Source organism: Actinomadura chokoriensis, from assembly GCF_039529475.1.
Lineage (GTDB): Bacteria > Actinomycetota > Actinomycetes > Streptosporangiales > Streptosporangiaceae > Spirillospora > Spirillospora bangladeshensis.
Map to the genome: position 1 here is coordinate 839,051 of NZ_BAAAMW010000001.1, position 46,020 is coordinate 885,070.

Here is a 46,020-nt window from a genome sequence, read left to right on the forward strand (position 1 = left end):
GGACGCCCCCACGCCAGCCCCCACGCCAGCCCCCAGCGCCGGCTCGCCCGGTCTCCACCGCGTCCGAGGCGTCCACCGCGTCCGACGCGTCCACCGCGTCCGAGGGCGCCATCGTCGTCTGAGTTCGTTCGCTACCGGTCACTGATGCATCCTCGGGTCTTGAGTGGGGTCGGCGTACATGTGCGGGCAACCACGATCGATCGCTTTGGGGCGCAGTTCGTAGTGCCAAGGCTCGTTCTTGTAGATCTGACACAACCCGTACACGGCACCATGCCCGGACAGCCACGACGCCGCATCGGGGTGCCCGATGTCGACCGCATCCCCTGATACGTGAGAGGACGTGGCCGCGGTGGCCACCCATCGGGCGGCCTCCTCCTCAGACCCGTACTTGGAGACCGCGTCGCGGAGAAGCCGGTTCTGGTACTCCGTGGAACGCCAACCACTGTTGACGTAGAACGTGACGCCATCGTCCGCGGCGTCCGTCGCAGCCTGGCGCAACGCTCCGAGCAGTTCCGGATCGAGGTTGGTGACAGCCGGGAACCGGTCGTCGAAGACCGTCACCCCATCGGGGACGACACCGTCCGCCTTGCCGATGCGCTCCTTGCGCGGAGCCTTCGAGGGCGGCGCGGCAAGGAAGGACGAGGGTGGCGCAGGCGAGGCGGACCCAACAGGTGGTGACGGCGAGGAACTGTTCCGCGGCTGATGGACGAGGGCCGCGATGATCGCCGCGATGACGCCGATCAGGCCTACGACGAGGAGCAGGCGGATCCGGCGGGTGGTCGTCCGTGCCGACGGCGGGGTTCGGGTCATACCGCCAGTCAAGGGAGCGGGGTGTTGCCGGCGCGTATGCGGTTTTCGATACGCCGACGATATGCCGCGGCTCGTAGCTTGAGAGGATGCGTGTGCTGATAGTCGAGGACGAGCCCTATATGGCGGAGGCCATCCGCGACGGACTCCGCCTGGAAGCGATCGCCGCCGACATCGCGGGGGACGGCGACACCGCGCTGGAACTGCTGAGCGTGAACGCCTACGACATCGCGATTCTCGACCGCGACATCCCCGGACCGTCCGGTGACGAGATCGCCGAACGCATCGTCGCCTCCGGCAGCGGCATGCCGATCATCATGCTCACGGCGGCCGACCGTCTGGACGACAAGGCGTCCGGCTTCGAGCTCGGCGCCGACGACTACCTGACGAAGCCCTTCGAGTTGCAGGAACTCGCGCTCAGGCTCAGGGCCCTCGACCGCAGGCGCGCCCACAGCAGGCCCCCCGTGCGGGAGATCGCGGGCCTGCGGCTGGACCCGTTCCGCAGGGAGGTCTACCGGGACGGCCGCTACGTCGCGCTGACCAGGAAGCAGTTCGCCGTCCTCGAAGTCCTCGTCGCGGCCGAAGGCGGAGTCGTCAGCGCGGAGGAACTCCTGGAACGGGCATGGGACGAGAACGCCGACCCGTTCACCAACGCCGTCCGCATCACCGTCTCGGCACTGCGCAAGCGTCTCGGCGAACCCTGGATCATCGCCACCGTGCCGGGCGTCGGCTACCGCATCGACACACCGCCCGGCACCGGACGTGGAGGAGCCGAGCGTGAATAGGGCGCCGGGTACGAGCGTCCGCCTCAAGCTCACCCTCAGCTACGCCGGGTTCCTCATGCTCGCGGGTGCCCTGATACTCACGGCCGTGGGGTTCTACTTCCTGTGGGGCCTGCCCAACGGCGCGATCTACTCCAACGGTCAGCTCTTCATCAACCGCCGCCTCATCCTGCGTTCGTTCGTTCCGGTCGTGGTCAGCGTGCTGGCGTTCCTGCTGGTCTTCGGTCTCCTGGGCGGCTGGATCCTCGCCGACCGCATGCTCGCCCCCCTGTCCCGTATCACGGACGCCACACGCATGGCCTCGACCGGAGCGCTCTCCCAACGGATCATGCTGCCGGGACGCAGGGACGAGTTCCGCGAACTCGCCGACGCCTTCGACATGATGCTCGCGCGACTCGAGGCGCACGTCGCCGCACAGCAGAGATTCGCAGCCGAACAGCAGAGGTTCGCGGCCAACGCCTCGCACGAGCTGCGCACACCGCTGGCCATTTCGAAAACGCTTCTGGACGTGGCCCGCACCGATCCGGCACGCGACACCGACGAGATCATCGAACGCCTCCACACCGTCAACACCCGGGCGATCGACCTCACCGAGGCACTGCTCCTCCTCAGCCGCGCCAGCCAGCGGTCGTTCACCCGCGAGAACGTCGACCTGTCGCTGCTCGCGGAGGAAGCCACGGAGACGCTCCTGCCCCTGGCGGAAAAGCACGACGTCACCATCGAATCCTCCGGCGACATCGCCCCCGTCATCGGCTCACACGCGCTCCTCCTGCAACTGACCACGAACCTCGTGCACAACGCGATCGTCCACAACCTGCCCGGTCAAGGCACCGTGTGGGTAAAGACGAGCGTCCGTCCCACGTCCGTCGTCCTGACCGTCGAGAACACGGGCGAGAAGGTCACCCCTCACCTCGCCGCGACGCTCACGGAACCATTCCAGCGCGGCACCGAACGCATGCACACCGACCAAGCGGGCGTCGGCTTGGGCCTGGCGATCGTCAAAACAATCACCCACGCCCACGACGGCACCCTGACCCTCACCCCCCGCCCAACCGGCGGCCTCCACATCACCGCAGAACTCCCCACAGCATCCCCGCACACCGGGCTGCGGCCCGCTCAGGTCATGAGGTCCTGATCGGCGCGCCGGCGACATTCACTGCCCCAACGCTTTCACGAGTCGATTCCGAGGTTTCGCGGAACACTGCGCACCCACTCTCTCTGCGCAGGGTCGGCCGAAGCCGCAACACGCTCGAGAATCTCAGCGAATTCTCGACGTTCAGCTTCGCTCATCTGATCGAGCTCGAATCCCACGTTCTCCAAGGCACTCACCGCGGCATGAGAATCCATCCCGAACTTCGCTGCATCCTCAAGCATCGCCACGACAGAGAGGAGTGCCTTCAAGAGATATTCTTCCACCACGGCTCACCAATCCCCCACTCGGACCAGGATTCCCGTCACTCCCCACTCTGCAAGAAGCGCGTTGGCCTGGTCCACCTTCTTCTGAGAAGGCAGCTCGTACACTGCCTGGAACCCATGATGCTTGGCGACGGCCGCCTGCCGCTCCGCTTCATCCTTGCCGAATCTCGTCAATCCAAGCTTCCGATCGATGGCCTCGTCACCGAACGCGGAATCAAATTTGGCCGTGATAACGGAGCCATCCTCGCCCGGCGCACTGTACTCAGGAACCTGGACTCTGCCCGTTGCCGCATTCGACCTCGAGCCCGCGGCGGCGCTTTGATACCTGAACCAGCCGCCTTGCGTGCTGGGTGCGGGCGGTGTCGAATTCTGGAATCCCCCTTCGTCCACCCATGTGGCGGCGCGGGTCGCCTTTCCGCAGCCGATGTTGATGTTGTGCACCAGGACCGGAGTGGATCCCGCCAGCACATAGTAGGTGTGGAGGCCGTTGATGGTCAGGTCGTAGGTGACCTGGGTCGCGGTGTAGCGGTGGGTCTTCTTGACGGTGGCGGTGGTGCCGTCGGGCTGTTGGAGCTTGTCGCCCGGCTTGATGTGGGCCGCGTCTACGAAGGCCGACTGCGTGATGTCGTAGAAGGGGTGGGTCGCGGTGGTCGTCAGGGTGGCCGGGGGGCCACGGCCCGGGTGGCTCGTCGCGATGGCCAGGTCGACGAAGTCGTGGTCGGTGCGGGTGACGATGACGCGCTCGACCTTGTGCTTCTCGGTGTGGCCGTCGGGGACGGAGGCCACGACCTTGTCGCCGGCCTTGATCTTGCTGATCGGCTTGGAGGAGCCGTCGGCCATCAAGACCGGGGTGGACCCGGTGAAGCTGTGGGGCCCAGTTCGGCAACTGCGGGACAGGCGGCCGCCCGCGGCGCCGAACGCGGCTCCGCCTACGGCGCCGAAGGCGGCGCCCGTGCCGGCGGCGCCGGCGGCGCCGGACCAGGTGCAGCCGCCCGAGCGTTCGCGGCAGGTCAGGCCGTAGTCGAGAGCGCCGGTGGCGCCGCCGGACAGGCCGCCGATGGTGGCGCCTTCCAGGGCGTCCGTGGCCACGCGGGGCAAGATCCTGCCCAGGGCGGACTGGGCCAGTTTGCCGCCGAGGCTGCCGCCCAGTGCTCCGCCGATGGCGCCGCCGACGCCGCCGATCAGGATCGACTTGCCGAAGGAGCCGGCGGAGCAGGCGCCCTCCTGGCCCTTCATGCACTTGGCGCCCTGGTCGATGGCGCCGCCGACCATGCCGGCGAGCATTCCGCAGCCGGCGGCGCCCGCGACCGCGCCCACGCCCGCGGTGGGGACGCCGACGACCGCTTCGCAGCCGATGAAGGTCACGGTCGCCAGGGCGATGGACGCGATGGCCGCGCCATGGTGCTTGACGAACGTGGCGCTGGTATTCACGGCCTTCTGGAGCTTGCTGACGGAGTACTTCCCGAGGTTGTAGGCCTTGTTGTAGGCGTCCAGGGCGCGTTTCTTGGCCTGTGCCGCGGCTTTTCGAGCCCTTTCGGCGACGCGTTTGGCCTTGGCTTTCGCGCGTGCGTACTGCACCTTCAGTTCATGTTTCAGGTCCTGGATCTCCTGGGCCAGGACCTGGAGCTGGCGTCCGAGGGACTTGAAGGACTCGGTGATGGCGTGCACGGTGTGGCGGATCGTCCACGAGGCCGCCTGGTGCACCTTGTGGGCGCCGGCCTTGATGACGTTCCATACCGGCTGGATGACGTGGCGGTTGATCGCGCTCGCGGCCTTGCAGACGAGACCGAAGCCGCTCCAGCAGTGGCCGGTGGGGTCGGTGCCGAGGAGGGGATTGTCGCCGACGTAGGCGAACGGGTTCGCCTGTGCCGGGTCGGGGATCGGGTTGAGGGCGACGGTGTCCTTGTTCTGGAACTGGCCGACGGCCGGGTTGTACCAGCGTGCGGCCATGTTGACCTTGCCGGTGGTGTCGTCGGTCCACCCGGACTGGTAGCCGAGCCGCCCGGACATGGTGGTGCTGTTGGTGACGTTGCCGAGCGGGTCGTAGGCGGCGGAGCCGGTGAGGGCGGCGCCGGTGGCGGTGAAGTTGCCGACGACGTCGTCATGCTGGTCGAGGTAGGCCAGGACGCCGCTGCCGCCGGCGGGGGTGCCGATGCCGACGAGCGAGTCGTCCGGCGTCCAGGTGTAGGTGTTCGTGCCGTCGGAGGCGAGGGTGTTCGCGGTCCCCGAGTAGGCGAAGGTGCGGTTGGGGCCCGCCGTCGAGTTGGCGGTGACGACGCGTCCGAGGGCGTCGGTGACGTAGGTCTGGGTGCCCGCGGGGGCGGCCACGGTGACCTGCTGCCCGTAGGCGTCGCTGGTGGCGGTGAGGGATTGGGCGGGCGTGGTCTGCGCGGAGAGCGTGCCGCGCGCGGTGTAGGTGTAGGTGTTCGTGCCGTCGGAGGTGAGCTGGTCGCGGGCGTCGTAGGTGTAGACGTCTCCGCCGACGCGGGTGCGGTTGCCGGAGTCGTCGTACTCGTACGGCGTGGCGGCCGTGCCGTTGTCCCAGCTCGTAAGGCGGTTCGCCCAGTCGTAGGCGTAGGTGTTCTGGACGGTGCCGCCGAAACCGGTCGTGGTCTTGGACGTCTCGTTGCCGTTCTCGTCGTAGCCGTAGGCGATCGACGCGATGGTGGCGCCGGCGGACGTCTTCAGCGTGTCGCCGGTGAGGCGGTGCCGGTGGTCGTAGGTGTAGGCGCGGGTGTCGCCGCCCGAGCCGTACGCGATCGAGGTGAGCTGGGAGAGGTCGTCGTAGCCGTAGGTGAGGGTGGTGCCCGTCACCGGGTCCGCGAGCGTGGCCAGCCGGTCGGCGATGTCGTACGTGTAGCTCGTGGTCCCGGCCGCGTCGGTGCGGGACGTGGGCAGGCCGTCGTTGTTGTACGCGAACGAGCTGGCGCCTGCGGAGCCGGACGCGGTGAGCAGCAGGCCGCGGTCGTTGTAGGTGAACGTCTCGCTGGTGGCGGGCGCGGACCCGGCGGCCGAGGTCGCGGCCGTCAGCATGCGCCCGTCATGGTCGTAGGTGAACGTCCGGTCGGGCGTGGGGGCGTCGGCCCCGGTCCCCGACTGGTGGGTCACCCGGCCGAGGTCGTCGTAGCCGGTGGTGACGGTCACGCCGCCGGGCAGCGTGTTGGTGACGGGACGTCCGGCCGCGTCGTAGGCGACGGTGGACGTGCGGTCCCCGGCCGACGTGTAGGTGGCGGTGGCCGGTTCGAGAACCGATTCGGGCTTGTTCCAGCTGTTGTAGCCGTAGATCCAGGAGGTGCCGCGCCCGTCGGTGAAGCGGGTGCGGTTGCCGGCCGCGTCATACCCGAACGACGTGGTGATCGAGTGCGTCGCGTCGACCGGCTGCACCTCGGAGGTGATGTTGCCGACGGCGTCGCGAGTGAACGTGGTGGTGTGGCCGCGTGCGTCCGTGGCGGAACTCAGCTGCCCCATCGAGTCGTAGGCGGCGGAGGCGACCGACAGCGTGCTCCCGTCGGTGTCGAGTTCCGTCGTCGTGGTGGGCTCGCCGAACTGGTTCAGCGTGTAGCGGGTCGCGGTGCCGTCGTCCCGGATCTCCTTGGTCACCTGGCCGAGCAGGTTGCGGCGGTACTGGGTGACGGCTCCGGCCGGGTCGGTGGCCTTGACCAGTTCTCCCATGTGGTCGTAGCCGTAGGTGGTCGTGGCTCCCTCGGGCGAGGTCTCGGCGGCCAGCCACGTCCCGCCCCGGTTGTCATTGGAGGCGGTGTAGGAGTACGTCGTCGTGGCTGCGGTCGGCGAGGGGAGGCGGTCCAGCACCGTGCTGGTGAGGGTGCGTCCCAGGTGGTCGTAGGTCTGCTGGGTCTGCGCCCCGGTCGGCGTCGTGGTCGACAGCACGTCGCCGTTGGTGTCGTACACCGTCTTGGTGACGCCGCCGGACGCGTCGGTGACCGTGGCGACGTCCCCGAGCTGGGTGTAGGCGAAGTGCGTGGTCTTGCCGAGCGGGTCGGTGACGTCGGTGACGTTGCCGTCGAGGTCGTAGGCCCGGGTGGCGACCGCGGTGATCGGGCTCGTCCCGCCCGGCGGCGTGTAGTCGGGCAGGGTGGTGCTGACCTGCTGCCTGGCGGCGTCATAGGCGATGGTGCTGACGTTGCCGCCGGGGTCCTGGAGCTCGGTCTTCTCCCCGAAGGTGTCGTAGCCGGTCGTCACGATCGGATGCGCGACCACCGGGGCGCCGCCGCCGGTCTCGGTGCTGATGGTCGGCAGGCTGGTGATCGCGAGGCGGCCCGCCTCGTCGTAGGTGTAGTGGGTGTTGCGCACCTTCGGGTCGGTCATCGTCGTGGGCAGCCCGCGCTGGTCGAGTTCCCAGGTGGTGGTCGCGGTGTGCCACGAGTGGACGGTCCCTCCGCCGCGTCCCTTGCCGTACAGCGAGGACACCTCGTCGGCGGTGAGGACGCGGTCGTAGACCTGCACGTTGGCGACCGACCCGTTGAGCAGGTCCGTCGCGGCGCCGTTGTACTTGCCGCGACCGAGGACCATCGGGCCCGAGGTGTTGAACGGTGTCGAGTCGACGGCGGTGCCCTCCGCCGCGCCGTCGACGTAGAGGGTCATCGAGCCGTCCTCGGAGTTCGAGACGGCCACGAGGTGCGTCCAGGTGCCGGCGGCCGGCGTCGACGTGGAGAAGGCGCGGATGCCCGACGCGCCGTCGGTGTCGGACGCCGACCGGCTGAAGGCCCATTTGCCGGCGTAGCCCGAGTACTGGAGGAAGAAGCCGCTGGCGCGGTTGCCGTCCTGGCTCGCCACCGTCTGGTACCCGGTGGACGGGGTGGCCGCCATCTTCACCCAGGCCGACACCGAGAAGCTCTGCGAGGTGTCCAGGACGGGGCCGTTGGTGGCGATCTCCTGGCCGGCGGTCCCCGGGAACACCGCGCCCTGGTCCGCCCAGGTGACCCCGGTTCCGACGTGGGCGTCGTTGCCGACGCCGGAGGAGTCGGGCACGGACTCGCCCGACGTCTGGTCGAGCTTCCACCAGGCGACCGGATGGTCGGGGTGGTCGCCGCCGAGGACGCTGCTGGTCATCCGTCCCATCGGGTCGTAGGTGAAGGACGTCGAGTACCACCAGCCGTCGAGGTCGGTCTGGACGCGCTGCGCGACCTGGTCGTCCGGGGTGTAGGAGATCGTGGTGGTGCGGCGTTCCTTGTCCGGGTCGACGACGGTCCTGGTGGGACGGTCGGCGGCGTCCAGGGTCGCGGTGGTGACCGTCGCCCCGTTGTTCGTCACCTGCTGGACCGGGTTGCCCGCCGCGTCGTAGGTGGTGGACCGCTCGACGAAGGGCGAGTTGCCGTCCGCGTCGGTGCGCGTGACCGTCGCGACCAGGTCGTTGTCGGTGTAGGTGTAGGACGTGGTGTTGCCCATCGAGTCGGTCAGCGTGGCGAGCCGTCCGGCCGGGTCGTAGGAGCGGGAGGACTCCACCAGGTCCTTCGCGTCCTGCGGATCGTTCGGGTCGCCGGTGTAGTTCTTGAGGGTCTGGGTCAGCTCCTGCCCGGAGGGGTTGAAGGTGTGGGCGACCGTGATACCGCCCGGGCTCTTCTCCGTCGCCTTGTTGCCGTAGGCGTCGTAGGTGTACTCGGTGACCCTGCCGAGGGGATCGGTACGGGAGCTGATCTGGCCGTGCGCGTTGTAGCCGGTGAGGGTCGTGCGTGAGGCGTCGCCGCCGGTGGTGTCGGCGACGGTCTCGGAGGTGACGTCGCCGTTGGCGTTGTAGACCCTCGTCGTCCGGGCCGTGTGGACGGCGCCGGTCACCCGGTTGGTGACGGGCGGGTCGGTCTCGGTGACGACCTGGCCCATCGCGTTGTAGACGTAGGACGTCGTCAGGCCGGCCGGATAGGCGTCCGACACCTCGGTGCTGGTCAGCACCCGGCCGAGACCGTCATAGGTGTACCGGGTGACCTTCCCCGCGGCGTCGGTGACCGAGGCGACGTCACCGGTGTGGAAGTAGGCGATGGTGTTGACGGCCCCGCCCGGGGACACCGTCCTGTACGGCAGCCCGGCGGGCGCGAACCCGGTGTCGGCGGCGGCGACGGTGGTGCCGTCGGTGTAGGAGATCTTGGTCGTGCGGCCGTTCGGGAACCCGGCGACCGGCGGTGTCGTCACCGCGGTGCGGTTACCGGCGTCGTCGTAGGCGTAGGACGTCTTGTACCTGTCGTCGGACGGCCCCGACGACCGTCCGTCCCGCACCGTGGCGACCAGGTCGTTCTTGGGGTCGGGGGTCAGCTGCGTGCTCGTGTCGTCGGGCAGGTACGTCGTGTACGTCGTGGAGCACTTCTGCGCGGCCTGGTCCTGGCAGGTGGTCTCGGAGACGGTGTTGCCGCGCACGTCGTGCCCGGCGGTCTTCACGTTCCCGTTGGGGTCGGTGACGGTGTGCAGGTAGCCGCCGGAGTCGTAGCCGAAGGTCGTCCGGTGGCCGAGCCCGTCGGTCTCGGAGATCGGGCGGTTGCCGTTGCCGGGGTCGTACTGGCGCACGAGCGTCTTGCCGCCGGGGTCGGTGAGGCTGACGGTCGTCGTGGGCGCCAGGCCGCGCGAGTTGCGGCCCGAGGTGAAGTGCCGGACGACGTCCTCACCGGACAGCTGCGCGTGGTAGAACGCGAACTCGGCGATCGACCCGGTGAAGTACCCGGTGGTGACGGCGGGGTGGGACGGCCACGCTCCGCCGGAGATGCCGGCGCCGACGTAGACGTAGTTGACCGAGGTCGTGACCAGCGCGGCGCTCAGCGAGCCCTGCGCGACCCCGTCCAGGTACAGGGTCTGCTTGTTCGTCCCGGCCGCGAGGGCGACATGGTGCCAGGCGCCGTCGTTGACCTTGTGCCCGGAGATGAGGACCTTGCCGGTCCCGTCGGTGTCCCAGAACTTGCCGTGCATCTTGCCGTCGGTGCCGACGTAGAGGGCGGGGACGAAGTTGCCCGAGACGGGGCCGACCGGTTCGGACTCCTCGCCGAACAGCACACCGCCCGCCGTGTTGCCGGCCGGGACCTTGAACCACATCTCGATCGAGCCGGGCGAGGTCTGCACCCGGTCGTCGACCGGCAGCCGCACGAGCGAGGACGTGCCGTTGAACGCGGCCGCCGTGGCGTCGTCGAACGGTCCGTCCGCGCCCAGCGTCACGTTCGAGTACTCCGCGGTCGCGGAGTTGGTCTCCCCCGCGGCCTGGGCCGCGCCCGCCGCCTCGCCGAACCGGTAGTAGGTCGCGGGGCGGGAGCCGAGCACCGCGGCCCGGTACACCTGCGAGGTGCCGGTGACGGTGGGCGCGGGCAGGGTCCACGAGCCGCCGTTCTCGTCGGTGACATGCGTGACGGTCGAGGTCAGCGGGTCGTACGACACCGTGGCGTAGTTGTCGCCGGACGGCTTGGCGACCGAGGTGAGCAGGCTCGTCGGCCGGGTGCCGCTGTCGTGGAGGGCGGTGACGTCGGCCTGGACGAGCGGCTTGCCGAACAGCGCCACGCCGGCGATCGAGCCGTTGAAGTAGGTGCCGTAGACGGTCTGGGACGTCGTGCTGTAGTGCGGCTGGTCGGGCCACTTCCAGCCGAGGTAGCCGGTGCCCAGGTAGTGGTGACGCAGCGAGGACGGCTCGTAGTTGAAGTCGTAGGACGACGCGCCCGGCCCGGTGCCGACCTTGGCGCCGTCCAGCCACAGGGTCTGGCCGGTGGACGAGCCCGACAGCACGACGTGGTGCCAGGCTCCGTCGGCCACGGAACCCGGGGTGCTGATGGGGTTCGGGGTCTCCCCGTCCCACCAGAGCGTGGCCTTGAGCTTGCCGTCCGTCCCGACGTAGAGGGCGGGCGTGAAGTTGCCCTGGGTGTTGCTGGCCTTGATCTCCTTGTCGGAGTAGGACAGCAGCACCCCCGGTCCCTGCGACGTCTTGAACCACATCGACACCGATTCGGTGGTGGAGACGCCCATGTGCAGGTCGGGCAGGCTCACCTTGGACGAGGTGCCGTTGAACCCGGCCGCGGTCGCGGTGCCGCCCGCGAACGGGCCCGGCTGCCCGAGCGTCACGTCCGCGTAGGTGCCGTTGTCGACGCCCTCGTTCGGCAGGACGGCGCTGGCCGCGGTCGTCCCCGACGATTCGGTGAGCGGCCAGAACGAGGCCGCGCCCTCGTCCAGCACCCGCTCGTGGTGGGGCGACGCGGTCTGGTAGCCGTACCGGGTGCAGTCCGGGGCGGTGTCCTCCGGAGAGCACACCGAGGTGAGCCGGTCGGCGGTGTAGGAGTAGGTCCAGGTCTGCGCGGTCGCGGTGTCGGCGGGGTCGGACGGGTCGGTGGCGACCGTCGCGACGTGCGGCGCCGTCGCGTCCGCCGGCGTCGACCAGGTGAGGTGCAGTGACCGGCCGGACGCCGCCGACGTCATCGCGGTGATGTGCCCGGAGCCCCAGGTGAAGGAGACCGTCCGGCCCGAGGCGTCGGCCACGGAGGTGATGCCGTAGGCGCCGGAGCCGAGCGACTGCCCGAAGGTGTAGACGGTGTCGTTCTTGTCGGTCAGCCGGTAGCCGCCGCCGCTGATCGCGGTGAACGCCGCGAACCGCCCGGACGGCGGGCTGAACGATCCGTCGGAGTTCTTCCCGAAACCGACCGTGGCGCCGTTCGGGTAGGTGACCGCGACGCTGCGGACGGCCCCGGACGGCGTGTACCACTCGGTCGCCTTCGCGTCGAAGATGCTCGACCAGCCCGTCCCGAACGCGCCCGAGGCGCGCGGGTCGCGGGAGTTGTAGTCGCGGACCACCGAGAGGCTCGGCCCGACCGTCGCCACGTCCGGGTCCGTCGCCGTGGAGGTGTAGTTCCCGATCGCGGGGTCGAAGTCGTGCTCGGAGTTCTGCGCCAGGTTCGACGTGACCGTCGGCTGCGGCACGCTCACGACCAGCTGGTTCAGGGTGGGCGCCGGCGAATAGTTCTTTCCGTCGTAGGCGACCGCGCCCCAGTAGTAGGTGTGGCCCCATTGGAGTTTGCCCGCGGGCACCTGCCAGGTGGCCGTCGACGACGGGGCCGGAGGGGTGACCAGCCCGGAGTCCGCGACCGTCGTGCCGTCGGCGTCCATGACGCGGAACTGGAACTTCACCGCGGCCGCCAGGTTGGGGTCGCGGGCGCCCCAGGCCGTCAGCTGCGGCGTCAGGGTGTCGGCCTGCTGCCCGCTCGGCGGGATCTGGCCGTACACCTGCGGAAGCAGCGCGCCGGTGTAGGTGAGGAACAGGGTCGGGGTGCCGGTCGGCGCGAAGGCGGTGTTGAACTGCTTCCAGTGCAGGCTGTCGGACGTGGCCGCGTACAGGGCGAGTCCGTAGTCGTTGCCGCCGTTGGCCCAGTTGTTGAACGTGCTGGTCGACAGGTTGACCGTGACCCAGTCGCCCACGGTCCGGTCGGCGCCGGTGTTCGCGCAGGCGTGCGGGACGTTCGGGGTGGCGTACCCGATCGAGCCGCCGTGCGACGGCCCCGGGTAGGCGACGACCGCGGACGGCGTCCAGTCCTCGGTGACGGCGGCGACGTCGAACCGCTCGGCCGTGCAGGTGGACGCCCAGGTGTTGAAGAGGGTGAGCTGCGCCGCGGAGACGGGGACCTTGGAGCCGTCGATCCCGGCGCGCGGGAACTTCAGGAACGAATTGGCGCTGTGCGGGCCGGCGTCCCACGAGCCGACCTTGATGGTCTCCTCGGTCGAGTGGTCGCCGGGCTCGATCTCCGATTCGGCGTAGGTGGTCGACCAGGTCAGCAGGTTGTTGTAGGACGGGTCGACGGTCACGGGGAACACGCGCTCGGGGGCGTGCAGCCACTTCTCGTCGAGCGTGACCGTCAGCGCGGGCTTCCCGTCGGCCTCGGTGAGGTCGTAGGCCACGGCATGCGTGCTCGCCCCCTCCCCCGACCGCTTGCCGATCTTGGAGTCGTAGGCGTATCCGGCGGGGATCCGGCCGGCGGCCTTGCCGGAGCCGTCCACCAGCTCGATCGACCCGTCGGCGGCCTTCCGCGCCTTGAGGCCCGTGAGCTTCAGCGGGAACACCCAGACGTTCGACGCGTCCGCCGAGTGCAGGACGATCGACTCCTTCATGCCGGTCGCGGTCGGCCACACCGACAGGTCGGTGGACGGGAGCACCCGCGGATAGGTGACCACGGAGCCCGACACGGTCGGGGCGACCGGCGCCGCGCCCTGCAGCGCGTAGGCCAGCCGCCGGCCGCCGTCGCCCTCAACCTGGGCCAGCTTGGCATCGGATGCCGTGGGCGCGAAGCTCACCCCGAGCGCGTTGGCCCGCTCGTGCCAGCGCCGGTCGCCGCCCTGCCGGACGGTGGTGTCGATCGGCTGCCAGTCGCCGTTCCCGTCCCGGTAGTTGATCGGGCTCTGCGCGAACTTGCGGGTGTGCGAGCCGTCGGCGTTGCGGTAGTAGTCGGTCGTCGCGGTGGACTTCGCGGCGTCCCGGCGGCTGGTGCTCGGCGCGAAACCGACCTTGCCGCGGCCGCTGCGCCCCTGCGGGACCTTCCGTCCGCCGGCCTTGTAGGCGGGCAGCTCGCCCTTCGCGCGGCCGGGCTCGCGCCCCGCGCCCCGGCCGTCCCGGGTCGCGGCGGCCGTCGCCGCGTGGGAGCGTCCGGCCGCGGTGCCGGACTTCTGCCGCGGCAGCCGCCCGAAGTGCGGGGCGGGGTCGCCGGTCAGCCACCCGAACATGCCGGTGACGCCCGCGAACGACACCTCCGGCATGCCCTCGGCCGCGATGGCGGGCTGCTCGGTGGCCATCAGCGCCAGGGCGACGCACAGGAGGATCGCGGTCCGCCTGGCCGCCGCGCTCCGGCGGATGGCGCGCACCGCGCCCGGCCCGTAGCGCGGCCGCCGGGGGGCGCGCGGGCGCCGGAACCACAGCACGAGGCGGTACAGCGCGCCGCCCGCGTAGGCGCCCGCCGCGGCGACGAGGCCGAGCGCGACGACCACGATCACGATGCCCAGAACCTGCGCGTTCGGCACCGCCCACCCGGCCTCTCCTGGAGCCGTCGCCACAAAGCGACAAACCAGCTCAATGTGAACTTTTCTCCCATAGCTTCCAAACAAGCCGGAAAGTAACCCGGTGGATTGCACTGTGCAAGACTCCGGCCGGGCCGCTGTCCGGATCCGGTAACTCGCGTTTTCGTGATCGTCGGCAGGGGGAGAACGATCATCCGGAAACGGTCGCGCGGCTCGCGCCGAGGCCGGCCGACGCTCCGGAAGAGACGAGGCACCCCCATGCCGGCATCCCGCACACGTCCCCCTGACCAGCGGCGACGCGGTTCCGGCGCGGCCCGCCCGCCGGTGGTCGAGGCGGTGGTCCGGTGGGCCGGGGCCGGGCTCGACCGGTGGAAACGCCTCTCGCGGACGTGGCGGGTCTCCATCGCCGCAGCCCTCGCCGCGGTGGTGGCCGCAGGGGTCTGGCTCGCGCTGCCGGAGCCGTCGGACGAGCCGCGCGCCCGGCAGTACCTGGCGTTCAAGGCGTGCCTGCTGACCGACTCCCACGGCATCGCCGGCAAGGACGCCGCGCCCGTCTGGGAGGGGATGCGGCGGGCGTCGCTGAAGACCCACGCCAAGATCCAGTACCTCGCCGTGCCGGGCCCGGCGACGGTCGCGAACGCGCGCCCCTACCTCGCGAGCCTCGTGCAGCGGCAGTGCGGCGTCATCATCGCGGCCGGGAAACTGGCCACCGACACCGTCACCGCCAACGCCCGCGGTTTCGCCGAGGCGCACTTCGTCGTGCTCGGGACGGCGGGTGCGGCCGAGAACGTCCGTGCGGTGCAGGTGTCGGGGACGCCCGTGGCCGACGCCGTCGAGCGCGTCGTGTCCGAGGCGGTCGGCTGATGCGGGAGGGCGGGGTCAGGCGTCGGTGGAGAAGCGGATCGCGGTCGGGGGGAGTTCGATGCCCGGCCAGACGCGCAGGCCGGGGCGCAGTTCGTTGCCGGGGCCCACCACGGCGCCGTCGCCCAGGACCACGCCGTCCAACACGGCGCCGGGGCCCACCCGCGCGCCTCGGCTCAGCACCGAGTCGCAGACCGTGGCGCCTTCGGCGACGAAGGCGTCCTCCAGGAGGACGCTGCCGACGACGGTGGCCCCCGCCTCGACCACGGCGTTGCGGCCGACCGTGGTGCCGCCGCGCACCACCGCGCCCGCCGCGACCCGGGAACCCGCGAGGGCCAGGCGCTCGCCCGGGTCACCGGGCATGGCGGGAGAGGTCAGGGCGCCGAGGACGAGGTCCCGGGAGCCCTGCACGAAGGCCTCGGGGGTTCCGACGTCCAGCCAGTAGGCCGACTCGACGTGGCCCATGACCAGGGCGCCCGACGAGATCAGGGACGGGAACGTCTCGCGCTCGACCGACACGACCTCCTCTTCGGGGATCGTGTCGATGGCGGAGCGGCGGAAGACGTAGCAGCCCGCGTTGATCTGGTTCGTGACCGGGTGCGGGGTCTTCTCCAGGAAGGCGGTGACGCGGCCGTCCGGCGAGGTGGGGACGCAGCCGAAGCGGGACGGGTCGTCCACCTCGGTGAGGTGCAGGGTGACCGCGGCGGCGGCCTCCTCGTGCAGCTTGACCTGGGCGGGGACGTCGTGGCCCGACAGGATGTCGCCGTTCAGGATCAGGACCGGGTCGTCCGGGCCGCAGGTCAGCGCGCGGGCCGCGTTGCGGATGGCGCCGCCCGTGCCGAGCGGCTCCCTCTCGCTGACGTAGGCGAGGTCGACGCCGTAGGCGTGGGAGCCGAAGGCCGCCTCGAACATCTCGGCGCGGTAGGACGTGGCGAACACGATCCGCTCGACGCCGGACGCGTGGGCGCGCGCGAGCTGGTGCGCCAGGAACGCCACGCCCGCGGTGGGCAGCAGGGGTTTCGGGGTGGAGATCGTCAGAGGACGCAGGCGGGTGCCCTGGCCCCCCACCAGGAGGATCGCTTCCACTGGCTTCCTTTCTCCACGCGCGCGGTTGGAGAGAGAGCCTAGTGGGTGCGGGATGCGGCGTATTGTTCGACTGCGCGCCGGTAGGAGGCCATGTGCGCCTCGGCGGACGCCGACCAGGAGAACTCCTGGGAGCGGGCGTGGGCGGCTTCGGCCAGGCCGGCGCGGCGGGACGGGTCGTCGATGAGGGCGGTCAGGGCGCCGGCGATGCCGGGTGCGTCGGGCTCGGTGTAGGCGACCGCGTCGCCGCCGACCTCGGGAAGCGGGCCGCGGCGGGTCGTGAGGACGGGCGCGCCGCACGCCATGGCCTCCAGGACGGGCAGGCCGAACCCCTCGCCCCGGCTCGGGATCGCGAACACCAGGGCGCCGCCGAAGAAGCCGGGCAGCGACGGCCACGGCAGGTACCCGGGACGCAGCACGCGCAGGTCGAGCGGGACGGTCGCGAGGGCCGCGTCGACCTCGTCGTCCCAGCCGCCGCCGCCCGCGAGGACGAGGGCCGGCGCGTCGGGACGGCCGGCGCACGCCTCGACCCAGCCGCGGATCAGGTTCGGGACGTTCTTGCGCGGCTCCAGCGCCCCCAGGTAGGCGATGTAGGGGCGGCCGTGCAGGCCGAGCCGGTCGGAGACCTGCTCGACCTCGGCCTCGGAGGGCCGGTGGAACACCTTGTGGTCGACGCCGTGGTAGGCGACGTCGATGTGCGCCGGGTCGGCGCCGAGCACGCCGACCAGCTCGTCGCGGGTGGCGCGGGACGGGACGATCAGCCGGGTCGCGCGGCGCGCCGCGCTGCGGGTCGCCGACTTGATGTAGGACGTCCGGACCGGGTCGTGCAGTTCGGGCTCGGTGAACAGCGTCACGTCGTGGATCGTCACCACGGTCGGCAGCGCGGCGCTCACCGGCATCGTGTACGTCGGCAGGTGGATGACGTCCGCGCCGACGCGTTCGGCGAGGTGCGGCAGGCCCGACTGCTCCCAGGCCAGCCGGGTCGCGCGGTGCGCCAGCGTCGCCGGGCCGGCGACGACCCGCGCCCCGGGGACGAGGGTCTCGTAGCGTTTCTCGTCCGCCCGCTGGCAGGCGACGGCGAGATCGGCGCCCTGCGCGTGCAGGGCGCCCAGCAGCCCGTCCACGTACCGGCCGAGCCCGCCGCGATCGGCGGGCACGGCGGTGGCGTCGAGGAGAATTCGAGGCGCCACGGTCCATTCCCCCATCCAGCGCGGTCGCGTAGATCACCCTTTACCTCCGAGCCTACGCCCGTCGGGCGCACGCTCGCGTGACCTCATTCCACGCGATTCACGATGGGCTCCTACCCGATCACTACCTCTTACGCGCCCGAACGAGCACGATGCTGCCGCGCTCGTTCGGAGCCTTGCGGTCGGCGAGGGCGACGAGAGGGGTGAGCGGGGCGGCGGCGTTGAAGCCGACCTTGCCGCCGTAGGTGGAAAGCGACAGGTAGAGGCGCTCGGTGGCGGCCGTACGGAACTGGTAGCTGTGCTTCACCAGGTCGAGGCCGCGCTCGTCCATCAGCTTGCGCAGGCTGTCGTGGGTGTAGGTGTGCTGGACGTGGTACTTGGCCTTGTGCGCGTCGCGGAGCTTCGGCCACGTGTCGGCGCGGCTCAGCACGTCGGCGGACATGTAGATCTCACCGCCGGGCTTCAGCACTCGCGCCATCTCGTCCAGCGACCTGCCGCCGTCGTCGAAGTGCTCGATCGCGCAGACGGACAGGATCGCGTCGAACGACCCGTCCGCGAAGGGGAGCTTCAGCGCGTCGCACTCGATCAGCGCGGGGGCGTTCGCCAGCGTCCGCCCGTAGACCATCTTGCCGCGGGCGAGGTCGATCGAGACGGCGTCCGCGCCGCGCTTGCGCGCCTGACCCGCCCAGTAGCCGTCGCCGCCGGCCACGTCGAGGACGCGCCTGCCGCGCAGGTCGCGTCCCATCCAGTCGAGCAGCGTCCCCGCCTCGCGGTACCGGCACACGTGCACCTGGTGCCCCATGAAGGCGACCACATCCGAAATCTTCATCGTCCCCCAACTCTAGGCCGCCCGGCCGGGTGGGAGGTCGCGTTCGCCTACGCTGGGCGGGTGAAGATGAAGGTCGTCGCCGTGCGGGCGCTGCGGGTGTTCCTGGTGCTCCTCGCGCTCGCGTTCTGCGCCTACAGCGTCGCCTCCCAGTGGGACGCGACGGTGCGGGCGTTCGAGCAGATGTCCTGGGCGGCGCTCGCCGGGGCGCTGGTCGCGGGGCTGGCGGGCCTCTTCATCTGGATGCTCGGCTGGCGCGAGTTCCTCGCCGGGCTCGGGTCGCCGCTCCCCGTGCGGGCCATCTTCCGCATCTCCGGGATCTCGCAGCTCGGCAAGTACGTGCCCGGCAAGGTGTGGGCGCTGGTCACGCAGATCGAGATGACCCGCGAGCACAAGGTGCCGCCGGAGCGCAGCTTCGGGTCGACGCTGCTGGCGGTGGCGACGTCCACGGCGTGCGGGCTCGCGGTCGCGGCGGTGACGCTGCCGCTCACGTCGAAGGCCGCGCGGGACGAGTACTGGTGGCTGTTCCTCCTCGCGCCCGTGCTGCTGGTGCTGCTGCACCCGAAGATCGTGACCTGGGCGCTCGGGACGATGCTGAAGCTGATCCGTCGGCCGCCGCTGGAGCACCCGGTGAGCCTCGGCGTCACGCTGCGCGCCATCGGCTGGACCGTCCTCGGCTGGGTCCTGTTCGGCGTGCACACCTGGCTGCTGTGCATGGCCGTCGGCGGGGACGGAACGGGTCTGCCGTTCGTCGCGACCGGCGCCTACGCGCTGGCGTTCGTCGCCGGGTTCCTGGTGTTCATCGCGCCGGGCGGCATCGGGGCGCGGGAGGCCGCGCTGACGGTGGTACTGACGCCGGTGCTGCCGGCGGGCGCGCCGGTCGTCGTCGCGATCGCGTCCCGGGTGCTGCTGACGCTCGCCGACCTGATCAACGCGGGGGTCGCGTTCCTGCTCGGGCGTACCGCTCCGCAGGCCGGGAATGAACCCCCCTCCAAGGAGCTTGTGACGGGTACGCAGCCTACGAAGGAGGGACCGTGACGGCCCCGATCACCGTGACCGACGCGACATTCGCGGACGAGGTCCTCAACAGCGATATCCCGGTGCTGGTCGACTTCTGGGCCGACTGGTGCGGGCCGTGCCGCATGATCGCCCCGATCCTGGAGCAGATCGCCGAGGAGCAGGACGGCAAGATCAAGATCGCGAAGATGGACTACGACGCGAACCCGCAGACGCCGAACAAGTACGGCGTGATGGGGCTGCCGACCCTGCTGCTCATCAAGGACGGCCAGCCCGTCGAGCAGATCGTCGGCGCCAAGCCGAAGCGCGCCCTGCTCAAGGACATCGAACCGCACCTGTGATCATCGGACCGCACTCGTGAGCGCGTCGAGGTAGGCGGCCCACAGCGGGCCGTGGTCGACCGGGCGGACGCCGGAGCGGAGGCGCTCCGGCTCCCCCGGCTCGTAGAAGCGGCGCAGCGCGGACGCCAGGGACGCGGCGTCGTCCGGCGGGCAGACGAGCCCGTCGACGCCGTCGCGGATCTGGTCCGCGAAGCCGCCCACGTCGGTGGCGATCACCGGCAGGCCGTGCTCGTAGGCCATCCAGACGTTCTGCGACGCGGTCGCCGTCCGGTACGGCAGGACGAGCGCGTCGGCGGCGGCGAACAGGCCGGGGACGTCGGCGGCCGGCACGTATCCCGGACGCAGCTCCACCCGAGACGTCAGATCGAGGGAGCGGATCAGCTCGCGGGTCTCGTCCAGTCCGCCCCAGAACTCGCCCGCGACGGTCAGCGCCACGTCGTCCGGGCCTTCGGCGAGGGCGCGCAGCAGGACGTCCAGGCCCTTGTACGGGCGGACGATCCCGAAGAACAGCAGCCGTCGCCGCACCTTGTCGTCACCGGATGAGACGGCCCCCGACGAAGGCAGGTGCGCGGCCATCTCCGCGACCCGCACAGGGCGGGACGTAAGGCCGCGCGCCACATCGGCCTGCGCGTCGGTGTGGACGAGAACCCCGTCCACCTTCCGCAGCAGCCGCTTCATCAGCGGCTCGTCGTAGGGCTTGCGCTCATGCGGCAGGACGTTGTGGCACAGCGCCACCACCCGCGTCCGGCCGCCGATACCGGCCAGGATCCCCAGGTAGGACGGCACCTGGACGGTGCTCAGCACCACCAGTACGACCAGATCGCGGGAGCGCAGCGCGCGGCCGGTGCGGTACCAGCCGTCGGGGCGCCGCCAGTCGAGCCGGTGCCGGGTGGCGGGGAACGGCTCGCCCTCCGGCTCGGCGATCGTCTGCTGCCCCGGATACAGGAACCCCGGGTACTGGGCGCGCCACGACTCGATGGCGACCTCGTGCCCGGCGGCGGCCAGCCGGTGCGCCAGCTCGGTCGTGTGCCGGGCGCCGCCGCCCTTGTACGGGAACGCCGGACCGACGATCGCGATGCGCATGCCCCGGGCCGCCACCGCTAGACGTCGCCGCGCGATCGGACGATCAGGTCCGCCAGCAGCGCCAGCGACGCGATGATCAATCCGGTCACGAAGATCATGATGGTGTTGTTGGCGAAGTAGCCGAAGTGCACCACCATGTCGAACACGCCCTTGAGCAGCCCGATCACGATCAGCCACAGCGCGGGCGGCATCAGCACCTTGAGCGGGTTGAAGTACATGACCATCCGCAGGACCTGCAGGATGTAGCGGTAGGCGTCCTTGGTGAAGTGGAACTTCGACTTGCCGGCCCGCTTGGCGTAGTCGATCGGCATGTACCGGACCGGGTGCTGGTTCGACAGGAACGCGATCGTGATCGTGGTGACGCAGGAGAACCCGGGCGGCAGCAGCCGCAGGTACGGCAGCGACACCTCGCGGCGGAACGCGCGCAGCCCCGAGTTGAGGTCCGGGATCCTGGTGTTGGTGAGCCGCTCGGCGACCTTGCGGATGAACCACTTGGCGGGGACCCGCAGCATCTTGTGCGTCCCCTCCTCGGTGGTACGCGCACCGACGACCTGGTCGACGGACGGGTCGGTGTCCAGGACGTCGACGAGGTCGGGGATCCGCTCGTTCGGGTAGGACATGTCGGCGTCCGTCCACACGACGATGTCGCCCCGGGCCTGCTGGGAGCCGATACGCCGGACGGTGCCCGAGCCGCTGTTGTTCTGGAACGCCATGACCCGCATGTGCGGGAAGCGCGGCTCCGCCTCGCGCAGCCGGGCGAGCGTGGCGTCGGTGGAGCAGTCGTCGACGGCCAGCAGCTCGTAGGTCTTGCCGCTGTTGTCCATCGCCTTGCAGATGCGCTCGACCTCGTCGATCACGTGGTCCTGCTCGTTGTAGCAGGGCAGGACGATCGTGACGTGGACGGGCCCGTCGTCCGGCGCCGCGGGGGCGGGCGCCGCCGCGGGCGCGGGCGGCGCCTCCACGGGCTCGGCGGGTTCGGCGCGCTCGACCGGCTCGGCGCCCTCGGCGGGCGCGGCCGGCTCGGCGGGCGCGGTCTCGGACGTCGGCTCGGCAGACTGGGTGCTCACGCAGCGCGAGGATACTCGCCCGCGCCGGCCTCAGCAGCCTCGTCGGCCATGCGGGCGCCCCCGCCGGGCCTCCGGAGCCGCCGGTCAGGGCGCGGACGGCGCCGCGATCCAGACGTCCATCGTCAGCCCCCACGTGCCGCCGGGCAGCTTGGTGAGGGTGCGGCCGTCCTGCCGCGTCCGCACGTGCAGGACGTGCTCCGGCGTCCCGTAGGGCGCGACCTGCTCCCGCTTCGCCGCCATGATCACCGGACGCCGGCCCGCCCGTTGCACGCCGGCGGCGACGCGCTTCACGTCGCCGGGCGTGGCCCCGCCGCTCGTCCGCGCCGCCGGAACCCCGCACATCCCGCGCACGACCTGCAGGAACCGGTCGGCCGTCGACTGCTCGACCACCACGACCGAGCTCCGCCCCGGCAGCGCGCCGCACATGCCCCGCACCGCGTCCACCTCGTGCTGCTCCGTCCGGCTCACGAGGAAGCCGCCGGACGTCAGCGCGATCGGCACCAGCATCAGCAGGACGCCGGCGACCGCGCCCCGGTTCACCAGCTTCGGCCCGTACCCGAGCCGGCGGACGCGCCGCACCGTCCACGCCGACGCGAACACGGTGAACAGCAGCAGGCCGGGGATGACGAGGCCGATCAGCCGCCGGGACGCCCACGGGTGGTCCGGCGTGATCCCCGGCCGGACCAGCACCTGCGTCGTCGTCCACACGATCATCGCGTAGGGCAGCAGCCACTCCGGGGACTGCCCGCGCAGCAGCCGCCGCACCACCAGCGCCGCGCCCAGCGTCGCGAACAGCAGCGCGGGGACGCCGATGTACCAGGCGACCCAGTACAGGGACAGCTCCGAGTACTGCCGGGTGCCGTCCACCGGGAGGTGCTGGATCCGCTGCACCATCTCGATGAACCGGACGTTCAGCTCGTCGTCCTGCGTCGCGGGCACCCGCCGGACGGTCTGCACCAGCGGCCGGACCGCGAAGCCGATCATCACCAGCACGGTCAGTCCGGCGGCGGCGCCGGGCAGCGGGCCGCGCGCGACCCTGGCACCGAGCGCGCGCAGCCGCGTCCCCGTCCGGTCCGCGCGCAGCAGGGCGGCCATGGCGACCGTCGCGACGAGGATCGCCGCGCTGATGGCCAGCAGCGGCTTCAGCGACGCGTCGAGGTATCTCAGGTACGGCCGGGACAGCGTGAAGCCCTCGGCCAGCCCGGCGCCCGCGCCGAGCAGCAGCCCGCCCGCCGCCCAGTACCCGGCGCCGCGCCGCAGCCCGATGAGCAGGCCCGCGAACGCGAGCACCGGCAGGACGTCCCGCAGCCCGTCGATGCGGACGAGCACGATCAGCCCGAGCGCGAGGCCCGCCAGCAGCGCCTTCACCTCGCCGTGCCGCCCGCGCTCCCGGCGCGCGTCGTGCATCAGCGACAGCCCGCCCAGCAGCAGGACGATCGCGGGCAGCTCGCTGAACGTGCTGCGCGAGACGTAGAGCATCGGCAGCGTCAGCGCGAGCAGCAGCGCCCCGGCGGGCGCCCAGCGCGGGCCGACCAGCCGCGCGACGAGCCCGGCGAACGCGAGCACGCAGGACGCGCCGAGCAGCGGCGCCATCAGCAGGATGCCGTGGGTGCCGCCGATCCAGCCGCCGAGCGCGAGGACCAGCGGCATCCCCGCCATGAACTGCGGGACGATCGCGCCGCCGTCCGCGTAGAACGCGGGGCTCTCGAAGCGGAGGACGGCGTCGGGGCCGCCGAACGCGTCCGTCATGCGCGGGATGGGCAGCGACCCGTGCTCGGCCAGCCAGGTCGCGAACTGGACATAGGACGCCGGGTCGCGGCGGACGACGATCTGCTCCGCGCACATGACCACCTGGAGCACCAGGAACGCGACGGTGATCGCGAGGACGCTCCCGGTCGCCCACCGGGGCGCCGCGTCCGCACGGCCGGGGCGGGGCCGGTCACCGGGCGGGGCGCCGGCCGGGGCGCGCAGGCCGAGCCACAGCGCCACCGCCGCGACCGGCACGAACAGTGCGATCGCCGGGACCGGGCGGAACACGCCCGCGAGCAGCAGCGGAAGCGCGACCGCCAGCCACGCCACGGTGAGCAGGGCCGGGACCAGGGTGGCGCGGGCGAGCAGCCGACCAGCGTCCATCAATCCGCCCCGCGTTCGTCAGTGCGGTGCGCGCCCGCCCGCCTCCGGTTCATGGGGTGGTCATCCACCCGTGCGGAGCGTAGCGGCACCGGCCGGGTGGTGGCTCCCGGACGATCATGCGGGCATAGGCTCGGGTCCATGAGCGCACACGGCCCGAGCGGGGCGACGCCCGCGGAGCTGCTGCGGCGGCGGGTGGCGGACGACCCGTCCAAGCCGCTCGTCACCTTCTACGACGACGCGACCGGCGAGCGGGTCGAGCTGTCCGCGCGGACGTTCGACAACTGGGTCGCCAAGACGGCGAACTTCCTGGTGGACGGCCTCGGCGCCGAGCCGGGCACCCGGGTCGTGCTCGTCCTGCCGCCGCACTGGCAGACGGCGGTGTGGCTGATGGCCTGCTGGTCGGCGGGGCTCGTCGCCGAACCGGTCGACCCGGAGTCGGTGAAGGGCCGGAGCGGCGAACCGGCCGGCTCGTCCGGGCCGTATCACCGTGGGGGGACGACCCCCCACACCCCCAGGAAGGGCCCTTACATCCTGGCGGCTGCTCAGGAGGTGCTGGACGACGTGATCGACGACGCGGAGGCCGAGGAGATCGTCGGGCTGTCGCTGCACGCGCTCGGCGGCCCGCTCGCCGACTGCCCGGCCGGCGTGACCGACTACGCCGACGAGGTCCGCGGTTACGGCGACCGCTTCGAGCCGGTACCGGGAGTGACGCCCGAGACGCCCGCGCTCGATGTGACAAACACCACATTGGACGCCGCCGGGCTGGTGGCCGCCGCCCGCGAAGCCGTCGAGAAATGGGAGCTGGACGTGCGCGACCGGCTCCTCGTTGACATGCCGTTCGCCACACTCGACGGGGTGCTGGCGGGCCTCCTTGCACCACTAGCATCGGGTGCTTCCGTCATAATCCAACGAAACTTCGACAAAGCCACACTAGATCGACGTCTGACCGTGGAGCATGTGACGGTGGTGGCCGGTCCGCCCGGACCGGATGGCGCATCCGGGCCCCCGTACCGGCTCGCCTGACCTACGCTCTCCTTGCCCCGTCCACCGACCCGACCCTGAAAGCGGGCGAGCACCGTGTGGGGGACGCCCCCCGCACCCCCAAGTACCGCTGAGACCCCGGACACCGGAGCCGATGAACAGCAACCCGATGTACATGGAGTACGTCGACGACGCCGACCCGCAGCCGGCGCCGCGACGCGGTTGGCGCATCCTCGGCTGGGTGTGCATTGGGCTGTCGGCGGTCATGGTGGTCGGCTCCCTCACCGCCTACGGCCTGTACCGCAAGGCGTTCGGGAACATCTCCCACGAGGACGTCAACGCGCAGCTCGGCCCGAACCGGCCGAAGAAGCTGAACAGCGCGATGAACATCCTGCTGCTCGGGTCCGACACCCGCGCCGGGTCCAACGGCAAGTACGGGCGCTCGCTGAAGAACGAGCTGCCCCGCTCGGACACGATGATCCTGCTGCACCTGTCGCCGGGCGGCGGCCAGGCCATGGGGATCAGCTTCCCCCGCGACCTGATGATCCCGATGCCGTCCTGCAAGAGCCGCAAGGGCGGGACGATCCCGGCGCAGTCCCGCGCCCAGATCAACTCGGCGTTCACCAACGGCGGCGCGGCCTGCGTCATCAAGACGATCGAGAGCATCTCCAACATCCGCATCGACCACTTCATGCAGGTCGACTTCACCGGCTTCAAGACGATCACGAAGGCGGTCGGCGGTGTCCCGGTGTGCCTGCCGAAGGCGGTGAACGACCCCAAGTCCGGGCTCAAGCTGGGCAAGGGCACGCACAAGATCTCGGGCGAGACGGCGCTGGCGTACGTGCGCGTCCGGCACGGCCTCGGCGACGGCTCCGACACCGACCGGATCAAGCGGCAGCAGAAGTTCATGGGCGCCCTCGCCAACAAGGCGATGAGCGCGGGGGTGCTCAGCAACCCCAAGAAGATGTACTCGCTGATGAACGCGGTCACCAAGTCGCTCACCACCGACAAGGAGCTGACGCCGCAGGTCATGATGGACATCGCCCAGGAGATGCAGGGCATGACCTCCGGCAAGCTGCGGTTCGTCACCGTCCCGTCCGGGCCCGACCCGGCCGACATCAACCGGGTGGCGCTCACCGACGCCGCGCAGCCGTTCTTCGCCGCCGTCCGCAACGACAAGACCATCCCGAAGGAGCCGAAGCCGGGCGAGGCGAAGATCCCGCCGAGCCAGGTGCGGGTGCGGGTCTACAACGGCAGCGGCGTGGACGGCCAGGCCGGGCGCGTCGCCGACGACCTCGAGTCGCAGGGCTTCCAGGTGACGGTCGGCGGAAACGCGCCTTCGCCCACCGAGGCCACCAAGGTGCTGTACGGTACCGGTGCCGACCAGCAGGCCCGGACACTCGCCGACCTGATCCCGAGCAAGCCGCAGCCGGCCGCGCGCGGGAAGGGTGCCACGCCCGGCGTCGTCGACCTGGTCGTCGGCAAGAACTGGACCGTGTTGAAGAGCGCCGGCGCCGGCATCCCCAAGCAGCAGGGCGAGATCCGCGCCAGCGACAACATCTGCAAGGGGATCTGACCCCGGGAAGCCTATGACGTACAGCACCAGGCACTCTGGAGCCGGCACCGCGGCGCACGCCGCGCATCCGACCGACACGGCGGATCACCCCGACCCCGGAGCGCCCGGTACTGACGGCGGCACCGGCCCGGTACCGGCCCCCGCGCGGGCGGACGGGCCGCACGGGCGCCGCGACCCGTTCTTCGACAACGCGAAGTACGTCGCGATCCTGCTGGTCGTGGCAGGGCACTCCCTGGCGAACCTGCTGGACGTCCCGGCCGCCAAGGGCCTGTACGTCTTCATCTACATGTTCCACATGCCGGTGTTCATCGTGATCACCGGCTACTTCTCGCGGAAGTGGACGTTCGCGGGCGGGAAGGCTCGCAAGCTCATCACCAACGTCGGCGTCCCGTACGTGGTGTTCGAGCTGGCGTACTCGCTGTACGACTGGCTCGCCGGCCGCAACGAGCTGGAGATCAGCCTGCTCAACCCGTACTACCTGACGTGGTTCCTGGCCGCGCTGTTCATGTGGCGGCTGTCCACCCCGGTCTGGCAGCAGATCCGGTGGCCGCTCGGGGTGGCGCTGGTGTTCGCGCTGCTGTCGTACATGAGCGACCTCGGCGGGACGTTCGACCTCCACCGCGTCATCGGGCTGCTGCCGTTCTACGTCCTCGGGCTGACGCTGCGCCCGGAGCACTTCGAGCTGCTGAAGCGGCCGGCCGCGCGGCCGATCGGCGCGGCGGTGCTCGCCGCCGGCCTCGGCGGGACGTACCTCGTCATGGACCACATGTCGCGGGACTGGATCTACTGGAAGCACGCGCACTCCCAGCTCGGCGTCGACAATGTCACCGGCACCCTGATGCGGCTCGCCATGTTCGCCGCCGCGACCGTGTTCGTCGCCGCGTTCCTCGCCCTGGTCCCGCGCGGCCGCCACTGGTTCACCCGGTACGGCGCCTACACGCTGTACGCCTACCTGCTGCACGGGTTCGTCACCCGGCTGCTGGACTTCACCGGCTGGTGGGGCGCGGACTGGATGCACACCCCGCCCGGCGTCGCCATCGTGGTCGGCGGCGCGCTCGCGGTCGGGACGCTGCTGTGCTCGGGGCCGGTCGTCCGGTCGATGAGCTGGGCGCTGGAGCCGACGATGGCGTGGGCGTTCACGCCGCTGCGGCGGCCGGGCGGGCGCGCCCGCCGCCCCCTGTCCTCCTGATCGGGGCCGGTCTTCCGGATCTGGGCGCGGACGCGGGCGATCGCCGCTAGAGTCCACCATGCACTCTACGTGATCGCTTGCGCACTGAAAGTGGTTATACCAGACATGCCGGACATCCTGTCTTCCGCGCGCCCGTCCGCGACCGCCACCGTCCCGGTGCTGGCGGCCGCCCGGCCGGCGGGCGCGGCGGACGCGCGGGCGGGCGGCCGGGACGCCTACTTCGACAACGTCAAGTTCTTCCTGATCCTGCTCGTGGTGGCCGGGCACTTCTGGGAGGTCTTCCGCGACGACAGCCGCGCGGTGAACGCGGCCTACACGCTCGTCTACGGATTCCACATGCCGGTGTTCGTGTTCGTCTGCGGCTACTTCTCCCGCGGCTTCATGAACCACACGAAGAAATTCCGGGTGGTTTTCCCGACGTTGGTCGTCCCTTATGTCATCTTCGATGTGCTTTACCGGCTGCAACTGGTCTTCGTCCGGGGAAATGAGTTCCGGTTGCCGGAGCTTTTCCGTCCGCAGTTCCTGATGTGGTTCCTCGTCGCGCTGGTGCTCTGGCGGCTGAGCGCCCCCCTGTGGGCGCACCTGCGGCACCCGGTCGCGGTGTCGGTGGCGCTGGCCCTGGTCGCCGGCAGCTGGAGCTTCGCCGCCGACCCGACGCTGTGCCGCACCGCCGGGCTGCTGCCGTTCTTCGTCCTCGGCCTGACGGTCCCGCGCGACCGCGTCGAGCGGCTGCGCGACCTCGGCCGGGTGCGCTGGGCCGGGGCGGCCGTGCTGCTCGCCGCGCTGCCGACCGCCTACGTGTGGCAGCTCGGCACCGTCGTCCCGCCCGTCGAGCGCGGAGTCCTGCTGTGGAACCGCGGCTACGAGCACCTGCACTTCAGCGCCGAGGAGGGCATGGCGTACCGCCTCCTCGCGCTCGGGATCGCCGCCGTCCTCGGCGCCGCGTTCCTCGCCGCCGTGCCGCGCGGACGCGCCTGGTACACCGCGCTCGGCACCCGGACGATGTACGTCTACCTGCTGCACGGCCTCGTGGTGAAGGGGCTCGACTACGGCGGCGCGCTCGACGCCCCCTTCCTGCGGACGCCGGTCGGGCTGATACTGGTGACGGCCGGCGCGCTCGCGCTCGGCGTCCTGCTCGCCACCGTCCCCGTCCAGCGCCTCGCGCACCGGGCCGTGGAGCCCGAGAGCCGATGGCTGCTTAAACCGTCGCACAGCGGAAAAAAGATCTGAACAGGGTCCGCGGAAACGGTCCGGATTCACCGAGAAGCTGATTGGCCAACGTGTGAGTACTTCTGATCGCGACATTTCCCTGAGCATCATCGTGCCGGTGCACAAAGTGCAGGGGTACATCCGGCAGTGCCTGGACTCGATCCTCGACCCGGACCTGCCGAACCTGGAGGTCATCGCGGTCGACGACGCCTCGCCGGACGGCTGCGGCGAGATCCTCGACGAGTTCGCCGCGCACGACCCGCGCGTCCGGGTGCGCCACCTCGCCGAGAACGTCGGGCTGGGCCACGCCCGCAACATCGGCCTCGACATGGCGACCGGCGACTACGTCTGGTTCTTCGACAGCGACGACTACGCGACCGAGGGCGCGGTCCGGGCCGTCCTCGACCGGCTCGCCGAGACCCGCCCGGACGTGCTGCTGTTCGACTACGCGCGGGCGTACTGGAACGGCAGGGTCAAGCGCAGCATCATCAACCACCTGTTCCGCGAGCCGCCCGCTCCGGACGTGTTCTCCCTCGCCGAGCGGCAGAGCGTCCTGGAGATGATGATGACGGCGTGGAACCGGGCGATCCGCCGGGAGTTCCTGCTCGACCTCGGGCTGCGGTTCAGCGGCGGCTACTACGAGGACGTCAACGTCACCTACCCGATCCTGATGGCGGCCGAGCGGATCAGCCTCCTCGACCGGGTCTGCTACATCTACCGGCAGCGCCGCCGCGGCGCGATCACCCGGACGACCGGCGCCAAGCACTTCGACGCGTTCGCCCAGTACGACCGCATCTTCGAGTTCATGGACCTGATGGGGGCGAAGGCCGACCGGTTCCGCCCGCTGATGTTCGACCGGACGATCTGGCACCTGCTCGTCATCATCGAGCGCGGCGACCGCGTCCACGAGTCGGACAACCCGCGCTTCTTCGCCGAGATGTCGCGGACCTACAACCGGTACGAGCCGATCGGGCACGTCCCGCCCGAGCGCGACGACCAGCCCTACCTCGCCGAGAAGCACCGGCTGATCAAGGCGAACGACTACAAGGGGTTCCTGCACGTCCGCGCCGCCGAGGCCAGGAACAAGGCGCGGAAGCGGGGCGGCCGCAAGGCCGCGCGCGTGGGGAAGCGCGGCGTGCTCCTGTCGAAGGAGCTCGCCAAGGACCGCTACTACCAGATGCAGCGGCGCCTCGCGATCGACGAGAACCTCGCCGTCTTCGCCGCCTACTGGTACCGCGGGTACGCCTGCAACCCGGCCGCCGTCTACGAGAAGGTCAGGGAGCTGGCCCCGCACATCGAGCCGGTGTGGGTGGTCAAGCCGGCCGCGCGCAAGACCATGCCGGACGGCGTCGACTACGTCGTCGCGGGCGGCGCCGAGTACTACCGGACGCTGGCCCGCGCCAAGTACTTCGTCAACAACGTCAACTTCCCCGACCACTACGTGAAGCGGCCGGGGCAGGTGCACATGATGACGCAGCACGGCACGCCGCTGAAGAAGATGGGCCTCGACCAGATGGAGTTCCCGGTCGGCGCCGCCGACATGGACTTCAAGACCCTCATCGCCCGGTCGGACCGGTGGGACTACCTCCTGTCGTCCAACCCGCTGTCGACGGAGGCGTGGGAGCGCGGGTTCCCGTGCGACTACGAGATGCTGGAGATCGGCTACCCGCGCAACGACCGCCTCGTGCGCGCCACCGAGGACGAGCGGGCCCGGCTGCGCGCCGGCCTCGGCGTCCCCGGCGGCGCGACCGCGATCCTGTACGCGCCGACCCACCGCGACTACCAGCGCCGCTACAGCCCGATGTTCGACATCGGGCGGGTGATGGAGCAGCTCGGCGACGGCCACGTCCTGCTGCTGCGCGCGCACTACTACTACAAGATCAGGAACATGGCGGCGGACCTGGGCTGGCCGGCGGGCCGGGTCATCGACGTGTCCGGGCACCGGTCCGTCGAGGACCTCATGATCGCCTCGGACGCGCTGCTCACCGACTACTCGTCCGTGATGTTCGACTACGCCAACCTCGACCGGCCGATCGTCGTCTACGCGAACGACTGGGAGACCTACCGGCTCACCCGCGGCGTCAACTTCGACCTGATGGAGACCGCGCCGGGCGTCGTCGCGACGACCGAGGAGGAGCTGGTCGACGCGTTCGCGTCGCGGGCGCCGTGGGGCGACGCGGCCGCGAAGAGCCTCGCGATCTTCCGGAGCCGGTTCTGCCCGTGGGACGACGGGGAGGCCGCCGAGCGCGCCGTCCGCCGCATGTTCCTCGGCGAGAAGATCCCGAATCCGCCGCGGTGAACCGCCGCCGTCCCGTCCCGTCCGACCCGGCCCGGCGGTGCCGCCGGGCCGTCCCGAACCGATCGAAGGAGTGGGCCGCTTGTCCGCCAGCGGGATCAGCGTCATCGTGCTCGCGCACGGGGCCGGGGAGTCGCTCGGCGGCACCCTCGCCTCGCTCGCCGCGCAAACGCACACCGGCCTCGACGTGCTGGTGGTCGACGACGGCGCCGGCGCCGCCGCCGAGACGACCGTGCCCGACGGCCGGTTCCGGATCGTCCGGCGGGGCGCGCTCAGCCGGGGCGCGGCCCGCGAGGCCGGGGTCGCGGAGAGCCGCGGCGAGTTCCTGCTGTTCGTCGACGGCGGCGACGAGCTCCCGCCGGACGCCGCCGCGACCCTGCTGGCGGCGCTGGAGCGGTCCGGCTCGGACATCGCGCTCGGCCGCGAGGCCGTCCGCAGGTGGAACGGCCAGGTGTCGCAGTGGAAGGCGCGCCCCGCGGCCGCCGCGCCCGCGACCGGCACCGACGTCCGGCGCACCCCGGAGCTCGTCGGCGACCGCCGCGTGTCGGGCAAGCTGTTCCGCCGCTCGTTCTGGAATGCGGGCAAGCTGGAGTTCCCCGATCTCGGCTGGTACGACGACCTGCCGGTGACGGTCCGGGCGCTGCACCTGGCGGAGGGCGTCGACGTGCTGCCCGACGTCGTCCTGCACCGCCGCGGGCCCTGGTTCGCGACGACGACGGAGGCGCAGGAGATCGCCGACGGGTTCGGCGCCGTCGCCCTCGCCACCGCCTGGCTCGGCGAGCACGGCCACGCCGACGCGAGGCGGCACCTGCAGTTCCTCGCCGTGACCGGCGAGCTGCAGGTGTTCCTGGACGCGCTGCCCGACGTGCCCGCCGGCGAGCGCGACCAGGTCGTCGCGCAGGCCGCCGCGTACGCCGCCGAGGTGCCCGCGAAGGTGCTCGCGGCCGCGCCCGCGCTGACCCGGCTGAAATGGCATCTCGCCGGGGCCGGGCACACGAGGGAGCTGGTGAAGGTCGTCCGGTACGAGCGCGGGAAGGCGTCGCCGGCGATCGTCCGCGACCCGCTGCGGCGCTACGTCGTGTACCCGTACTGGAAGGACGCCAAGGTCGGCGTCCCGCGCGAGGTCTACCGGGCGCGGAGCGAGGTCCGGCTGCGCGGCCGGGTGCACGCGGTGGGCTGGTCGGGCGGCACGCTGATGATCAGCGGCGAGGCGTACATCAACTCGGTCAGCATGCGGCGCCGCTGGACGTCGGTGAAGGCGATGACGCTGCGGTCCGGCGGACGGAAGATCGTCGCGCGGGCCCGGCAGACGCCCGTCCCGGGGAGGACGTCGGGCTGGTCCGGGTTCGAGGTCGCCTTCGACACCGGGCGGCTCCGCCACTGCGGGCGATGGGTCGAGGGCGACTGGACGGTCGACGCGTCCGTGCTCAACGCGGGCGTGTTCCGGCGGGGGCCGCTGCGGGGCGGCGGGTCGGGCAGCGGCGCTCATCCCCCGTACCGGTACGTCGCGGACGACGTGCGGATCGTCCCCCGGGTCGAGGACGGCCGGTTCGTCATCACGGTCGAGAAGGTCGTCAGGCGGGCGACCGCGCTGCGCTGGGAGGGCGACGCGCTCATCATCGAGGGCACGGGCGAGACCCCGGACGAGCTGGTCCTGTCGCTCGGCGACGACCGCGTCACCGTGCCCGTGGCGGCGGCGGGCGACGGGTTCGCGGCCCGCGTCGAGCCGATGGCCCTGGTAGGGCCGCCCATGCCACCGGACCAGAGCGACGACACCCGCGACTGGACGGTGTCGGCCGGCGGGCGGCGGCTGGTGCTCGCCGAGGGCGTCGGCGACGTCGACCGGATGTTCGGCGCGCTGGAGGTCGTGGCCGGGCGGGGCCCGAGCGGCTACCTGCGCCTCCGGCGGTCGACGGTCCGGTTGTCGGTGGACGACTGCACGTGGCGTCCGGACGGGTCGCTGTCGGTGACCGCGACGCATCCCGTCCACGGCGGCGGGCAACTGGTGCTGCGCAGCCGGGGGCGCCGCAAAGAGCACGCGTTCGACCTCGTCGCCGACCCGTCGTCCGGCGTGCTGCGCGCCGAGGTCCCGGTCGCGGCGGTGCCCGGCGTCGCCGGCGTGCTGCCGCTGCGTCCGGGCCGCTGGGACGTGCTGTTCCGCCCGCCGGGCGAGCGGGCGCTGGCCGTGGGCCTGTCCGCGCACGCGCAGCAGGCGCTGCCGGAGCCGCGGGAGGTCGCGCGGCGCGGCTACGCGCTGGAGGCCCGCGACGGGCGCCTCGCCGTGTCGGTGACCGGCGACGTCACGCCGGAGGAGAAGAGCGCCGGGGCCAAGTACCGGGAGGAGGCCCGCCGCCGCGTCGACCGGGACGGGCTGCGCGACGCCGTGCTGTTCTCGTGCTTCAGCGGGCGGCAGTACTCCGACAGCCCGAAGGCGATCCAGCAGGAGCTGCTGCGCCGCGGGTCGGACCTGGAGCAGCTGTGGGTCGTCAACGACGCGCAGGTGGAGCTGCCGAGCGGGTTGACGGCGGTGCGGCTGAACGGCCGGGAGTGGAACGAGGCGCTCGCCACGTCCCGGTACATCGTGACGAACCACCGGCTGGGGGACGCGTTCCGGCGGCACCCCGACCAGGTCGTCCTGCAGACGTGGCACGGCACGCCGCTGAAGAAGATCGGCAGCGACATCAAGGAGGTCCACTTCGCGTACGCGCCCGGGATGAAGAAGGCGTTGCATGCGAAGACGGGCGGCGGGCCGGTCCTGCCGGAGTGGAGCCATCTGCTGTCCCCGAACCCGTTCAGCACGGAGATCTTCCGGCGCGCGTTCGCGTTCAAGGGCGAGATGCTCGAAGTGGGGTATCCGCGCAACGACCTGATGCACAGCCCGGAGGCCGGCGCCGTCGCCGAGCAGGTCAGGGCGCGGCTCGGCATCCCGGACGGCAAGCGGGTGGTGCTGTACGCCCCGACGTGGCGCGACGACCAGTACTACAGCCGGGGCCGCTACAAGTTCGACATGCGGCTCGACGTGGAGCGGGCGCGGGCCGCGCTGGGCGATGACCATGTTCTGTTGATCCGGCTGCACACGAACGTCGTGGACGGGGTCGAGGAGGACGAGCACGGGTTCGTCCGGGACGTGTCCCAGTACCCCGACATCACCGAGCTCTACCTGGTCTCGGACGTGATGATCAGCGACTACTCGTCGGTGATGTTCGACTACGCCAACACGGGGCGTCCCATGCTGTTCTTCACCTACGACCTGGCCGACTACCGGGACCGGCTCCGCGGCTTCTACTTCGACTTCGAGGCGGAGGCGCCGGGGCCGCTGGTGGAGACGTCCGACGATCTGATCGACGCGATCCGGGATGTCGAGGGTGCCTGCACCGGTCACAAGTCGCGGTATGAGGCTTTCGTCGACCGGTTCTGTCCGCTCGACGACGGCAAGGCCGCGTCCCGGGCCGTGGACCGCGTCTTCGACCCGGCCGGTTCCGGGCGCTCGTGACTTCGCCGAAGGTCAGCGTCGTCGTTCCCGTCTACAACTGCCGTTCGTCGGTGGGACGGGCGTTGCGGTCGGTGTTCGAGCAGACGCTTGCGGGTGGCCTGGTCGAGGTCATCGCGGTGGACGATGGCTCTACCGATGGCAGCGGTGAGGAGTTGGATCGGATCGCCGCAGGGCGGGCGGGCGTCGCTGTTGTCCGGCAGCCGAATTCGGGTGGGCCTGGCGGGCCGCGCAACACGGGGATCAAACGCGCTTCCGGGGAGTACCTGTTCTTCCTGGACGCCGACGACCATCTCGGGCCGGAGGCGCTGGAGCGGATGTGCGCCATGGCCGACGAGCAGCGGACCGATGTGGTGATCGGCAACTATGTGGGGGTCGGGCGGGGCGTCGCGCGGTTCGACACGACCATCCCGCGGATATCGGTGGACGACCCGAAGACCGATGTCTACGGTCGCTCGCTGACCGCGCACAAGTTGTTCCGCCGGGACATGGTGGTGGAGCACGGGATCCGGTTTCCGGAGGGCGTGCTGTCGGGTGAGGACAAGGTGTTCGCCGCGCACGCGTTCCTGCATGCTTCCGGTGTCTCCGTGCTCGCGGACTACGACTGCTACTACCTGGTCGAACGCGATGACGGCAGCAGCATCATGCAGGGCGGGGGCGCGCCCGCCGGCGCGTACTTCGCGGAGGCCGCCCGGCCGCTGCTGGAGCAGGTCGTGTCGCATCGGGAGCCGGGCGAGGTGCGCGACCGAATGCTCGTCCGGCATTTCCAGCGGGACGTCCTGCACCGGTTCAACGGGCGGTTCCTGGCGGCGTCCGAGGATGAGCGTCGGGAGACGCGGGAGGCCGTTCGGGCACTGTGCGAGGAGTACCTCACGTCCTCGGTGCTGATGCGGATGCCGCCCCGGCACCGGTTGCTCGCGCACTGCGTCCTGGGGGATCATCGGCGGCTGCTGGTGGAGATCATCAAGGCCGCGTTAGGGCCGGAGCCCGTGCCGGTCGTCGTCGACAAGGACCGCGCGTTCAGCCTGTTCCCCGGCTTCCGGGACCCGTCGGCCGCCGTACCCGACGCGTACTTCGACGTCACCGACCGGCTGCGCGTCCGGCGGAGCGTCACCGCGCTGGGCTGGGACGGCGATCGGCTGCGGGTCGGCGGAACCGCGCTGCTCAGCATGGTCGACGCTGCTGATCAGAGCGTTGCCGCCGTGCTGATGCGGTCGAAGACGTCGGGCGGCGAGCATCGGCTGGAAGTGGCGCGGGACGCCGGCTTCGCCGTGGACATCGCCGCCGGTTCCATGCCGTCCGGGACCTGGGATCTGCATGTCGAGGTGGCCAGCGATCATCTGGTGAAGGAGGCGCGGCTCGGGGCCGACCGCGTTCCGGAGATCGACACCGCTCCGCCTGCCCGGTTCGTCACGTCTGGGATGGGTGGCGCGGCGGTGACGCCGTTCTTCACGCGCGAGTACGGGAACCTGTCGTTCACCGTGGTTCCAGGACCGGGCGGTCTCCGGCGGCTGCTGAGGTTCGACAGCCTTGGATGGGACGAGTCGGGGCGTCTGCGGGTCAGCGGGCATGTGGCGGCGACCCGTTCCGCGAGCGCGCGGGTTCAGTTCGCGATCGGGCTGGACCGGCGGGGCGGGGGCGGTTCTCGGCGCGGGGATGTGGAGACGTTGGCCGGGGCCGATCGTCTGGAGTTCACCGCAGTCGTCGACCCGCGGGGGCTGGGCGCCGGGCGGTGGGACGCCTGGATGGAGTTGGCCGTCGGCGGCGAGACGTCCCGCATCCGGGTGCCGATGGCGGAGCCGTCTTCGGCGGTCCCGGGTGTGCGCCGCACCTCGTTCTATCGGACGGGAGGCGGGAACCTGGCGGTTCAGGTCGTCCCGAGGCGGGTGTCCGGAATGATCAAACGGCGGCTCGGCCGGACGGGCTGATCAGGCGTCCGTGCCCGCGTCGGCCGTCGCCGGTTCTTCGGCCTCCGGCACGGGATCGGCGTCGGGGCGGGGTGGCGGGAGGGCCGCCAGCCCGAGGGCGATGCAGGCGAACGGCACGGCGGGCAGGACGTAGCGGTAGTCGAAGTCGGCGGTCGCGGCGGGGATGACGAGCAGCGCCAGACTCGTCCCCCACGGGAGCAGCGCTCCTGTCCCCCAGTGCCGGACGGGGCGGAGCGGACGCCACCGTCCCCCTGCTCTGGCGTGCAGGAACGGACCGGCGAGCCCGCCGAGGAGCAGGATGCCGAGGAACGTCCCCGGCATGGCGAAGTCGTCCTGATAAGCCAGGACCTGCCCGGCCCACGGCCGGACGACCCTGGTCTCACCGCCGTCCGGGTCGTACTTCGCGGCGAGGAGCGCCTGCTCATCGCTCCACGCCTCGCCCTCGGGGAACTCGTATTGCAGCCACGTCCACGGCGTCGGATACGGCTTGCGGTTCCACTCGAACGCCATGAACGTGTCATGGACGACGACCTTCGCGTAGTCGCCGGGCTGCTTCTCGATCGCCTCCCACGCGAACGCGCCCGCGAGCCGGTCGGCCCGCTCGCCGGTCACCCAGCCGGGGATCTCCCGGAACGCGGAGTCCTTCGTCCACATCGCCGCGAAGGGCCGCGACATGCGCGGATCGGTGCGCTTCGGGCACATGATCCGCAACTCGGGACGGGGCTCGATGACCCGGCAGTCGGCGAACGAGGCCGTCCGCCCGTAGAGCCAGATCGAGTCGGCCTTGGCGAGCTTGAACTGCCCGTACACCGCCTGGAACCAGGCCATGTAGCCGACGACGGGCAGCACGAACATGACCACCGCCGCGACGCACGCCCGCCACCCGGCTCGCCGCAGCAGCATCGCGACGAGGATGACCGCGATCAGCGGCAGCCCCGTCGACCTGGTGAGCGCGGCGAACGCGGTGAACGTCCCCGCGATCGCTCCCAGCCACCACGTCGACCGGCGCCGCCACAGCACCGCCGCCACCGCGACGAGCAGCAGGAACGTGAACAGCGAGTCCGACATGAGCATGTGCTCAAGGGCGACCTGATGGACCGGGATCAGTACGGGGACGGTCAGCGCCGCCGCGAGCAGGCCCGGCGCCCAGACGCGCCACGCCCACCGCCCCGGCTCGTCCTGTGGCCAGGCGGCTCGTCCGGCGCGCAGCACCACCACGTACACGAGCACGCCGCTGAGCAGGCCGATCGCATGCTGCACGGCCACCACCGCGGTAAAGCTGTGCAGCGGCTCGATCAGCCGGAGCAGAAACGGGTATCCACTCGGACGCGTCTCGCCCGGCCGCAGCCGGATCGCGGCCTCCAGATACCCCGGCGAGTCGCCGAACCACAACGGCGCCGGATATGCGAGGACCGCGATGACCCGGATCCAGATCGCCGCCGCGAGAACCACCGCGAACGGGGCATGGGCGACGTGTGGGACGCGCACTCTGCCCAGCGTACCGAGGATGATGATCATCAACGTCCGGTCCGGTGGCACGGATGCTCGACAATGCCGGAGACCGGAACCGGACAGCCGATAACATCGGACCGCTCCTCACGATGAAAGGAACTCCATGGCGAACTTCACGCTCGACGACGTTCGGCAACGGACGTACAAGGCGCGTGACGCCTGGTGGACCGTCCTGCTGGTCGATCCGCTCGCGTCCCGGCTGGTGAGGTTCACGGCCAACCGGACGCGCGTGACCCCGAACCAGCTCACCGTCGGAGCGCTGATCCTCGGCCTCGCCGCCGGCGCCTGCTTCACCGTCGCGTCCTGGCCGTGGCTGCTCGCCGGAGCGCTGCTCTACCACCTGTCCTTCACGCTCGACTGCATGGACGGCAAGATCGCCCGCCTCAAGGGCACCGGCTCGGTCTTCGGCGCCTGGCTCGACTACATCTTCGACCGCGTCCGCGTCCTGGCCTGCGCGATCGCCCTGATGGCCGGCCAGTACGCCGCCACCGACAACGTCGCCTACATCTGGACGGCCGTGGCGGTCGTGTTCCTCGACATGCTCCGCTACATGGACGCGCTGGAGATCTACAAGGTCCGCTCCCAGATGCGCTCGACCCTGAACGCGGCCCGCGCGGAGGCCCAGGAGCTCGAACAGGCCGCCCGCCGCGCCAACGGCGAGATCTCCGACGCCGACGGAGACCTCCGCTCCGCCGAGGCCCTCGCCGAGGACCCGGAGGCCGACATGGAGGAGCGGGTCGTCGCCGACGCCGACCCGACCATCGCGAACCTCCAGCAGGGCTTCAACCAGCGCTTCCCCTGGTACGCCCGGATCCGCAACGTGCTGATGGCGGGCCGCATCCGCCCCCACCTGATCAGCGGCATCGAGTTCCAGATGGGCGTCTTCATCATCGCCCCGATCGCCGCCGTGATCGTCCCCGGCGCGATCATCCCCGTCGTCGCGGTCAGCGCCGCCGGCCTGCTCGCCTTCGAGCTCGTCATCATCTACAAGTTCTGGCTGGCCAGCCGCGACTACACCCGCACCCTCGCCAACCTGAACGCCAAGATCGAGGCCCACCGGGCCGCCCTCCCCACCGATTACCAGGTGACGGTCTCCAGCTCGGGCTGACATCGACGCGGAAGTCCCCCGGCGCCTTCGGGCACCGGGGGACTTCCGCTTTCTCAGCGCTTGCGCGCGGTGACGAGCAGGTACTCCCACTCCATGACCAGGCCGGACGTCCCGACGTCATGTCGCCGGGCCAACTCGGCGAGCGCCAGATCGAGCTCGGCCACCTTCTCCGGGTCGCCTTCGATGCGCCGGTAGACGGCGACGGTGGGGCCGTAGCGGGCCTTGAAGTAGTCGCGGAACTCCTCCGGCTTCCCGAACCGCTCGACCCGCACCGTCCGCTTCTCGAACGCGATGTCGCCGACGCGATCGCCGAACAGCTCCTGGACGTGCTCGGGACGTCCCCAAAGCGGCGGCGGCTGCGCCCCCTCGGGCGGCGGCGGCGCGTAGGGCTTCATCACGGCGAACATCTCGCCGATGAAGCCCTCCGGCGTCCAGTTGACCAGCCCGATCGTCCCGCCTGCGCGGCAGACCCGCAGCATCTCGCCGGCCGACGCCCGATGGTTCGGCGCGAACATGACCCCGACGCACGACACCACCGCGTCGAACTCCCCGTCCCCGAACGGCAGCGCCTCTGCGTCGGCCTCCCGCCAGGTCAGCTCCGCACCCCGCCGAGCCGCGTCCAGCTCCCCCGCCCGGAGCAGCCCCGGCGTGAGGTCGCTCGCCACCACGTCCGCCCCTGCGAGCGCCGCCGCAATGGCCGCGTTCCCCGACCCGGCCGCGACGTCCAGCACCCGGTCTCCAGCGGTGACCCCCGCCGCCCGGACGAGCACCGCCCCCAGATCCGGGATGACCTCCGACGCCACCGCCGGATAGTCGCCCAACGCCCACATGGCCCTGTGCGCGTCCTTCACCGTGTCCCCCATGACACTTCACCTCCCGTTGTGGGTTCAACGCTAGGAATCCGCGGGCTCCCCTCCTAGTACAGGATCTGTACCGACCCTGGCCGCTCATGGGGAATCGTCCTAGCCTGCGAAGCATGGGGGCTTCGTACTACCAGTTCTGCCCCGTCGCCAAAGCGATGGAGTTACTGGACGAGCGCTGGACGCTGCTGATCGTCCGGGAGTTGCTCGCCGGCAGTGAACGGTTCAACGAGGTGCGCCGGGGCGTCCCCCGCATGTCCCCGACTCTGCTCTCCAAGCGCCTGAACCAACTCGTCCGAGCCGGCGTCCTGACCAAGAAGGACGACCGCTACGTCCTCACCCCGGCCGGCGAAGAACTGCGCCCGGTAGTGGAGGCCCTTGCGGTATGGGGCGTCCGCTGGATAGGCGAACTGGGCGACCAGGACCTCGACCCCCAACTCCTCCTCTGGGACATGCGCCGCAACATCGTCCCGGGCGCCATACCAACCCACCGCACCGTCATCCTCTTCGCTTTCCCGGACGTCCCCACCCGCACCCGTCACTGGTGGCTCGTCCTCACACCCGACAATGCCGACGTCTGCGACACCGACCCGGGTTTCGAGGTCTCGGTGACGGTGACCGCCGACCTCCGTGACATGGTCCGGATCTGGCGCGGCGACCTGCACTGGCAGGACGCCCTACGTTCCGGCACGATCGACCTGCAGGGCCCCGAACCCGTCCGCCGCACCCTCCCGACCTGGTTCGCCCTCTCCCCTTTCGCCGCCGTCCCCCGTCCCGCCATCCACCACGTCGGTGGCGACTTTTAGGCAGGATGAACGCCATGAGCGAGCCACCCGGGCAGTCGTCGATCCCAGATCGAACGCGGTCAGGTCCCCACCGTCGACACCATCGCCCGCTACGTCAAGCTCTCGGCGGCCCAGGTCGAGGTCGCCGCCGCGTTCGGCGACAACCAGCAAATCCTGTGCGGCACCAACACCCCAGCCGCTTGACCCGTCAATCACCAGCACCGGCACTACCGCCGGTCGCGTGGGCTCTCACATCCGCACTGCATGCAATCTGCATGCTAAAATGCATGCATGGGAGTCATTCAGATCCGGGACGTCCCCGATGAGACCGAGCGGACGCTAAAGGCGCGAGCCGAGCGAGAGGGCAAGTCACTGACGGCCTACGTGCGAGACCTCCTGAACGAGGAAGCCGCCGCACCGACGCTCGATGAGGTGATGGCCAAGATCTCAGCCGATGAACCGGTGCCCTACGACCCCGACTTCGTCCGCCAGACGATGCGCGAGGGGAGCCGGTGAGCCTGGTCGTCGACGCCTCGATCGTGTTCCGTCTACTTGCCAACGTCAAAGGCGACGACCTCCTCCGACAGCGACTGACCCGCAAGTTGCACGCCCCCGCACTGATCGACGTGCAGATCGCCTCGGTGGTGCGCGGACACGCGATCACCAGTAAGCCGGAGGTCCGTATCTCCGAAGCACGGGCACAGACCATGCTGGAGCGTTACGCCCAACTCAGAATCATCCGCCATCCCATGCTGCCCCTGCAGCGACGGGTGCTGGAGTTGCGCAACAACCTCACCGCCTACGACGGCATGTACGTGGCCCTCGCCGAACTGCTACGAGTGCCCCTGCTCACCGACGACGCCAAATTCGCCGGGTCGGCCGGGCACCGAGCGGAGATCCACCGTTATCCACCACCCCAGGGATGAGACTCCGTCCGCGTCCAGAGGCATCATGCCGAAGACCGCAGGGATAACGCTCGAGGTTCCATAACGGATCAACTCCAACTGAGCGCGTTCGTTCCCCGGGCAGAACCGGCCCTACTACTGCTCGCGAGCAAGCCGGAAGGTGGCCTCACCTGGCCGGGTCCCTAGGTGTGGCCAGACGGGCTGAGAACATGCCCGGAGGACCGTGGGCAGCAAAGGTAACTCGGGACGGCGCCGAAGAGGGGCGTGCCGGTCCAGGCCACGTCGATAGACGGGCCAGGGGCTGGACGGTCAGCGACTTCGACTTCCCGGACGTCCCCGCCCGGAGTTGGCACTGGTGGCTCGTCCTCACACCCGGCGATGCCGACGTCTGCGACACCGACCCCGGTTTCGAGGTCTCGGTGACGGTGACCGCCGACCTCCGCGACATGGTCCGGATCTGGCGCGGCGACCTGCACTGGCAGGACGCCCTGCGCTCCGGCACGATCGACCTGCAGGGCCCCGAACCCGTCCGCCGCACCCTCCCGACCTGGTTCGCCCTCTCCCCCTTCGCCACCATCCCCCGTCCCGCCATACCTGCGAGAGGACCTTCGGTAGGTTGAGCAGCATGGGCGAGCCCGCCGAGAAGTACTCGATCACCCTGCCGCGCGACATCGCCGAAGCCGCCAAGCAACGCAGTGGCTCCTCCGGCTTGTCCACCCACGCCCCAGTGGCCGTTGCCCGTCAGATCGAACGCGACAACCTCAACGACCTCATCACCGTTGCAGAGGCCGAGCACGGGCCCATCACGGATGAGGAGATCCAAGCGCGGCGCGACCAACTCCATCAGGCGCGCCGGGAACAACTGGGCGGGGCGGACGCCTCGTGACCCGCTCCCCCGCCACTCCTGGCAGCACCCTCGTCCTCGATAGCAAGGGCCTGGCCACAGCCGTTCTGCGCGACCGTGCTCACAGCGCCGCAAACGTACAGAAATGCCAGACCTAGGAAGAGCAGCAATGACGAGTCTTCCCAAGTGGAGCGAGGTCCGCGCCGACATCGTTGCAGCGGCCGGCGGTGAAGAGTCCGTCGCGGAGGCTCGCAAGCGCCACCAGTCCTACATCGACGGCCACCGGCTCGCCGAACGCCGCAAGGTCCTCGGTCTGTCCCAGACCGATGTGGCCGACAAGATGGGCGTGACCAAGAGCCGGGTCTCCCAGATCGAACGCGGTGAGGTCTCCACGGTCGACGCCATCGCCCGCTACGTCCAGGCTCTCGGCGGCGAGATCCAGATCTCCGCCGTGTTCGGCGACGACCAGTACATCCTGCGCGGCGCCGACACCCACGCCGCCTGACCCGTCGACCGCCAACACCGGCCCCAGCGCTGCGCCGCTGCGAAGTCGGTCATACAGCCCGTCCCGGATCGAGGGCACCCCAGCGCTCCACACGCATGCGCGAGGACGAAGGAGACGGGCCGCGCGGGGGCCGGACGGTCAGCGAGCAGGGTGCTGCTTGACCTGCTCGATCAGGCTGACGAACTGCGCAACCGACAAGGTGAGGTGTCCCCCATCCGGGTCCTTACTGTCCCGCACCCCGACCCCAGTCCCTGCCGCAAGCCGCCCCAGCTCAACGCACTGCTCGTCGTTCACTCCGCCGCTACGGATGCTCTTACGCCACTGCACGGCCACGGCTAACACTCCAGGCGCTGCTTGACCTGCTCGATCACGCCAGCGAACTGCGCAACCGACAGGGTGAGGTGGCCACCATCCGGATCTTTGCTGTCCCGCAGGGCGATCCCAGCCCCAGGTGCAAGTCGTCCCAGCTCAACGCACTGCTCGTCGTTCGCTCCGCCGCTGTGAGAACTCTTGCGCCACTGGATGATCATGTGTACCTCTCCAAGTACTGCTCAATGATCTCGCGAGAGGCTTCCTCGGAGGCAGCCTTCACGCCGATACGGTCGAACGTAATCGAAAGCTCCCGAACTTCGCCAGAGGTTTCGATCAGGCGACCTCCGTTGAGAGCACCGGAGTAGGCAACGTCCCGGTCCTCTAGGCCGAAGATCTGCATCGACCCGTCGACGCCCATGTGCTCACCCGAAGAGAAGGGGACCACGCGCAGGCTCACGTGCGGGAGCGCGGCCAGTTCGAGCAGGTGCTCAAGCTGTTTCCTCATAACCTCCGCGCCGCCGACAGGACGCATCAAGACGGCCTCATCGATTACCGTCCAGGTGAGGAGGGAGTCTCCTTTATCCCAGTACGCCCTCTTCTTGGTCGTCCGACGGGCCATGGTGGCGTCCAGGTCTTTGAATTTACTCGCCCTGACGTAGGCCCATGTGTAGTCGTCCGTCTGGAGAGCGAGCGGGACAACCTGACCGTGGTAGGTCTTGACTGAAATGGCCTCCTCTTCATACTTGTCGATCTGACGACCCCAGTCCGGGTCGTGTGCCATTCGGGCAAACCAGAGCAAAACTTGGAAAAGCACCCCAGTCCCGTACGCCCTGTCGAGTAGCCGCATCTGGTCGTCCTGCGGGCGCCGACGACCTGCTTCCAGGTTGGAAACAGTCGACCGAGCCACTCCGATGATCTCCCCGCACTGGGTGAGCGACAGCCCCATCTTCTCCCTGAAGAAGCGCATACAGAAGGCCAGGAAGTGCCACATGGAGATCCTGGGGTCAAGGGGATCACGGACGATCGGCATCGTTGCTCCTGTTTTCGCTTCGGCTGATTACAGCGAAACCTTAGAACGGGTCGGTGATCCTTGTCACAGGAAATCGGAATCTCGGGCAAGGACAGGACGATGGCGATGGCAGGGACCGCAGAGCCGGTTATGCCCCTTATGGGCACACCGTCCGCAGTGGCGCAAGCACGCACCTTCACGGACACACAAATCCGCAAATGGAACTACTCGCACATTCTCGACAGCGCACTTCTCATCGTCTCGGAGCTCGTTACCAACGCGGCCCGACAGACACCGGACGAGGAGATCCGTCTCCAGCTCAGCCGGGACGCTTTGGGGATCATCATCGCCGTCTGGGACGCCGACCATGAGTTGCCCACGGCCAAGCCGGTGAAGGAACTCACCCTCGACGACCTCGACCTGTCCGAGGAGGCGTTCGACGACAACGGCGGCTGGGGCCTGCACATCGTCCAGGCCATGTCCGCCAAATGCGGCGTCACCGCCGACCCGGCCGGCGGCAAGTGGGTCTGGGCGCGCATGCACCCGTAGTGGGCGTCGAGTCCACCTCCATCATCCGTACCGGCAGACCAGGCATGCCCCTGCGACGGGAGGTAATACGAAGATGGCCACCAACCACGTGACGATCACGAACGGACGGCGCCCGTTCCTGGCCGCTCTCGATGCGGCCGTGCGCAAGTACGGCGGGATGTCCAGCGGCATCGTCCCGCGCGACGGCACACCCGTCCTCTACGTGATCAACACCGAGTCACCCGGCAGGTTCACCGAGATCGGCGTCGACTTCATCCGCGGCGCCTGGGTGTTCACTTGGGCTCCGACCGGCGACACGATCAGCGCAGCCGGCGACCTGGCGACCGCCGCCGACACGATCGCACGCGCGCTTGGGGCTCACACCGGGCTCCGCCCGTGATGGAGACCGAGCCCGCGGACATGACGCAATGGGGTCGGTAGGCACGGCCGTTCAGCATGCGTGCTCGCGCCCATCCAGATCACTCTTACGTGCGAGATGTGCGATGCGATGCCGCTCGGCTCGGCGCTGCCACAGGGCTCTTCTCTCTGCAAGGAACTGATCAAGAAGGGCGAACAGGACGCTCACCGCCTGTTCATCCTCCTCAGGGGTCAGGTATCGGAAATCCGGCCAAGCGCCGTCTTGATAGATCTCGCAGAGCACAAGGAAAGGCTAGTAGAGTTCACGCCTTCCCTTGCCACGAAGAGCAAGCCACTCATGAAAATCCTTGAGCAGGGAGCGCCCCGCCCCTACTTCATAGCCAACCAAGAAGGCGCAAGTACCCTCATAGGTTCCACGCATCACATAGATGCGGTGATGCTTTTTGAATTCTGCCAAGAACCCTGAGAACAGTTTCTCGTAGTCAGAATCCGGAGCTGGCTTCATTGCCGCGATCCCGCAACCTGTCTAGTTCCCGTCCGGCTCGTGCCTTCATGGTGTGATGAGGCCGGGCTTCATCTGCTTCTTTGCCGCCCAGCCTATCGGTCACGGCATCGTGCTGCCGGGGATTGGGACTAGTCGGCTGCAGTTGGACGACGCTGCTGTCGCGGTGCCCTTCCACATCGTGGCGATGGTCTCCGCTCGGGACGGCGCATCTGCTGGTCGGAGGCCGGCGGGAGCGGGCGGAGTCGACGGTTCGATGGGGCTAGTGTTCTGAGTCAATAGTTCTTTGTTAGTCGGTAGGCTGTTGGGATGCCGAGCCCGAAGCTGGATCCGGTGGTGTTGTCCGATGAGGAGCGGTCGGCGCTGATCGGGTGGGTGCGCCGCCGCAAGACCTCTCAGGCTTTGGCGTTGCGGGCGCGGATCGTGCTGCTGTGCGCCGAGGGCGCCACGATCGCCCGGGTCGCCGAGCAGGCCGGGGCCTCGCGGAACACGGTGTCGAAGTGGCGGTCGCGTTTCCTGGCCGACC

The 46,020-nt window shown here is 70.3% G+C and carries 38 protein-coding genes (1 of these 38 running past the window's edge); 23 read left to right on the forward strand and 15 right to left on the reverse strand.

What is annotated here, in order from left to right; translation table 11 throughout:
- On the reverse strand, positions 1-142 hold the start of the coding sequence (locus ABFX46_RS03980) for an endonuclease/exonuclease/phosphatase family protein (protein ID WP_346039944.1). Its footprint begins 1,013 nt before the window's first position; only the first 142 of its 1,155 coding nucleotides appear in the window; it begins with the start codon at positions 140-142; its stop codon lies off the left edge, out of view.
- On the reverse strand, positions 139-810 hold the full coding sequence (locus ABFX46_RS03985) for a M15 family metallopeptidase (protein ID WP_346039945.1): 672 nt from the start codon (positions 808-810) through the stop codon (positions 139-141). The genes ABFX46_RS03980 and ABFX46_RS03985 overlap by 4 nt, the downstream gene beginning before the upstream one ends.
- An 86-nt stretch (positions 811-896) precedes the next feature.
- Here ABFX46_RS03985 and ABFX46_RS03990 point away from each other — a divergent pair, with 86 nt between their 5' ends.
- Together ABFX46_RS03990 and ABFX46_RS03995 are read left to right on the forward strand one after the other, a co-directional pair.
- The gene (locus tag ABFX46_RS03990) at positions 897-1,592 is read left to right on the forward strand and encodes a response regulator transcription factor (RefSeq protein WP_346039946.1); all 696 of its coding nucleotides are present in this window, start codon (positions 897-899) and stop codon (positions 1,590-1,592) included.
- A 55-nt stretch (positions 1,593-1,647) separates the two neighbouring features.
- Positions 1,648-2,724 carry a sensor histidine kinase gene (locus ABFX46_RS03995; protein ID WP_346039947.1) on the forward strand — a complete coding sequence of 359 codons (1,077 nt, stop codon included), beginning with the start codon at positions 1,648-1,650 and terminating at the stop codon, positions 2,722-2,724.
- Positions 2,725-2,759: 35 nt separating this feature from the next.
- Here ABFX46_RS03995 and ABFX46_RS04000 read toward each other — a convergent pair whose 3' ends face one another.
- Positions 2,760-3,005, reverse strand: a complete 246-nt coding sequence (locus ABFX46_RS04000; protein ID WP_346039948.1) for a hypothetical protein — start codon at positions 3,003-3,005, stop codon at positions 2,760-2,762.
- Positions 3,006-3,011: 6 nt separating this feature from the next.
- Positions 3,012-13,982 (reverse strand): LamG-like jellyroll fold domain-containing protein, encoded by a 10,971-nt coding sequence (locus ABFX46_RS04005; protein ID WP_346039949.1) that lies wholly within the window; start codon positions 13,980-13,982, stop codon positions 3,012-3,014.
- 255 nt (positions 13,983-14,237) lie between these two features.
- Here ABFX46_RS04005 and ABFX46_RS04010 point away from each other — a divergent pair, with 255 nt between their 5' ends.
- Complete coding sequence (locus ABFX46_RS04010; protein WP_346039950.1) at positions 14,238-14,843, forward strand: hypothetical protein; 606 nt, start codon at positions 14,238-14,240, stop codon at positions 14,841-14,843.
- A 15-nt stretch (positions 14,844-14,858) separates the two neighbouring features.
- Here the strand turns inward: ABFX46_RS04010 and manB are convergent, their stop codons facing one another.
- The 3 genes from manB to ABFX46_RS04025 form a co-directional block, all read right to left on the reverse strand.
- On the reverse strand, positions 14,859-15,926 hold the full coding sequence (gene manB / locus ABFX46_RS04015) for a mannose-1-phosphate guanylyltransferase (RefSeq protein ID WP_346039951.1): 1,068 nt from the start codon (positions 15,924-15,926) through the stop codon (positions 14,859-14,861).
- Positions 15,927-15,964: 38 nt separating this feature from the next.
- Positions 15,965-17,113, reverse strand: a complete 1,149-nt coding sequence (locus ABFX46_RS04020) for a glycosyltransferase family 4 protein (protein WP_346039952.1) — start codon at positions 17,111-17,113, stop codon at positions 15,965-15,967.
- A gap of 121 nt (positions 17,114-17,234) precedes the next feature.
- Positions 17,235-17,939, reverse strand: a complete 705-nt coding sequence (locus ABFX46_RS04025) for a class I SAM-dependent methyltransferase (protein ID WP_346039953.1) — start codon at positions 17,937-17,939, stop codon at positions 17,235-17,237.
- 66 nt (positions 17,940-18,005) lie between these two features.
- On the opposite strand from ABFX46_RS04025, the gene ABFX46_RS04030 reads away from it, so the two are divergent.
- Positions 18,006-18,974, forward strand: coding sequence for a lysylphosphatidylglycerol synthase domain-containing protein (locus ABFX46_RS04030; protein ID WP_346039997.1), 969 nt, complete (start codon positions 18,006-18,008; stop codon positions 18,972-18,974).
- Positions 18,971-19,294 carry a thioredoxin gene (gene trxA / locus ABFX46_RS04035; RefSeq protein ID WP_346039954.1) on the forward strand — a complete coding sequence of 108 codons (324 nt, stop codon included), beginning with the start codon at positions 18,971-18,973 and terminating at the stop codon, positions 19,292-19,294. The genes ABFX46_RS04030 and trxA overlap by 4 nt, the downstream gene beginning before the upstream one ends.
- Here the strand turns inward: trxA and ABFX46_RS04040 are convergent, their stop codons facing one another.
- The 3 genes from ABFX46_RS04040 to ABFX46_RS04050 form a co-directional block, all read right to left on the reverse strand.
- Positions 19,295-20,377, reverse strand: a complete 1,083-nt coding sequence (locus tag ABFX46_RS04040) for a glycosyltransferase family 4 protein (protein WP_346039955.1) — start codon at positions 20,375-20,377, stop codon at positions 19,295-19,297.
- Between the two features lie 17 nt (positions 20,378-20,394).
- Positions 20,395-21,339, reverse strand: a complete 945-nt coding sequence (locus tag ABFX46_RS04045; protein WP_428831211.1) for a glycosyltransferase family 2 protein — start codon at positions 21,337-21,339, stop codon at positions 20,395-20,397.
- Positions 21,340-21,528: 189 nt separating this feature from the next.
- Positions 21,529-23,577, reverse strand: a complete 2,049-nt coding sequence (locus ABFX46_RS04050; RefSeq protein WP_346039957.1) for a hypothetical protein — start codon at positions 23,575-23,577, stop codon at positions 21,529-21,531.
- Positions 23,578-23,715: 138 nt separating this feature from the next.
- On the opposite strand from ABFX46_RS04050, the gene ABFX46_RS04055 reads away from it, so the two are divergent.
- The 7 genes from ABFX46_RS04055 to ABFX46_RS04085 all read left to right on the forward strand — a co-directional run bounded on the left by ABFX46_RS04055 (position 23,716) and on the right by ABFX46_RS04085 (position 36,246).
- Positions 23,716-24,600: a TIGR03089 family protein gene (locus ABFX46_RS04055; protein ID WP_346039958.1), complete on the forward strand. Its 885-nt coding sequence runs from the start codon at positions 23,716-23,718 to the stop codon at positions 24,598-24,600.
- Between the two features lie 112 nt (positions 24,601-24,712).
- Positions 24,713-26,134, forward strand: a complete 1,422-nt coding sequence (locus tag ABFX46_RS04060; protein WP_346039959.1) for an LCP family protein — start codon at positions 24,713-24,715, stop codon at positions 26,132-26,134.
- A gap of 13 nt (positions 26,135-26,147) precedes the next feature.
- Positions 26,148-27,323, forward strand: coding sequence for an acyltransferase family protein (locus tag ABFX46_RS04065; RefSeq protein ID WP_346039960.1), 1,176 nt, complete (start codon positions 26,148-26,150; stop codon positions 27,321-27,323).
- A 105-nt stretch (positions 27,324-27,428) separates the two neighbouring features.
- Positions 27,429-28,553 (forward strand): acyltransferase family protein, encoded by a 1,125-nt coding sequence (locus ABFX46_RS04070; RefSeq protein WP_346039961.1) that lies wholly within the window; start codon positions 27,429-27,431, stop codon positions 28,551-28,553.
- A 91-nt stretch (positions 28,554-28,644) separates the two neighbouring features.
- Positions 28,645-30,831, forward strand: a complete 2,187-nt coding sequence (locus ABFX46_RS04075; protein WP_346039962.1) for a bifunctional glycosyltransferase/CDP-glycerol:glycerophosphate glycerophosphotransferase — start codon at positions 28,645-28,647, stop codon at positions 30,829-30,831.
- 79 nt (positions 30,832-30,910) lie between these two features.
- Complete coding sequence (locus ABFX46_RS04080) at positions 30,911-34,321, forward strand: bifunctional glycosyltransferase/CDP-glycerol:glycerophosphate glycerophosphotransferase (protein ID WP_346039963.1); 3,411 nt, start codon at positions 30,911-30,913, stop codon at positions 34,319-34,321.
- The gene (locus ABFX46_RS04085; protein ID WP_346039964.1) at positions 34,318-36,246 is read left to right on the forward strand and encodes a glycosyltransferase family 2 protein; all 1,929 of its coding nucleotides are present in this window, start codon (positions 34,318-34,320) and stop codon (positions 36,244-36,246) included. The genes ABFX46_RS04080 and ABFX46_RS04085 overlap by 4 nt, the downstream gene beginning before the upstream one ends.
- Here ABFX46_RS04085 and ABFX46_RS04090 read toward each other — a convergent pair whose 3' ends face one another.
- Complete coding sequence (locus ABFX46_RS04090) at positions 36,247-37,734, reverse strand: hypothetical protein (RefSeq protein WP_346039965.1); 1,488 nt, start codon at positions 37,732-37,734, stop codon at positions 36,247-36,249.
- A 127-nt stretch (positions 37,735-37,861) separates the two neighbouring features.
- Here ABFX46_RS04090 and ABFX46_RS04095 point away from each other — a divergent pair, with 127 nt between their 5' ends.
- On the forward strand, positions 37,862-38,866 hold the full coding sequence (locus ABFX46_RS04095; protein WP_163060339.1) for a CDP-alcohol phosphatidyltransferase family protein: 1,005 nt from the start codon (positions 37,862-37,864) through the stop codon (positions 38,864-38,866).
- Between the two features lie 53 nt (positions 38,867-38,919).
- On the opposite strand, the gene ABFX46_RS04100 is transcribed toward ABFX46_RS04095, so the two are convergent.
- Positions 38,920-39,729: a class I SAM-dependent methyltransferase gene (locus ABFX46_RS04100; protein WP_346039966.1), complete on the reverse strand. Its 810-nt coding sequence runs from the start codon at positions 39,727-39,729 to the stop codon at positions 38,920-38,922.
- 113 nt (positions 39,730-39,842) lie between these two features.
- On the opposite strand from ABFX46_RS04100, the gene ABFX46_RS04105 reads away from it, so the two are divergent.
- The 6 genes from ABFX46_RS04105 to ABFX46_RS04130 all read left to right on the forward strand — a co-directional run bounded on the left by ABFX46_RS04105 (position 39,843) and on the right by ABFX46_RS04130 (position 42,765).
- Complete coding sequence (locus ABFX46_RS04105; protein WP_346039967.1) at positions 39,843-40,532, forward strand: winged helix-turn-helix transcriptional regulator; 690 nt, start codon at positions 39,843-39,845, stop codon at positions 40,530-40,532.
- A gap of 270 nt (positions 40,533-40,802) precedes the next feature.
- A complete protein-coding gene (locus tag ABFX46_RS04110) occupies positions 40,803-41,027 on the forward strand; it encodes a FitA-like ribbon-helix-helix domain-containing protein (RefSeq protein WP_346039968.1) in 225 nt (74 codons plus the stop codon).
- Positions 41,024-41,437 (forward strand): type II toxin-antitoxin system VapC family toxin, encoded by a 414-nt coding sequence (locus ABFX46_RS04115; protein ID WP_346039969.1) that lies wholly within the window; start codon positions 41,024-41,026, stop codon positions 41,435-41,437. Before ABFX46_RS04110 ends, ABFX46_RS04115 begins: the two co-directional genes overlap by 4 nt.
- Positions 41,438-41,625: 188 nt before the next feature.
- Entirely contained in the window at positions 41,626-42,036 is a 411-nt protein-coding gene (locus ABFX46_RS04120; protein ID WP_346039970.1) for a hypothetical protein, read from the forward strand.
- Positions 42,037-42,041: 5 nt separating this feature from the next.
- The gene (locus tag ABFX46_RS04125) at positions 42,042-42,302 is read left to right on the forward strand and encodes a CopG family transcriptional regulator (protein ID WP_346039971.1); all 261 of its coding nucleotides are present in this window, start codon (positions 42,042-42,044) and stop codon (positions 42,300-42,302) included.
- Positions 42,303-42,429: 127 nt separating this feature from the next.
- Entirely contained in the window at positions 42,430-42,765 is a 336-nt protein-coding gene (locus ABFX46_RS04130; protein WP_346039972.1) for a helix-turn-helix domain-containing protein, read from the forward strand.
- A gap of 138 nt (positions 42,766-42,903) precedes the next feature.
- Here ABFX46_RS04130 and ABFX46_RS04135 read toward each other — a convergent pair whose 3' ends face one another.
- From ABFX46_RS04135 to ABFX46_RS04145, 3 genes are read right to left on the reverse strand one after another with little or no spacing between them, the layout of a single operon-like run.
- Positions 42,904-43,107, reverse strand: coding sequence for a DUF397 domain-containing protein (locus ABFX46_RS04135; protein ID WP_346039973.1), 204 nt, complete (start codon positions 43,105-43,107; stop codon positions 42,904-42,906).
- On the reverse strand, positions 43,101-43,295 hold the full coding sequence (locus tag ABFX46_RS04140; RefSeq protein WP_346039974.1) for a DUF397 domain-containing protein: 195 nt from the start codon (positions 43,293-43,295) through the stop codon (positions 43,101-43,103). Before ABFX46_RS04140 ends, ABFX46_RS04135 begins: the two co-directional genes overlap by 7 nt.
- Positions 43,292-44,107: a helix-turn-helix domain-containing protein gene (locus ABFX46_RS04145; protein WP_346039975.1), complete on the reverse strand. Its 816-nt coding sequence runs from the start codon at positions 44,105-44,107 to the stop codon at positions 43,292-43,294. Before ABFX46_RS04145 ends, ABFX46_RS04140 begins: the two co-directional genes overlap by 4 nt.
- 99 nt (positions 44,108-44,206) lie before the next feature.
- Here ABFX46_RS04145 and ABFX46_RS04150 point away from each other — a divergent pair, with 99 nt between their 5' ends.
- From ABFX46_RS04150 to ABFX46_RS04165, 4 genes are all read left to right on the forward strand, one after another.
- Positions 44,207-44,635 carry an ATP-binding protein gene (locus ABFX46_RS04150; protein WP_346039976.1) on the forward strand — a complete coding sequence of 143 codons (429 nt, stop codon included), beginning with the start codon at positions 44,207-44,209 and terminating at the stop codon, positions 44,633-44,635.
- A 73-nt stretch (positions 44,636-44,708) separates the two neighbouring features.
- The gene (locus ABFX46_RS04155) at positions 44,709-45,014 is read left to right on the forward strand and encodes a hypothetical protein (protein ID WP_346039977.1); all 306 of its coding nucleotides are present in this window, start codon (positions 44,709-44,711) and stop codon (positions 45,012-45,014) included.
- Positions 45,015-45,122: 108 nt separating this feature from the next.
- Positions 45,123-45,458, forward strand: a complete 336-nt coding sequence (locus ABFX46_RS04160) for a hypothetical protein (protein ID WP_346039978.1) — start codon at positions 45,123-45,125, stop codon at positions 45,456-45,458.
- A 345-nt stretch (positions 45,459-45,803) separates the two neighbouring features.
- Positions 45,804-46,020, forward strand: a 217-nt coding sequence (locus tag ABFX46_RS04165; RefSeq protein ID WP_346039979.1) for a helix-turn-helix domain-containing protein, incomplete at its 3' end; no start/stop codon positions are given.

Coding starts and splice junctions, on each gene's coding strand:
- ABFX46_RS04095 (WP_163060339.1), top strand. CDS start 37,862: ATGGCGAACTTCACGCTCGACGACGTTCGGCAACGGACGTACAAGGCG.
- ABFX46_RS04120 (WP_346039970.1), top strand. CDS start 41,626: ATGCCCGGAGGACCGTGGGCAGCAAAGGTAACTCGGGACGGCGCCGAA.
- ABFX46_RS03990 (WP_346039946.1), top strand. CDS start 897: ATGCGTGTGCTGATAGTCGAGGACGAGCCCTATATGGCGGAGGCCATC.
- ABFX46_RS04100 (WP_346039966.1), bottom strand. CDS start 39,729: ATGGGGGACACGGTGAAGGACGCGCACAGGGCCATGTGGGCGTTGGGC.
- ABFX46_RS04155 (WP_346039977.1), top strand. CDS start 44,709: ATGGCCACCAACCACGTGACGATCACGAACGGACGGCGCCCGTTCCTG.
- ABFX46_RS04105 (WP_346039967.1), top strand. CDS start 39,843: ATGGGGGCTTCGTACTACCAGTTCTGCCCCGTCGCCAAAGCGATGGAG.
- ABFX46_RS04030 (WP_346039997.1), top strand. CDS start 18,006: ATGAAGGTCGTCGCCGTGCGGGCGCTGCGGGTGTTCCTGGTGCTCCTC.
- ABFX46_RS04065 (WP_346039960.1), top strand. CDS start 26,148: ATGACGTACAGCACCAGGCACTCTGGAGCCGGCACCGCGGCGCACGCC.
- ABFX46_RS03985 (WP_346039945.1), bottom strand. CDS start 810: ATGACCCGAACCCCGCCGTCGGCACGGACGACCACCCGCCGGATCCGC.
- ABFX46_RS04070 (WP_346039961.1), top strand. CDS start 27,429: ATGCCGGACATCCTGTCTTCCGCGCGCCCGTCCGCGACCGCCACCGTC.
- ABFX46_RS04055 (WP_346039958.1), top strand. CDS start 23,716: ATGAGCGCACACGGCCCGAGCGGGGCGACGCCCGCGGAGCTGCTGCGG.
- ABFX46_RS04025 (WP_346039953.1), bottom strand. CDS start 17,939: ATGAAGATTTCGGATGTGGTCGCCTTCATGGGGCACCAGGTGCACGTG.
- ABFX46_RS04010 (WP_346039950.1), top strand. CDS start 14,238: ATGCCGGCATCCCGCACACGTCCCCCTGACCAGCGGCGACGCGGTTCC.
- ABFX46_RS04050 (WP_346039957.1), bottom strand. CDS start 23,577: ATGGACGCTGGTCGGCTGCTCGCCCGCGCCACCCTGGTCCCGGCCCTG.
- ABFX46_RS04140 (WP_346039974.1), bottom strand. CDS start 43,295: ATGATCATCCAGTGGCGCAAGAGTTCTCACAGCGGCGGAGCGAACGAC.
- ABFX46_RS04110 (WP_346039968.1), top strand. CDS start 40,803: ATGGGAGTCATTCAGATCCGGGACGTCCCCGATGAGACCGAGCGGACG.
- ABFX46_RS04040 (WP_346039955.1), bottom strand. CDS start 20,377: ATGCGCATCGCGATCGTCGGTCCGGCGTTCCCGTACAAGGGCGGCGGC.
- ABFX46_RS04150 (WP_346039976.1), top strand. CDS start 44,207: ATGGCGATGGCAGGGACCGCAGAGCCGGTTATGCCCCTTATGGGCACA.
- ABFX46_RS04130 (WP_346039972.1), top strand. CDS start 42,430: ATGACGAGTCTTCCCAAGTGGAGCGAGGTCCGCGCCGACATCGTTGCA.
- ABFX46_RS03995 (WP_346039947.1), top strand. CDS start 1,648: ATGCTCGCGGGTGCCCTGATACTCACGGCCGTGGGGTTCTACTTCCTG.
- ABFX46_RS04160 (WP_346039978.1), top strand. CDS start 45,123: ATGCCGCTCGGCTCGGCGCTGCCACAGGGCTCTTCTCTCTGCAAGGAA.
- ABFX46_RS04060 (WP_346039959.1), top strand. CDS start 24,713: ATGAACAGCAACCCGATGTACATGGAGTACGTCGACGACGCCGACCCG.
- ABFX46_RS04145 (WP_346039975.1), bottom strand. CDS start 44,107: ATGCCGATCGTCCGTGATCCCCTTGACCCCAGGATCTCCATGTGGCAC.
- ABFX46_RS04125 (WP_346039971.1), top strand. CDS start 42,042: ATGGGCGAGCCCGCCGAGAAGTACTCGATCACCCTGCCGCGCGACATC.